The organism is Mesorhizobium sp. CA12, assembly GCF_020165255.1.
Taxonomy (GTDB): domain Bacteria; phylum Pseudomonadota; class Alphaproteobacteria; order Rhizobiales; family Rhizobiaceae; genus Mesorhizobium.
On sequence record NZ_JAIUHT010000006.1, the window covers coordinates 112,951 to 169,516 of the forward strand.

A 56,566-nucleotide genomic window follows, 5' to 3' on the forward strand; every position below is an offset into this window, starting at 1 on the left:
TCCTGCGCTTCCGTACTTTGAGTACGCTCCGCTCCGGTTCTCGGAATCCATCATTTTCGGCGCGGCCTGACCTGAATCTCAATACACCTTGCAGCGTAGCACGCGTCACTGACGCACATTTACATTCGCCCGCCGGCGGACTATTGCCGCGCATGATATGGCGCAATCTGTTGGTAGCGCCGTGTTCGATCGATAAGGCAGGACGCGCCCGAGTGAAGCCAGACACGCCGCTGCTCGACAAGGTCCGCATTCCGGCGGATTTGCGGACGCTTGATGAGAGCGCACTGCCGCAGCTTGCCGCGGAACTCCGCGCCGAGCTGATTGATGCCGTGTCGCAGACCGGCGGCCATCTTGGCGCAGGCCTCGGCGTCGTCGAACTGACCGTCGCGCTGCATTATGTCTTCAACACGCCGCAGGATCGGCTGATCTGGGACGTCGGCCACCAGGCCTATCCGCACAAGATCCTGACTGGCCGCCGCGACCGCATCCGCACGCTGCGCCAGGAAGGCGGCCTTTCCGGCTTCACCCGGCGCGCGGAGAGCGAATACGACCCGTTCGGCGCCGCCCATTCCTCGACCTCGATTTCGGCCGGTCTCGGCATGGCCATGGCCCGCGACCTGTCGGGCGGCCGCAACAATGTCATTTCCGTCATCGGCGACGGCTCGATGTCGGCCGGCATGGCCTTCGAGGCGCTGAACAATGCCGGCGCGCTCGACGCCCGGCTGATCGTCATCCTCAACGACAACGACATGTCGATCGCGCCGCCGACCGGCGCCATGAGCGCCTATTTGGCGAGGCTCGCGTCCGGCAAGGCCTATCTCGGCCTTCGCGATTTCGGCAAGAAGCTGACATCCTATCTCGGCAAGCGCGCCGACCGCGCCATCACCCGTGCGGTCGAGCATGCGCGTGGTTACGTCACCGGCGGCACCTTGTTCGAGGAGCTCGGCTTCTATCACATCGGTCCGATCGACGGGCACAATCTCGAACATCTGATCCCGGTGCTGAAGAACGTCCGCGACAATGGCAAAGGCCCGGTGCTGATCCATGTCGTGACCCAGAAGGGCAAGGGCTACGCGCCGGCGGAGGCCGCAGCCGACAAATATCACGGCGTCAACAAGTTCGACGTCATCACCGGCGCGCAGGCCAAGGCGCCGGCCAACGCGCCCGCCTACACCAAGGTCTTCGCCGAAAGCCTGATCCAGGAAGCGCGTGAGGACGACCGCATCGTCGCGATCACCGCCGCCATGCCGAGCGGCACCGGCCTCGACTTTTTCGGCGAGGTGTTTCCGAAGCGAACTTTCGACGTCGGCATTGCCGAGCAGCATGCGGTGACCTTCGCCGCGGGGTTGGCCACCGAAGGCTACAAGCCTTTCGCCGCCATCTATTCAACCTTCCTGCAGCGCGCCTACGACCAGGTCGTCCACGACGTTGCGATCCAGAAACTGCCGGTGCGCTTCCCGATCGACCGCGCCGGTTTCGTCGGTGCCGACGGCGCCACCCACTGCGGCGCTTTCGATACGACCTTCCTGGCCACGCTGCCGGGCTTCGTCGTCATGGCCGCCGCCGATGAGGCGGAGCTTCGCCATATGGTGCGCACCGCGGCGGCCTATGATGACGGTCCGATCGCCTTCCGCTATCCGCGCGGCAACGGCGTCGGCGTCGACATGCCGGAGCGCGGCTCGCTGCTCGAGATCGGCAGGGGCCGCATCCTCAAGGAAGGGACCAAGGTCGCGCTGCTTTCCTTCGGCACGCGGCTGCAGGATTGCCTGTTGGCGGCCGAGGAACTTGGCGCTGCCGGTCTTTCCACCACCGTTGCCGACGCCCGCTTCGCCAAGCCGCTGGACGAGGATCTCATCCGGCGGCTCGCCCGTTCGCATGAGGTGCTGGTGACTGTCGAAGAGGGCGCCATCGGCGGCTTCGCCAGCCAGGTGCTGCACTTCCTCGCCCATGAAGGCCTTCTCGAAAGCGGCCTCAAGGTGCGCCCGCTGGTGCTGCCGGACGCGTTCACCGACCATGCCAAGCCGGAGAAGATGTATGCCGATGCCGGGCTGGATTCGGCAGGCATCGTACGCACGGTCTTCGCCGCGCTCGGTCGCGGCGTGCAGGCGCAGCGCGCCTGAATCAGAGCTTCAAGCGGTGAATCGGTTTGCCGGGTGCCAGATGTAGGTATCTGTTAACGCTCCCGTTTGGCGGTTCGCTTACCCTGTCTCTTGGCCGATTTTCAACGGCGCCCTGCTAGAAGCTCGGGCCAGGCAGGGAGACAACCAAAAATGAAAACGCTTCTGTGCGGAGTAGCCCTTTTGGCGGCCGTGACGGCGTCGGCGGCAGCCGAAACACGTTACGACCGCAATCTCGAAAAGGCGGTGCTGGATATCGTTGCCGGCAAGATGGGCAATATTCGCGGCGGCTTCTCCTATAAGCAGGTTCCTCAACTCGTCGTGCTGCCGGATGCAGGTCCCGTCGCGCCCACTCCGGTTGAGCCGCCGCGCAAGCAAGCCTCCGGCAATGACGGCCTGATGCCCGCCATCGAGCGCCAGGTTTCGCGCACCATTTTTTAGAACCACATATCGCGCACGCAGCGGCCGTCGCGCGGCAGGTCGTCAAAAGTGTCGAGGCCGTCGAAATGGTCGATCGGCAGGTCGGCGACCTCCTCGGGCGGCGCAAGCCTGACATTGACAGCGATGCGCGTGCGGCCGCTTTCGCCGGAGCGCAGGCCACGCCAGGCGACCACGCAGGCGCAGGTCGGACAGAACAGGATTTCCAGCGCGGGCTCCGCCACCTCGGCGCGTGTGTAGGATTTCAGCGGTCCGGCGACGCGGATGCGCTCATCGACATAGTCATAGGCCCAGAGCGCTCCGTAGCGGCGGCAAAGCGTGCAATTGCATGCGGTGATTGCGCCGGGATCGCCTTCCAGCGTCCAATGAACTGCGCCGCAATGACAGGTACCCCTCAGCATTGCCACCTCCACCGGCTGACGAACCGCCTGTTCCTCTCGGCATTCTGCAGCCTCTTGCGCCATATTCAACCATTGCGTTCGCGCCCGGCTTTCGCCAATGAAGGCCGATGAGTCCCCCTTTGCCAGCCAGCCGGCGCCAGCGGCTCGACGAACTGCTCGTCGGGCGCGGTCTGTTTGCCAGCCGCTCGCGCGCCCGCGACGCGATCGAGCGCGGCACGGTGACGGTTGACGGCGCCGTCGCCCGCAAGCCCGGCCAACCTGTCGCGCCGGACTGCCTGATCGCCATCGATGATCCGGCGCAGGCCTATGTGTCGCGCGCGGCGCTGAAGCTGATCGCCGGCCTCGACCGTTTCGGCCTCGATCCTTCCGGCAGCGAAGCGCTCGATGTCGGCGCCTCGACGGGCGGCTTCACCCAGGTGCTGCTCGAGCGCCGCGCGGCCCATGTCACGGCGATCGATGTCGGTCACGGCCAGATCCATCCCGACATTGCCGGCGACCCGCGTGTGACGGTGATCGAAGGACTGAACGCCCGCGATCTGACGGCAGCCGATCTCGGCGGCCGCGTTCCCGGTTTCCTTGTCTGCGACGTCAGCTTCATCTCGCTGAAGCTGGCGCTGCCGCCAGCGCTGGAATTGGCGGGCGAGGGCGCCAAGGCAGTTCTGCTGGTCAAGCCGCAATTCGAGGCGGGCCGTGAGGCCATCGGCAAGGGCGGCCTGCTCAAGGATCCGGGCGATGCCGATCGGATTGCCGCAAATTTGCGCGACTGGGTGGCCGGCGTTCCCGGCTGGCGCGTGCTGGGACTCGAGCCGTCGCCGATCGAAGGCGGCGACGGCAACCGTGAGTTCCTGCTCGCCGCCATGAAGGACGGGCGATGAGCACACGCTTCACCATTGCAAGGCTGGGCTCGCAGGGCGACGGTATCGCCAATGCCGAAGGCGGGGAGGTCTTCATCCCGTTCACGCTGCCGGGCGAGACGGTCACGGCCGCGCGCCAGAAGGACCGCGCCGCGCTGATGTCGGTATTGGAAGCCTCGCCGCTCAGGATCGATCCCGCCTGCCGCCATTTCACCGAATGCGGCGGCTGCGCGCTGCAGCATTACGAGGCTGGAGCCTACCGGCAATGGAAGCGCGAGAGGGTCGTGCAGGCGCTGAAGCTCAAGGGCATCGCTTGCGACATCGCTGCGCTGGTGCCTTGCGCGCCGCACACCCGCCGCCGCGTCACGTTCAGTGCCAGGCGCACGGACGCCGGCATGCTGCTGGGCTTCGTGCGCGCGCTGTCTTCCGAGATTATCCCGATCGAGGAGTGCCCGATCTCGCTGCCCGCGATCGTCTCGGCGCTCGACAAACTGCGCGCCCTGGCCGGCTTGGTCTGCGCCACCCCGAAGGCATTTCATATGACGGTGACCGTCACCGCTTCAGGCCTCGACGTGGCTGTGCACGATGCCGGCAAACTTGGCGACCATCAGCGCCGTATCGCGTCCAATTTCGTCTTGGCCGAAGGCCTGGCGCGGCTTTCCGTCGACGGCGAGATCGTCGTCGAGCCGAAGAAGCCGGTGGTGCAGTTCGGGCCCGTCGCGGTCGCCGTGCCGCCCGGCGCCTTCCTGCAGGCGACAGAGGCCGCCGAGCAGGCGATGGCAAGCCTTGTCGGCCAGCATCTGTCGCGCGCCAGGAAGGTCGCGGACCTGTTTGCCGGCTGCGGCAGCTTCGCGCTCAGGCTCGGCGCGCAATCCGAGGTCCATGCCGTCGAGGGCGATGCGCCGGCGCTTGCCGCGCTCGATCGCGCCTTCCGCTTTGCCAGCGGCCTGAAGCGGGTGACCAGCGAACGCCGCGACCTGTTCCGCCGGCCGCTGACCTTCAAGGAGTTGAACGCCTTCGACGGACTGGTCTTCGATCCGCCGCGCGCCGGCGCCGAGGACCAGTCGAAGCAGATCGCCCGCTCCGACGTGCCGCTGGTCGCCGCGGTGTCCTGCAATCCGGTGACGCTGGCACGGGACCTGCGCATCTTGATCGATGGCGGCTACACGCTGAAGAGCGTCACGCCGATCGACCAGTTCCTGTGGTCGCCGCATGTCGAGGCCGTCGCGCTTTTGGAGAAGCCGAAGCGGCGGCGGTAGCTCGCGGCCGGAGGCTCGTGTGAAAACGGTGAAGCCTCTGTTCTTTCGACGAAATTGCGCCCTAAAGCCGCCTTTTTGCAGGGTCTTAATTCTGCGGTTAGGGAAACATTCCTGCCTCTCCGGCGTTGTCGCGTTGGACGAAATGGCGGACAAGGATGGCGGATTGCAATGCGCTCGCTTCGGAAAGTCATCGGCCTTGTCGTCGTTCTCATCGCGTTCGCCGTCGCGTCCACGACGGGCGCGCTCGCCCAACAGCAGAAACGTCTCGCATTCGTCATCGGCAACGCCGCCTATCCGTCGGATGCGCTGGTCACCTCCGCGAATGACGCCGGCCTGATCGCCCAGACCCTGCAGGCAGCAGGGTTCGATGTGGTCGGCGCACGCGATGTAGACCAGGAATCGTTGCGTGGCGCGCTGCGCGATTTTCTTGGAAAGGTTTCTGCCGCCGGCCCGGACGCGATCGTTTTCGTATACCTCGCCGGCCGCGGCGTGCAGTTCGAAGGCGAGAACTATTTCTTGCCGGTCGACGCCCAGATCGCCAATCCGGCCGACGTGCCGCTGCAGGCCATGCGGCTCTCCGATATCACCAAGTCCCTGGCGGGATTGCCGGCGAAGGTCAATATCGTCGTCCTCGACGCGGCTCGGCCCAATGGCCTTCCGAAAATGAGCCAGCCGCTGGCCGGCGGTCTCGCGCTGGTCGACCCCGACCCCAACATGCTGATTGCGTTCAACGCGGCGCCCGGAACGGTTGCGCCGGAAGGCAAGGGCCCATACGGCGCCTATGCTCAGGCGCTCGCCGAGATGATGCGGGAAGGCGGCATATCGCTTGACGATGTTTTCGACCGCACGCGGCTACGCGTCAACGAGGTGACGCAAGGTGCCGAAATTCCGTGGGACGCTTCGAAGATCAGCGCGCCTTTCGTGTTCTTCGAACGCGCTCCGGACGCGCCGCCGCCGAAGGTTTCGGAGGCCGAAGAACGGGCCAACCGGACCAGGCCGATCCGCGACTTCAATGCGCACGACGCCTATGTCGCGGCTCTCGACCGCGATACCATGCGCGGCTACGAGGAGTTCCTCGTTGCCTATCCGCACGATCCGATGGCCAAGCGTGTGCGGGCCATCATCGCGGCGCGACGCGAGGCGATCACCTGGCGCGAAACATGGCTGCGGGATACGCCGGAGGCCTATTGGTCCTACCTCGAGCGTTATCCGCACGGGCTGCATGCCTGGGACGCGCGCCGCCGGCTGGAGCATTTCGACGCCGAGCTCGAACCACCGACGAGCTTCACCGTCATCGTCTACGACGTGCCACCGCCGCCGCCGGAGGAAATCATCTATGTCGACAGGCCGGTGCTCTATTTCGACGATCCCGATTTCGACTTCGAGCCGCCGCCGCCGATCGACGTGATATTCCTGCCGCCGCCGCCGCCGGATTTCGTCGTGCTGCCGCCGCCCCCGCCGCCGGTCGATGTTTACGTCCTGCCGACGCCGGTCTTCGTCCCCGTGCCGGTCTGGGTCAGGCCGCCGCGTGACATCGTGCCGCCGCCGAACGACATCATCTTCAACAACATTCACAACACGACCGTCATCAACAATAACACGACGATCAACAACGAGCCGGCCAATCAGGCCGCACAGCCGAGCGCCAATGCACCGAGCGGCCTCACCACCGGGCAGAAGATGGCGGTTGGTGCGGGCGCGGCCGCGCTAGCGGCCAAGGTGGCGCTGCCGCCGTTGCTGCAGAAAAGGGCGGTGCTGTTCAAGCAAAATCAGGGCGGCCAGCCGCTGAAGCCGGGCCAGGCTGCCACGCAGGGCCAGCAGCCGGGTGCGACGCCGCAGGCGAAGACGATGGGCAAGCTCTCGACCGATCACGCCTTGCCGGGAGCCGACGGCAAAGCGCTGCCGCTCGTCAACGGCAAACCGGTGCTCAACGATCAGAATGCGCCCAACAGGAAGGTGCTGGGCAAGCAAGGCACTGGCAACCAGCAGGCTACCGGGAATGCCGGCGCCCCCGTTACGGGCAACGGCCAGCAGAACGGAGCGGTCAACGGTCAAGACAAGAATGGGAAGTTCCGCAAGTTGCCGACCGTCAATGGCGCGCCGGGCGAGAACGGGCAGTACTCCCAGCAGAGGTTCGGGAAGAACAATGCGAATGCGTTGTCCGGCCAGAACGAAGGCAGACCGAGGAAGCTGACACGCAAGGATCTGTCGGCAGGCCAGACAGCTGTCGGCCCGAGCGATCAAGGCACGGTCAACGGAGGCGATAGAGGTAAGCAGCTCCGCAAGCTGCCGACCGTCAATGGCGCGCCAGGCGAGAACGGGCAGAACGCCCGGCAGAGGTTCGGGAAGAACAATCCGAATGCGTTGTCCGGCCAGAACGAAGGCAGACCGAGGAAGCTGGCACGCAAGGATCTGTCGGGAGGCCAGACAGCCCTCAGCCCGAGCGATCAAGGCTCGGTCAACGGAGGCGACAGCGGTAAGAAGTTCCGCAAGCTGCCGACCGTCAATGGTGCGCCAGCCGACAACCGGGCGAGCGTGCAGGAGCGGCTCAGGAGAAACAATCCGAGTGTGTTCTCCGACCAGAATCAGGGTTCGGCCAACGCAAACAGGAAGTTTCGCAGGCTGCCGAACGGCGAAGAGGGTTCCGCCGGCGCAGGCATCAACATCCAGCGCAGCTTCAAGCAGGAAAGGCCGAACGTGCAGGTGCTCAGGCCGCAAAGGCCAGAGTTCCAGGCGCAGCCAAGGCCTCAGATGCAAGAGAGACACCTGCAGCAGTTGAGGCCTGAGCCTCAGATGCAAGAAAGACGCTTGCAGCAGCAACCGCGGCCTCAGCCTCAGATACAGGAACGGCGCCTGCCGCAGCAGCTCAAGGAGCAGCCGCCGCAGGGAAACAAGAAGCCGACCTGCGGGCGTCCTGGCGAGCCGCCCTGCCAGCAATAGGCCAGCAAGGCTTGCTTGGCCGCGGGCGGCAACGCTCGTTCATGGGCCGGATTTTCCGGCCTATGAATTTGCGAGGTAGAGAATGTGACGGATCAGTCCGTCAAAGCAGACAAGACCGCTCTGGTCACGCCGGGAGCGATTGCAGGAAAAAGTGAAAGGTTCGGGCTCGGCGACTTCGCCATAGCCTTCCGTGCGGAATTGCATCCCAGGAAAATAGAGCGGCTCGCCGTTTCCGCGAAACGGTGAAACGCTCTGGCCCTTACGAGCTCGGAGACAGTCGTTTCGCTGTGCCGCCGCGCTGGTTGATCGACACCCAGGTGTTCGGGTTCTGCTGCGACTGGCGTTTCAGGAAATAATAGCCGGTGGCGTTCCAGGGGCGGATTTCGTCGACCAGATTGTCCAGCACGAGATCGCCCTTGTCGGTTTTCACCGTCAGAATGGTGTGGCCCTCATTGTGGAGATCGCGCACCACCGTCATCAGCAGCGCCTGCCGGGGGAAGCCCGCTTCCAGGAGCAGCTTGCGCTTGTAGAGCGCGTAGATCTTGCAGTCGCCCTTGCCGTCCGTCGGATAGTCCCAGTGGTCCATCGTCGTGCCCCAGTGGTCATAGTTGCTGACGGGCTTGATGGAACGGTTCGCCTTCTGGTTTACCCGCTTGAGGATGCTCATTTTCTGCGCGGTCAGCCTGACGCTTGTGGCGGGCAGGGCAGGCACGTTGCATTCCTTCGGCCGGCGATGACAGAAATCGAGCCAGCCATATGGGACGCTGGTGCTGCCGCCGACTGCGGCGGCGCTCGCAGCCGTTAGATTGAACAGCGACGACTGCGCCGCCGCAGGGCCGACTTGCAGCGATGATGCGCCAACCAGGGAAACGAGGCCAATGAGGAAAGAAGAAGTCAGGACGCCAGGAGAACGCTGCATTGCCGACACCACCGCAACGAGAAGACTGGCGACAAGCTAATGCGCAAACGCCCGCCCCGCCAATTGAACAATTAATAATGTCCTAACACGATTGTGTTCACTTCAAGGTGGGGCCGGAATCAACCCGCCTGGCGCGCGGAGACTGATCCGGATGGTCGTTCGTCAGGCAGTGGACGATAGACCTCAAACCCTAGTGCCGCCCACCGTCATCTGGTTCATCCGCAGATGCGGCTGGCCGACGCCGACGGGCACGCCCTGTCCGGCTTTGCCGCACATGCCGATGCCGGTGTCGAGCTTCATGTCGTTGCCGATCATGCTGACGCGGTGCATGGCGTCCGGCCCGTTGCCGATCAGCATCGCGCCCTTGATCGGCTGCGTTACCTTGCCGTTCTCGATCATATAGGCTTCGGTGCAGCCGAACACGAATTTGCCGGAGGTGATGTCGACCTGGCCGCCGCCGAAGGAAACGGCATAGATGCCGTTCCTGACCGAGGCGATAATCTCTTCCGGCTCCATGTCGCCTGAGGTCATGTAGGTGTTGGTCATGCGCGGCATCGGCTGGTGCGCGTAGCCTTCGCGGCGGCCGTTGCCGGTCGCCTTCATGCCCATCAACCTGGCGTTCTGGCGATCCTGCATATAGCCGACGAGCTTGCCGTCCTCGATCAGCACGTTGCGCGCCGAGGGCGTCCCTTCATCGTCGACGGTCAGCGAGCCGCGCCGCTCGGGGATGGTGCCATCATCGACCACGGTGACGCCCTTCGCCGCCACCTGTTGGCCCATCAGGCCGGCGAAGGCCGATGTCTTCTTGCGGTTGAAGTCGCCTTCGAGCCCGTGCCCGACCGCCTCGTGCAGCATCACGCCCGGCCAGCCGCTTGAGAGCACGATGTCGAATGTGCCGGCGGGCGCCGGAACCGCTTCCAGATTGACCAGCGCCTGTCTCAACGCCTCGCCGGCGGCATGCTTCCAGCTTTCCTCGCCGACGAACTCGCCGAAGCTCTTGCGGCCGCCCATGCCGTAGGAGCCGCTCTCCTGCCGGTCGCCATCGCCGACCACCACGGAAACGTTGATCCGCACCAGCGGGCGGATGTCGCGCACGATCTGGCCGTCGCCGCGCACGATCTCGACATGCTGCCACGAGGCGGCAAGCGACGCCGTCACCTGGCGCACGCGCGGATCCTTGGCGCGCAGCCAGCCGTCGATCTCCTGCAACAGCTTGGCCTTGGCCTCGAAGGAAGGCGAGGGGATAGGGTTCTCGTCGCCATAGAGATGGCGGTTGGTGCGGGCGGGCGCTCCGGCCAATGTGCCGGAATAGCCGCCTTTGACAGCCGAGACTGCGTCCGCCGCGCGCAACAGCGAGGCTTCGGAGAGATCGCTCGAATGCGCATAACCGCTGGCCTCGCCGGCCACGGCACGCAGGCCGAACCCGTGGTCGGTGTTGAAATTGGCCGTCTTCAGCCGGCCATTATCGAACATCAGCGCTTCGTTCTCGCTGTATTCGAGGAACAACTCGCCGTCGTCGGCGCCCTTGATGGTCTCGGTGACGATCTCCTTGACGCGATCGTCGGAAATGTCGAATTGGCCGATCAGGCTGTTCATGGCAAATCCATTCGTGGAAACAAATCGTTCCTCGGCATGTAGGCGCGAAGCCGTCGTCGCACAATCGCCAACTGGGTCAAGCCGACGATTGCGCCGCCATCACTTGCCGCTGACGAAGTCCTTGATGTTGCCGGCCATCGCGTTCCAATTGGAAAACTGCTCCTCGAGATTGGCCCTGGTGATGCCGCCGGCAAAGCTGACATCCATCCTGAAATTCGAGCCGTCGCCCGAATAGGCCTTCACCCACCGGTATTTTGCGTTCCAGGCGTTGGCTTGGTCAGTGGTAAGCGGGTCGGCGTAGCCGGTCGCGAATTGCAGCGACTTGCAGTTCTCGCGGTCTTCGCAGCCGTAGAAATAGATCAGGTATTTAACGCCGTCGATCCGCCCCGAAATCATCGGATCGCCGTTGTCGTCCTTGCCCATCCTGGCGGAACCGAAGCCCTTGGCGATATCGAGGATCGCCGCCGGGTCGGGCCTCTGGAGGATTTCAGCGTCCTCGGCCCGGGCGACCGAAACCGCACCGGCCAGCGCCAGCCCAGCGATGAAAGCGGACAATGACGTGCGCATGGAGCCTCCTGCCGCCAAATCCGCATTCGCCATCCGACCTCAGCGTCGGAAATGGCCGCGGTGCATGGGCAAGAAGATCAAGGTAGGGCGGCGAAGCCGTCTGCAAAGCCCTTGAGATCGACCGGAATGCCGATGCCTTCCTCGGGCGTCTGGAACACGATGAAGGTGGCCGACGTGCCGCTCTTCAGCGTGTCGAGCAGCGGTTTTTCAAGGATCACCTCGGCGTAGCAGCCATCCTGGAAGCAGCGCACGAAATAGGCGCGGCCGATATCCTTGCCGTCGACATTGAGGCCAAGCCCGTTGGGCAGGAGCACGCCGAGCGGCGCCAGCACGCGCAGGATCTCGGCCTTGTTGTCGGCTGTGCGCAGCACCACGACCGAAAGCCCCATTTCAGGGCGGTCCTCGGCGACGACGTTCTGCATCATCACGCATTGTTCTGAGGTAGCACCTGCCGGCGTATCGCAGATGATCGACCACGCGCCATGCGTCGACTTCACCGTGCCGCTCGGCGGCTTGGCGTCGTTAGGCGAGGCGGGGGCGCCGACGGCTACGCCGACACCGAGCAAGGCGACGGCAAGGACGACCTTCGCCAGGGTTCTCGAAAGCCAGGAAGTCATAACGGCTCCATTGCGAATCACGGCACTTTAAGCCGCGCCGGGGCCAAGTAAAGGACGAGACCTCCGCCGGTCCGCCCCGATACCGGCAATTGCATGCTTTTCCAAAGCAAATTCGCCCGAATTGCGACCGTCGCGGATATAGCATGGCGGGCGCCGAACGCAGCCTTCGGCCTGCGCGCAAAAATGCCGCACGGTTTCCTCCGCTCCTTTCTTGCGGAGGGAAATAGAGTATGGTTTGAACCAGCCTCGGGACAGCCCGGGATTCCCAATTCCGGTGTCGTCCGTTATTGGTGCGACCAGATCGCGGGAAGTGGGAGACGAGAGGGCGATGAGGAAATTCCTGGCAAGCGCTGAATTCTTGGCAGGTACGGCAGCTTCGGCCGTGCTCTTCTCCAGTGCGGCGGCTCGCGCCGACCAGCCGCGGGAATGGGAGATGACCTTCCAGGCGCCCGCGACCGACATGATGCGGCAGATCGAGCGGTTTGGGAACTACACCATGTGGTTCATCGTCCCGATCACCATCCTCGTGCTGGTGCTTCTGCTGGTCTGCATCGTCAGGTTCCGCGCAAGCGCCAATCCGGTGCCGTCCAGGACCAGCCACAACACGCTGATCGAGGTGATCTGGACCGTCGGGCCGGTGATCGTGCTCCTGCTCATTGCCATTCCCTCCTTCCAACTGCTCACCGCGCAGTACACCCCGCCGGAAGAAGCCAAGCTCACCGTCAAGGCGACCGGCAACCAGTGGAACTGGGATTACGAGTACCAGGTCGACAAGACCTTCTCCTTCAACTCGGCGGTTCTTCAGGATGCCGACCGCGCCAAGGCCGGCAAGGAAGATCGCGCCCGCTATCCGCGTCTGCTGGCGGTCGACAACGAGCTGGTCGTGCCGGTCAACACCATGACCCGCGTGCTGATCACCGCCACCGACGTCATCCACTCCTTCGCCGTGCCGTCCTTCGGCATCAAGATGGATGCCGTCCCCGGCCGCACCAACGAGACCTGGTTCAAGGCGGAGAAGGAAGGCCTCTATTACGGCCAGTGCTCGCAGCTCTGCGGCAAGGACCATGCCTTCATGCCGATCGCCGTGCGCGTGGTGTCCGATGCGCAGTTCAAGACCTGGCTGGATACGGCCAAGACCGACGTGCCCGCCGCCAACAAGGCGCTGATGGCCGAGATCGATGGTACCAACAAGGTAGCGGCCGCCGGCAACTGATGCCGCGGGTTAGCAAGATTTAGGGAACGGAGCGGAACATGGCAGAGGCTGCAGCTCACGATCACGGCGACCACAGGCCGCATGGCTGGGTCCGCTGGGTCTACTCGACCAACCACAAGGACATCGGCACGCTCTACCTGATCTTCGCGATCATGGCCGGCATCATCGGCGCCGCGCTCTCGGTCGCCATCCGCATGGAGCTGCAGGAGCCGGGCATCCAGATCTTCAGCGGCCTGGCGCAGATGGTCTACGGCATGCAGGGCGACGCCGCCATCGACGGCGGCAAGAGCATGTACAACGCCTTCGGCGCCGCGCACGGCCTGATCATGATCTTCTTCATGGTCATGCCGGCGCTCATCGGCGGCTTCGCCAACTGGATGGTGCCGATCATGATCGGCGCGCCGGACATGGCCTTCCCGCGCATGAACAACATCTCGTTCTGGCTGCTGCCGCCTGCCTTCATCCTGCTGCTCTCCTCGATGTTCGTGCCGAGCGCGCCGGGCGCCTTCGGCGTCGGCGGCGGCTGGACCATCTATCCGCCGCTCTCGACGTCCGGCCAGCCAGGCCCGGCGATGGACCTGGCGATCCTCTCGATCCATATCGCCGGCGCGTCGTCGATCCTCGGCGCCATCAACTTCATCACCACCATCTTCAACATGCGCGCTCCCGGCATGACGCTGCACAAGATGCCGCTGTTTGCCTGGGCGGTGCTGATCACCGCCTTCCTGCTGCTGCTCTCGCTGCCGGTCCTGGCGGGCGCCATCACCATGCTGCTCACCGATCGCAATTTCGGCACCGCTTTCTTCGTGCCGGATCAGGGCGGTGACCCGATCCTCTTCCAGCATCTGTTCTGGTTCTTCGGCCATCCCGAGGTGTACATCCTGATCCTGCCGGGCTTCGGCATCATCAGCCATATCGTCTCGACCTTCTCGAAGAAGCCGGTGTTCGGCTATCTCGGCATGGCCTACGCCATGGTCGCGATCGGCGCCGTCGGCTTCATCGTCTGGGCGCACCACATGTACACGACCGGCCTGTCGCTCGACACGCAGCGTTACTTCGTGTTCGCCACCATGGTCATCGCGGTGCCGACCGGCGTGAAGATCTTCTCCTGGATCGCCACCATGTGGGGCGGTTCGATCTCCTTCAAGCCGCCGATGCTGTGGGCGCTGGGCTTCATCTTCCTGTTCACCATCGGTGGCGTCACCGGCGTTCAGCTGGCCAATGCCGGTCTCGACCGCTCGCTGCACGACACCTATTTCGTGATCGCCCACTTCCACTACGTGCTGTCGCTGGGCGCGGTGTTCGCCATCTTCGCCGGCTGGTATTACTGGTTCCCGAAGATGACCGGCTACATGTACTCGCCGGTTATCGCCAACACCCACTTCTGGGTCACGTTCGTCGGCGTCAACCTGATCTTCTTCCCGCAGCACTTCCTCGGCCTCGCCGGCATGCCGCGCCGTACCGTCGACTATCCGGACGCGTTCGCCGGCTGGAACATGGTTTCGTCCTACGGCTCCTACATCGCGGCCGTCGGCGTTGCGATCTTCCTCTACGGCGTGTTCGAGGCCTTCCAGAAGAAGCGCGTCGCCGGCGCCAACCCGTGGGGCGAGGGTGCCACCACGCTCGAATGGCAGCTGCCTTCGCCGCCGCCGTTCCACCAGTGGGAACAGCTGCCGAAGATCAGGTAGGCAGCGTCACAACGCATACGAGGCCGCCGGCTTGCCCGGCGGTCTTGGCCAACGGAATGATGGACTTTAAGTACGCATGGCCCTTGCCGAAGACAGATTGATGGAGGAAGCGGGTTTTCGCATGTCGGAAGCGACCGCAGGCGATTTCTTCGCCCTCCTGAAGCCGCGTGTCATGTCGCTGGTCGTCTTCACGGCGTTTGTCGGCATGATCGCGGCGCCCGTCGCCATCAATCCGCTCATGGCGGTGATCGCCATCCTCGCAATCGCCATTGGCGCCGGTGCTTCCGGCGCGCTCAACATGTGGTACGACGCCGACATCGACGCCGTGATGACGAGGACCGCCGGCCGCCCGGTGCCGTCCGGTCGCGTCACCCCAGGCGAGGCGTTGAGCTTTGGCCTTGTGCTGTCGGTGCTGTCGGTGATGACGCTCGGCGTGCTGGTCAACTGGCTGTCGGCATCGCTTCTCGCCTTCACCATCTTCTTCTACGCCGTCATCTACACCATGTGGCTGAAGCGCTGGACGCCGCAGAACATTGTCATCGGCGGCGCCGCCGGCGCCATCCCGCCGGTAATCGGCTGGGCCGCCGTGACCGGCTCGGTCAGCCTCGAAAGCGTGATCCTGTTCCTGATCATCTTCCTGTGGACGCCGCCGCATTTCTGGGCGCTGGCTCTCTTCAAATCCGACGACTACGCCCGCGCCGGCATCCCGATGATGCCGAACGTCGCCGGCCATGCCTCGACCCGTAGGCAGATCTTTGCCTATGCGCTGATCCTGGCGCCGGTCGGGGTGCTGCCCTGGGCGCTCGGCTACACCACGGCCGGCTACGGCGTCGTCTCGGCGGCCCTCGGCGCGGGCTTCGTCTGGTATGCCTGGAAAGTGCTTGCCATGGCCGACGACGATCGCGCGATGAAGCCGGCCAAGGCCCTGTTCGGCTACTCGCTGCTCTATCTCTTCGCTATCTTTGCCGCCTATCTCATCGATTGCGTGATTGGGCGCGCCCTCATGATGGGGGGAGCATGATCGTGGCTGACAAGAAACTCGAACTGGTCACGCTGACCGAACGCCAGCAGAAGGCCCGCCGCAACCGCTCCATCGCCATCGGTCTTGCGTTGGCAGCGCTGGTCGTCGTCTTCTATGCCGCCACCATCGTGCGCTTCGGTCACAGCGGAGCCAGCATCACCGGCTCCGGCCTGCTGGGAGGCGGCTGATGGGCGGCGAGGCCAGCAGCAAGCCCCGCAAGGTGAACAACGGCATCGTCGCCGCCGTCTGCCTCGCCTTCTTCACCGGCATGGTCGGCATGGCCTATGCGGCGGTTCCGCTCTATAAGATGTTCTGCCAGGTCACCGGCTATGGCGGGACCACGCAGCGCGCCGAGAAGCAATATGCCGGCCGCGTGCTCGACCGTGATATCACCATCCGCTTCGATGCCAACACCAACGGCATTCCATGGCAGTTCGAGCCTGTCGCCCGCTCGGTGACGATCAAGATCGGCGCGACGGCGCAGGCGCATTACAGCGCCACCAATAAGTTCGACCGCACCATTACCGGCCGCGCCTCGTTCAACGTGCAGCCGGAAATGGCCGGTGCCTATTTCAACAAGGTGGAGTGCTTCTGCTTCACCGACACGACGCTGAAACCCGGCGAGACGCTGGACATGCCGGTCGTGTTCTATGTCGATCCAGACATCGTCAACGTGCCGGAACTCAAGGACTTGAAGACCATCACCCTGTCCTACACGATGTTCCCGGTCGAAAATAAACAGCCGGTCGCCTCCTCGGCGCCGGCCGCTGGCAGCAGCAACAAAGTTCCAGATTCCGACGCAAGCCTCGGGGGTTGATATGGCAGACGCGCACGCAAAACCACAACACGACTACCATCTAGTCAACCCCAGCCCCTGGCCTTTCCTGGGTTCCGTCGGCGCGCTGGTCACCGCCATCGGCGGCGTCTGCCTGATGCAGTATCTGAAGGGCGGCAACTTCCCGGTCTTCGGCCACAACATCGCCAATCCGTGGCTGTTCTTCATCGGCATGATCATCGTGCTCTACACGATGTTCGCCTGGTGGTCCGATACCATCAAGGAAGCGCATGAGGGTCACCACACGCGCGTCGTGTCGCTGCATCTGCGCTATGGCATGATCATGTTCATCGCCTCCGAGGTGATGTTCTTCGTCGCCTGGTTCTGGGCCTTCTTCGACGCAAGTCTCTTCCCCGGCGAGGCGAACCAGTATGCCCGCACCGCCTTCACCGGCGGCGTGTGGCCGCCGAAGGGGCTTGAAGTCCTCGATCCCTTCCACTTGCCGCTCTACAACACCATCATCCTGCTTCTGTCGGGCACGACGGTGACCTGGGCGCACCACGCGCTTCTGCATGGCGACCGCAAGGGCCTGATCAACGGCCTGGTGCTGACCGTCGGCCTCGGCATGCTGTTCACCATGGTGCAGGCCTACGAGTATATGCACGCTCCGTTCGGCTTCAGGGATTCGATCTACGGCGCCACCTTCTTCATGGCGACCGGCTTCCACGGCTTCCACGTCATCATCGGCACCATCTTCCTGCTGGTCTGCCTGATCCGCGCGTGGCGCGGCGACTTCACCCCGAAGCAGCATTTCGGCTTCGAGGCGGCCGCCTGGTATTGGCACTTCGTTGACGTGGTCTGGCTGTTCCTGTTCAGCGCCATCTATGTCTGGGCCTCGAACGGCGCACTGATCGAAGGCCATTAAACCGACGGGTTTCGGAATCCCAAGGGGCGGCTGCGGCGACGTGGCCGCCTTATTCTTTGGGGCAAAAAGGTCTACGGTGAGAACATGAGCGAAGACAAGGCGATCTGGCCACCGATCGATCCGATTTCTGCCGGCCTGCATGGCCGTTGTCCGCGCTGCGGCGAAGGCAAGCTGTTCTCGGGTTTCCTCACCGTCGGCAAGCGCTGCTATAATTGCGGACTCGACTATTCCTTCGCCGATGCGGGCGATGGGCCGGCCGTGTTCGTCATCCTGATCATCGGCTTCGTCGTCGTTGGCCTCGCATTGTGGATGGAGGTGACGTTCAGTCCGCCGCTCTGGCTGCACTTCATTTTGTGGATACCGCTCGCCCTGGTGCTGTGCCTGACGGCGCTGCGCCTCATCAAGGGCGTGCTGATCACCTTGCAGTACTCCAAGAAGGCTGCTGAAGGCAGGCTGGATTCCAACGAATGAGCGAGACGACCGATTTGGTTGGCGGCCCTTCGCGGCCGCGCACAGCGTTGCTGCTTGGCCTCGGCCTTGTTCTGTTCGCCGTCTTGATCGGGCTCGGCACCTGGCAGGTCCAGCGCCTGCACTGGAAGGAAGGCCTGCTCGCGACCATTGACAAGCGCACCCATTCCGCACCGCTGGCTCTGGCGGACGTCGAGAAGGAATTCGCCGCCTCCCACGATGTCGACTACACGCCCGTGACGGTAACAGGCACTTTCCTGCATCAGGGCGAGCGGCACTTCTTTTCCACTTGGCAAGGCGACAGCGGCTTCAACGTCTACACGCCCCTGCAGCTCGAGGACGGCCGCTTCGTGCTCGTCAACCGCGGCTTCGTTCCATATGACCTCAAGGATCCCTCCAAGCGCCGGCAGGGCGAAGTCGCCGGCAAAGTGACGGTGACCGGACTCGCCCGCAATCCGCTGCCTGCAAAGCCGTCGATGATGCTTCCCGACAATGACGTCGCCAAGAACATCTTCTATTGGAAGGACCGCGACGTCATGGCGGCGACCGCCGGTCTGCCTGCCGGGTTCGTGCTGGTGCCGTTCTTCGTCGATGCCGACAAGACGCCGAATCCTGGCGGCCTGCCGGTCGGTGGCGTCACCATCATCGACCTGCCGAACAACCATTTGCAATATGCCGTCACGTGGTACGGGCTGGCCGCCGCCCTTGCAGCCGTGCTGATCCTGAGGTTGCGCCGCCCGGCGAAGGAGCAGTGAGCGTCCTCGCTCTTGACAGGGCAGGGGTGCGCACATCATTTCGCCTAATCAAACAGATAGAGCATGATGTCGTCCGAAAACCGCTTCACACCTTTCGGCATCATGTTCTTGGTTCCGACTGAATCGGCCTTGCATTCATGACCCAGAAAAAGCCACCGCTGACGATCAGGCTCTGCCAGCCGCGCGGCTTCTGCGCCGGTGTCGACCGCGCCATCCAGATCGTCGTGCTGGCGCTGAAGAAATACGGTGCGCCGGTCTATGTCCGCCACGAGATCGTGCACAACCGCTACGTCGTCGAAGGGCTGCAGAGCCTGGGCGCCGTCTTCATCGAGGAACTGTCCGAGATTCCGCCGGAGCATCGCCAGTCGCCCGTGGTCTTTTCCGCGCATGGCGTGCCGAAATCGGTGCCGGCGGACGCGCAGGCGCGCAATCTCTTTTACCTCGACGCCACGTGCCCGCTCGTCTCCAAGGTGCACAAGCAGGCGATGCGCCACCAGCGTCTCGGTCGCCACGTACTCCTGATCGGCCATGCCGGTCACCCGGAGGTGATCGGCACGATGGGACAATTGCCGGAAGGCGCGGTGACACTGATCGAGACCGAGGCTGACGCCGCGCGTTTCGTGCCCGTCGACGCTTCGGCGCTGGGCTTCGTCACCCAGACGACCTTGTCGGTCGAGGACACCGCCGGCATCATCCGGGCGCTCCAGGAGCGGTTTCCCGAACTGCATGCGGCCGCGGCCGAATCGATCTGCTACGCCACCACCAACCGCCAGGAAGCGGTGAAGGAGACAGCGGCCGGCGCCGATCTTTTCCTTATCGTCGGCGCTCCCAATTCGTCCAATTCGCGTCGCCTTGTCGAAGTGGCGGAGCGCGCCGGCGCGACAATGTCGCTTCTCGTGCAGCGCGCCGCCGAAATTCCGTGGGATGAGATCGCCGGGATCAGGACGCTCGGCCTGTCGGCCGGCGCCTCGGCGCCGGAAATCATCGTCGACGAGATCATCGACGCGTTCCGGTTACGCTTCGACGTCACCATCGATCTGGCCGTCACGGCCACGGAAACGGAGGATTTTCCGGTGATGCGGGTGTTGCGCGATGTCGAACTGACGGCGGCCGACATGGCCTTCGTCAACGGAGCGGCGTGAAACCGGATGGCCGTCTACACCGACGTCAACGAAGGCGAGCTGACCGCATTCCTCAAGGCCTATCCGGTGGGTGAGCTGCTCTCCTACAAGGGCATCGCCGAAGGCACCGAGAATTCCAATTTCCTGGTCCACGCCTCGACCGGCTCCTACATCCTGACGCTCTACGAGAAGCGGGTCGACAAGGCCGACCTGCCGTTCTTTCTCGGCCTGATGGGCCATCTTGCCAGGAAAGGCATTTCCTGCCCGCTGCCGGTCACCGCGCATGACGGCACCGTCATCGGCACGCTGGCCGGCCGGCCCGCCGTCATCATCACCTTCCTCGAAGGCCTGTCGCTCAGGCGGCCGACGGCCGCGCATTGCGGCGAAGTCGGCAAGGCGCTCGCCAGCCTGCATCTTGCCGGCCAGGATTTTCAGATGCGAAGGCCGAACGCGCTGGCGATCGAGGGCTGGCGCAAGCTCTGGGCTGCCTCGCGCGAGCGCGCCGACGAGGTCGAGCCAGGGCTGGCGGCCGAGGTCGACGCCGACTTCAGCGATTTCGAGCGCAACTGGCCCACCGGCCTGCCGAAGGGCATCATCCATGCCGACCTGTTCCCGGACAATGTCTTCTTCCTCGGCGAGAAACTGTCCGGGCTGATCGACTTCTATTTCGCCTGCGACGACCTCTACGCCTATGATGTCGCCACCTGCCTCAACGCCTGGTGCTTCGAGAAGGATTTTTCCTTCAACCTGACCAAGGGGACGGCGCTGCTGGCCGGCTACCAGTCGGTGCGGCCGCTTCAGGGTGACGAGAAGGCGGCGCTGCCGATGCTGGCGCGCGGCTCGGCGCTGCGCTTCATGCTGACCCGCCTCTATGACTGGCTGACCATTCCGGATGGCGGGCTGGTGATGAAGCGCGATCCGACCGAATATATCCGCCGCATGCGCTTCCATCGCGCCATCAAGTCGCCATCCGAATACGGGCTGACATGAACAAGCAGATCGAGATCTTCACCGACGGCGCCTGCTCGGGCAATCCCGGGCCGGGCGGCTGGGGCGCAGTGCTTCGCTACAACGGCGTCACCAAGGAGCTGTCCGGCGGCGAGGCCGAGACCACCAACAACCGCATGGAGCTGCTGGCCGCCATCACCGCGCTCAACGCGCTGAAGGAGCCTTGCGCGGTCGACCTCTACACCGACAGCAAATACGTCATGGACGGCATCTCCAAATGGATCCACGGCTGGAAGAAGAACGGCTGGAAGACCGGCGACAGGAAGCCGGTCAAGAATGGCGAGCTCTGGCAGGCGCTCGATGAGGCCAACCGGCGTCACAAGGTCGTCTGGCACTGGGTTAAGGGCCATGCCGGCCACCCGGAGAACGAGCGCGCTGACGAACTGGCCCGGCAGGGCATGGCACCGTTCAAGAAGGGCCCGGTGAAGCCTGTTTTGGCGGCGCAACCCGCAGCGCAGCCGAAGCGGCCGGCGGTTGCGAAGGCGCGACGCTCGACCCAGAGCTACTGATCGGCCATCGAGCCCGCATCTGATCGGAGAAAGTTTGCCTTGCCGATCGCCTATTACATTACCCATCCGCAGGTTCGGATCGACGCCAACATTCCGGTGCCGGAATGGGGGCTGTCTGACATCGGCCGGGCAAGGGCTGTTGCGATGCTCGATCAGCCCTGGATCGGCTCGATTGGGCGCATCGTGTCGTCCGCTGAACGCAAGGCGGTCGAAACTGCGGAAATCCTGGCGAAGCACCTCCATCTTGAGGTCGAGGTGCGGGAGCGGATGCACGAGAACGACCGGTCGGCGACGGGCTTCCTGCCGCCGCCGGAGTTCGAAGCGGTTGCCGACGAGTTCTTCGCCAGGCCGCATGACAGCATCCGCGGATGGGAAAGGGCGATAGACGCGCAGCAGCGCATCATGGGCGAAGTCGACGCCGTGCTTGGTACCGGCCTCACCGGCAACGTGGCTTTCGTTGGCCACGGAGGCGTGGGAACACTTCTGCTGCTTTCGCTCGATGGCCGCGAGATCAGCCGTATCGCGGATCAGCCGGCGGGCGGCGGCAATTACTTCGCCTATGACATTGAGGCTCGCCGCATCCTGCACGGCTGGCGCCCCATCGACGAACTGGCGCCGCATAGCGGCATTTGATCGTCAGCGGATCAGCAGCGCCGTCGAGAACATGCCGAGCGCGAACACCGTGTGCGCCAGGAGGTTGAGCGCGCGCACCTTCATCGGATTGGGAAGCTTGGACGCCGCCCAGCCGGCGCCCATGCCCGGCGCAAGCAGGAACCAGCCCGCCCCGACCGTGACGATGCCGAGGATGAAGGCCGGCAGGAATGTCGGCGCCGCCAGCCAGCCCGCGCCGGCGAGCACGACAAGGATCACGCCGTAGAGAATGCCGACGAGGTAGTGGAATGCCCAGCCGAGCGCCTTTTCATGCGCATAAGGTGCCGCCTTGCCGATATCGTCGTGAAAAACCCTCTTCGGCAGATGCCGCACCCAGCGTCCGACCATGCCCCAGTTGGGCAATGGCAGGCCGAACGCCTTGTTGAGGACGATCGCCCAGACATCCATGAATACTGTGGCGCCGATGCCGATCGCCACTGCGCGCCAGACGGTGTCAAACATCAGAGCATGATCCTGAACCGAAGGTCAGCGAACGCAAAAAGTGGAACTGGTTTTCGGACAAGATCATGGGGCCAACGAAACCTGACCTGATCTAGAGCTGCTCGAGGATTTTTGCCGCGCCACTCTCGTCGACGCCCGGCTTGGTCTCGACATTGAGCGCCACGACCTTGCCGTCGTCGACGATCATTGAGAAGCGCTTCGAACGCAGGCCCATGCCGGCCCCGGAAAGATCGTTGTCGAGTCCCACCGATTTGGCGAAATCGCCGCTGCCGTCGGCGAGATAGAGGATCTTGCCTTCGCCGCCGGTGAACCGCGCCCAAGCGCCCATGACATGCACGTCGTTGACCGAGACGACGGCGACCGTGTCGACGCCGCGGGCCAGGATGGCGTCATGATTCTCCAGATAACCAGGCAGGTGGTTGTTGCTGCAGGTCGGCGTGAAGGCGCCGGGAACGCCGAACAGCACGACTTTCTTGCCGGCGAAGATCTCATCGCCGGTGATCGACTTTGCGCCGTCCGCGGTCATGGTCTTGAAGGTCGCTTCGGGCAGTTTTTCGCCAACCGCAATGGTCATGGGGTGCCTCGCTTGGGGGATGGGAAGGATCGATGCATTCGATATCGGACTGCGCGGGCTCCGGCAACTCTTCAGAGCAATTCCAGGAAAAGTGTGCAGCGGTTTTCCGTCCGGAATTGCGGCTCAGAAAGACCCTGGATCAAGGGAAAGGCAGCAGCCCGTCCACCGAACCCTCGGCACTGGTCAGCGTGTAATACAGCCCGCCATCGGTCGGCGCCGCCGACGGCCGGTCGAGGATCGGCACGGTGAAGACGAGCTTGCCATCCTTCTGACTGCGCACCGGCGCGCCGAACATGTAGTCGCGCTCGCCGGCGATGAAGAGATCGACGGATTGCGGATCGCCGGGCGACTGCGCCTGGACGACAAGGGTCTCATGGTCGCTGGACAGCACGCTGATACCGAAATCGGACCGGGCCGGGGAGGGCAGCGTTGCAAGTGCGGTTTTCACCAGGGCCGCGTCGGTCGCGTTATCGGGGTCGGACCCGGGATCGACGCTGAGCCGGGTCTGCACTGGAATGCAGATCGTCTCGCAGATGCCGAGGAAGATATTGGCATCGATGGTCGCCGGCTGGTCGGGCGAAGACAGCGTGAACGTCACCGGCAGCGACACCGGACGATCGTAGCCGGCCCATTTGCCATAGCCGTCGTCATGCCGCTGCGGCGGCGGGAACGACAATTGCGCGTCGGCGACATTGGTGCTGCCCGATATGTCGAGTTGCGGCGGCACGCCGGCGTCGCCTGGATCGCGCCAATAGGTTTTCCAGCCGGGCTTCAACGCGATGTCGAGCACGCCGTGGATCTTGCCGACCTGGTCGGGCTTGCCGGTGGTCACCAGCCGAACCTTGCCGCCTTCACTGTTGTACCAGTTAGAGGAGGAGGCCTCAGCCGGTAGGCTTGTAGCCCACCCGAAAACGACGCCGAGAACCAGTAATTTCATGTATCGCATGCGGTGATTTGACCGTCCGTTCTTGGCCGCGCAATGACTTCGTCGCTCTCCCGGTATCATATTTGCGTGACATCGGGGACTGGCACCATCTTTTCGGCGCTGCCGAAACGCGTTACGCTGAGGCCATGGACTTGCTGCGCCACAAGAAGTCGGCCGCCGGACGCGGTTTCCTCGACGATCAGTTCCTGATTGCCATGCCCGGCATGAAGGACGACCGTTTCGCGCGCTCCGTCATCTACATCTGCGCCCATAGCGACGAGGGCGCGATGGGCCTGATCATCAATCAGACGCAGCAGATGCTGTTTCCGGACCTGCTTGTGCAACTCGGCATCATGAACGAGCAGGAAGCGATCCGCCTGCCGGCGCATACGCGCGATTTCGTCGTGCGCAACGGCGGGCCCGTCGACCGCAGCCGCGGCTTCGTGCTGCATTCGGGCGACTATCGCGTGGAATCCTCGCTCAACGTCTCCGACGATATCTGTCTGACGGCAACCGTCGATATTCTGCGCGCCATCTCGACCGGCCGCGGCCCCCGCCATGCCCTCATGGCGCTCGGCTATTCCGGCTGGGGCGCCGGCCAGCTCGAAACGGAGATCTCCGAGAATGGCTGGCTCACCTGTCCGGCGACGCCGGAGCTTCTCTTCGACACCGATATCGAGCGCAAATACGACCGTATCCTTGCCTCGATCGGCATCGACCTCGCCCATCTGAGCGCCGCCGCCGGGCACGCTTAGCACGTTCGTCATCCTAGGGCGGAGCAAGGAGCGAAGCGATGCGCGCAGACCCTAGGATCCATGCCGTTACATCGAGCATAGAGTGCAGCGGTGCAGAACTCTGCAACGCTTTTCAATGCGTTAACGTCACGGAATGGATTCTCGGGTCAAGCCCGAGAATGACGATGTGATGGACGTAACGGCCAATCGCCGAGTGTCTCGCTACTCCATTGGAACGACCGGCCGCATCAGGCGCGCCAACCTAAGCCTGGGTCAGCGGATACTGCTCTCTCAGCGTCTTCAGCACCTGGTCGCCGGGCATCGGCGCGCCGAACATGAAGCTCTGCACATATTCGCAGCCCATCTGGCGCAGCTCCAGCGCGTCGCTTTCATCCGAAATGCCTTCCGCCACGACCGAAAGCCCCAGCTCATGCGCCATGTTGACCATCGATTTGAGCAGCACGGCACGCTTCGGCGTGGCGTCGTCGACGAAGCTCTTGTCGATCTTGATGGTGTCGAAGGGGAAGCGCGTCAGGTAGGAGAGCGAGGAATAGCCGGTGCCGAAATCGTCGAGCGACAATCCGATGCCGAGCTGCTTCAGCTTGGTCAGCACATGCGCGGTCTGCTCGGGATTGTCCATCACCAGGGACTCGGTGAGCTCCAGCCGGAAGCAGCGCGGTTTCAGATTGGCGCGCGCTATGACCGAGCGGACGTCGCTGACCAGGTCGCGGCGGATGAGCTGGCGGCTGGACAGGTTGACCGACACCGACAGCGGCGCGTCGCCGATCTGCTTCTGCCAGGTCGCGAGGTCCTCGGCCGCCTGCTGCATGGCGAACAGGCCGAGCTGCACGATCAGCCCGCAATTCTCGGCGACCGGAATGAAGTCCCCCGGCGGGATCATGCCGCGGCGCGGATGGTCCCAGCGCAGCAGCGCCTCGAAGCCGGCGACGCTGCCATCCTCCAGCCGCACGATCGGCTGGTAGGCAAGCGTGAACTCGCGCCGCTCGATAGCGCGGCGAAGGTCGGATTCGAACTGCAGCCGGTCGGTGCCGACGGTGCGGAAGGCGGGACGGAAGGGCTCGATCCTGTCGCCGCCGAAACGCTTGGCCTGGTGCATGGCAAGCTCGGCGTCCTTGACCATGTCCTCGGCCGAAGTCTGCGCCGTCGTCCAGGTGATCAGGCCGATCGATGCGGTGAGCACGATTTCTCGCTTGGCGAAGGTGATCGGATTGTTGATCGCGTGCTTGATGGCGTCCGCCATGGCAGCGATGCGGGCCGGGTCCTGTTCCGAAAGCAGCATCAGCGCGAACTGGTCGCCGGCAAAGCGCGACAGCGAATCCTTCGGCTTGAGCAGCCGGTGCAGCCGGCGCGCGACAGTGAGCAGAATGGTGTCGCCGGCGGAGATGCCAAGGCCGTCATTGACCTGCTTGAAGCGATCGATGTCGATGATGAAGACCGTCGGGCGCACCTTCTCCTCGGTGCGGGCGATCGAGATGATCGCTTCCAGCCGGTTCATGAACAATTCGCGGTTCGGCAGGCCGGTCAAATTGTCATGCACGGCGTCGTGCAGCAGCCTTTCCTCGGATTTCTTCTGCTCGGTGACGTCGATCATGGTGCCGACGCAGCGGATCACCTCGCCGTCGGAGCCGATCACCGGGCGGGCGCGCAACGAGAACCAGTGGTAATGGCCGTCGGCGCCGCGCAGGCGGAAGTTCTGCGCTACCTTGCCGCGCCTATGCTCCAGCACCACGTCGAGCGTGGTGCGGAACGTGTCGCGGTCGTCGGCATGCAGCACCGGCAGCCAGTTGCGGGCCGCACCCCCAAGGCTGTTGGGCGCAAGGCCGAGCTGCAGGCTGATGTCCGGCTTGGTCACCACGCGGTCGCGCAGCACGTCCCAATCCCAGACGATGTCGCCCGAGCCGGCGACGGCGAGCGCCTGCCGCTCCAGGTCGGAGAACAGGCCCTGATGCAGCGCGCCGCCGGCAAAGGCGTGCTGCATGACCGTGAAGCCGATCAAGAGGATGATCAGGATCAGCCCGCCGCCCAGCGCCGGCTGGGCGATGTCGTTGTCCAGCATGCCGGTGATCGCCATCCACGACCCGCATAGCCATAGCAGCACCATCACCCAGCTCGGCACCAGCATGATCGCGCGGTCATAGCCGCGGATGCCGAGGAAGATGATCAGGCCGAGACCCGTGAGCGCGGTGGCGGCGAACGAGATGCGGGCAACGCCGGCGGCGACCGCCGGATCGACGATGGCGACCCCCGCGATCAACAAGAGCCCTAGGATCCAGACCAGCGCGCCATAGCTGAAATGACCATGCCATCGGTTGAGGTTGAGATAGGCGAACAGGAACACCACGAAGGTTCCGGCCAAGGCCACCTCCGTGCCGGCCCGCCAGATCTGCTCGTTGCCGGGCGATATCTCGATGATCTTGTTGAGGAAGCCGAAGTCGACGCAGATATAGGCCAGCACCGCCCAGGCGAGCGCCGCGGTCGCCGGGAACATCGAGGTTCCCTTGACCACGAACAGGATCGTCAGGAACAGCGCAAGAAGCCCCGAAATGCCGATGACGATGCCGCGGAACAGCGTGTAGGAATTGACCGAGTCCTTGTAGGAATCCGGCTCCCAGAGATAGACCTGCGGCAGTTTCGGCGAGGCGAGCTCGGCGATGAAGGTCACCACCGTTCCGGGGTTCAGCGTCACCCGGAATACGTCGGCGTCGGGGCTTGTCTGGCGGTCGAGCGCGAAGCCCTCGCTGGGCGTGATGGCGGCGATGCGCGTGGAGCCGAGATCCGGCCAGAAGATGCCGGAATTCACCAGCCGGAAATGCGGCGCGACGATCAGCCGGTCGAGCTGCTGGTCGGTGGTGTTGGCGAGCGCGAAGACGGCCCAGTCGCCGCTCGAGCGAGCATCATTGGCTTCCACTTCGATGCGCCGCACGATGCCGTCGGGGCCGGGCGCCGTCGAGACCTGGAAATTCTCACCCTGGTTCCGGTAGATTTCCACGGCGCGCGACAGGTCCAGCGCCTTGTCGTCGCGCGCGATTTTGATCGGCTCGACGGCAAAAGCCGGCATGGCCGAAAAAAGCGTGACGACGACCGTCATGATGAGGGCGAATAGCGACGCTAATCGCGGAAAATTCGTCACAATCAGCCCTTCGTTCCATCGCCCGGCGGATCGTCCGCGATCCGGGCGTAGAGGTAGTGATCCTGCCAGATGCCGTTGATCCTGAGATAGGATCGCAGAAGTCCTTCGCGCCGGAATCCGGCTTTTTCAAGCACACGGATCGACCGGGCATTTTCGGGAATACAGGCAGCTTCGATCCGGTGCAACCGCAGCGTATCGAAGGCGAAGCGCGACACCAGCTTGACCGCCTCTGTCATCATGCCGCGGCCGCCGAAGCGTTCACCGATCCAGTAGCCGATATGGCCGCTCTGCGCGACGCCGTGGCGGATGTTGCCGAGCGTGATGCCGCCGGCGAGCTTGCCGCTCGATTTTTCGAAGATGAAGAAGGCGATAGCCGTGCCCTGGGCATAATCCTCGCGGTAGCGGCTGATGCGCAGGCGCCAGGCATTGCGGTCGAGCTCGTCCGGCTGCCAGCGCGGCTCCCAGGGTTCGAGGAAGGCGCGGCTTTCGCCGCGCACCGCCGACCATTCGCGATAGTCGTTGGTCAAGGGCACGCGCAGCGTGACCTTGTCGCCCTTCAGTGCCGGCAGGTCGCGGCGAAAGAAAGGGAGCGCGAACACGGTTTTGGTCGAAGATCAGACGGCGAGCCGGCGGGCCGTCGTCTGCGGGCCCGCAAGCGATTCGAGGATCGCCTCATAGGGCGCAAGCGTGCCCACGGGACCGACCGCGGTAAGCGTCGGCTTGGTCGAGAACAGCCGCGAGGAGAGATCGGTCAGCCGCTCGACGGTCAGCGCCGAAAGCCGCTCCATCAATTCCTCTTTGGCAATCGGCCGCCCGAACAACAGCAGTTGCCGGGCAATCTGCGAGGCGCGGCTCGCTGGACTTTCGGCCGACATGATCAGGCCGGCGCGATATTGCGCCCGCGCCCGGTCGAGCTCGTCCTGCTGGATGCTCTCGCCGGCCTTCTGCAATTCACCGATGATCACCGGCACCAGCTTGGCGATGTCGCTCTGCCCGGTGGCGGCATGCACGCCGAAGATGCCGGTGTCGGAAAAACCCCAGTGGAAGGCATAGACCGAGTAGCAGAGGCCGCGCTTCTCGCGCACCTCCTGGAACAGCCGCGACGACATGCCGCCGCCCAGGATCATCGACAGCACCTGCGAGGCGTAGAAATCGCGCACATGGTAGGCGCGGCCCTCGAAGCCGAGCACGATCTGCGCATCCATCAGGTCGCGGTCCTCGCGGAAGTCGCCGCCGACATATTGCGCATATTGCGGGATATTGCCCGCCGCCTTGGCACGGAAGCCGCCAAGCCGCTTCTCGACCTCGCGCACGAAATTGTCGTGCTTGACGTCGCCGGCGGCCACGACGACCATCCGCTCCGCGTCATATTGGCGCTCGATGAAGCTGTGCAGCTGTTTGGAGGTGAAGGATTTGACCGTCTCCGGCGTGCCGAGGATCGAGCGGCCGATGGTCTGATGACGGAAAGCCGTTTCGGTGAAGCGGTCGAAAACGATGTCGTCGGGCGTGTCGTGCGCGGCGCCGATCTCCTGCAGGATCACATGCTGCTCGCGCTCCAACTCGTCGGGATCGAATTCGGATTCCTGCAGGATGTCGGCCAGGATATCGACCGCCAGCGGCACGTCGACGGAAAGCACCCTGGCGTAGTAGGAGGTCGTCTCGACGCTGGTGGCGGCGTTGATCTCGCCGCCGACATTCTCGATTTCCGAGGCGATCTCGAAGGCGCTGCGGCGCTTCGTGCCCTTGAACGCCATGTGCTCGAGCAGATGAGCCATGCCATGCTCTTCGTCGCGCTCGTTGCGGGCGCCTGACTTGACCCAGACACCAAGGGCAACCGATTCGATGCTTGGAAGGGTTTCGGTGGCGACTGTCAGGCCGTTCGACAGACGGCTTACCTCAACACCCATATGGCAAGTACTCCCTAACGCGCCGCCCGCGAGTGGCGGTCCACGTAATCTTCCACCATTTTCAAGTCGGATGGAAGTATCGTGTATTTTTCGTCGGCTGTCATCAAGCCGCCTAGCCATGCGGGCAGGGCAGGGGTGATGCCGCTCGCGGCCTCGACCGCCGCCGGGAATTTCGCCGGATGCGCGGTGCCGAGCACCACCATGGGCACCGCGCCGGAGTCCTGGGCGGCGGCGACACGGACGGCTGCGGCCGTATGCGGATCGAGCAGGTAGTTGCTCGCCTCGAGCGTCGCGCGGATGGTGGCGGCGACCTCGTCGACGCTAGCGCGGCCGGCGTCGAATTCGGCGCGGATGCGCTTGAGCTCGCCCTCCTCGATGGTGAAGGCGCCCGACTGCTTCAGGCCGTTCATATAGCGCCGCACGGTCTCGGCATTGCGGCCTGCGGCCTCGAACAGCAGCCGCTCGAAATTCGACGACACCTGGATGTCCATCGACGGCGAGGTCGTGGCGAACACGCCCTTGGTGCGGTATTCGCCGCTCGCCAGCGTCCGCGCCAGGATGTCGTTGTCGTTGGTGGCGATAATCAGCCGCTCGATCGGCAGGCCCATGCGCTTGGCGGCGTAGCCGGCGAAAATATCGCCGAAATTGCCCGTCGGCACGGTGAAGGAGACCGGCCTGTCGGGCGCACCGAGCGACAGGGCCGACGAGAAGTAATAGACGATCTGGGCCATGATGCGGGCCCAGTTGATCGAATTCACACCCGACAGCGACACCCTGTCGCGAAAGGCGTGGTCGTTGAACATGTCCTTAACCAGGCCCTGGCAGTCGTCGAAATTGCCTTCGACCGACAGCGCATGGACGTTTGCCGCGCTCGACGTCGTCATCTGGCGCTGCTGCACCGGCGATACCTTGCCGTGCGGGAACAGGATGAAGATGTCGGTGCGGTCGCGGCCGGCGAACGCATCGATCGCGGCACCCCCGGTGTCGCCCGAGGTCGCGCCGACGATGGTGGCGCGTTTGCCCCGTTCCGAAAGCACATGATCCATCAGCCGCGCCAGCAACTGCATCGCCACGTCCTTGAAGGCCAGCGTCGGGCCGTGGAACAGCTCGACGATGAAGGTGTTTTTCCCGGTCTGCACCAACGGGCAGACGGCCTCGTGCCGGAAAGTCGCATAGGCCTCGCGCACCAGCCGCTCGAAGACGGGCGCCGCGATCTCGCCGCCGAGGAACGGCGTCAGCACGCGGATGGCAAGGTCCGGATAGGCAAGGCCGCGCATGGCTCGGATGTCGGCGGCCGAAAACTGTGGCCACTCGCGCGGCACGTAGAGCCCGCCGTCACGCGCCAGGCCGGCCAGCACAGCGTCGGAAAATCCTAGCGCGGGCGCATCCCCGCGGGTACTCACATATTGCATCGTCAAGGCCTGTTGCTGCCGGTCGCGTCATCCACGGCAATTGGTTAATTTTCCGAGCCCGCTCAGTCGCATTTTTGCCGCGCGGTTGCTATACGTCACCGGCTTTGTGAGAGGGAAGTGCAGTTTCATGGCGTTTTATTCGGTCAACCGTCGTTTTGTCGCGGGTCTGGCGCTCACCGGCTTTATGCTTGCCGCCGCCGGCTGCCAATCGAGCGACAATGGTATTCTTAACTTTGGTCTAACCAAGAAGGATCCCGTCGCGCCGCCGCCGCCGCAGGATCCCAAGATCCTCGCCAGCCAGTTGCGAGCCTATTGTCCGAAGGTGACGCTGCGCGACGGCACTGCCTATTTCAACACCTATGCCAAGGGCACGACGGCGAAGCCCAAGAAAAAGAAGGTTGACGCCGCGGCCGACGCCGAGGCCGAGGCAGCCGCCGCGGCCGCGCAGACCGGACCAAACGGCCAGCCGATCGATCCCGCTCACGATCCGTCGAAGATTATCTACCAGGCGTCGATCACCGACGTGACGCGCGATTGCACCCATGCCAACGGCCAGATGTCGATGAAGATAGCCGTCGCCGGCAAGATCGTGCCGGGGCCGATGTTCGCGCCCGGCACCGTCACCATGCCGATCCGCATCGCGGTTCAGCATGGCGAGGAGGTGCTTTATTCGCAGCTGCATCCGTACCAGGTGCAGGTTACCGACCCATCGGCCGCTACCCAATTCGTCTTCGTCGACAGCAATATCGTGGTGCCGGAGCCGACCGCGCGCGACTACCAGGCCTATGCCGGCTATGACGAGAACACGCCGGTCGCCTCGGCGGACAAGCCGAAAGGCAAGAGGAAGAAGCGCGCTCCGGCGACGAACTGAGCAAGGGCCAGGATTCGAACGATCCTCAAGCGTCTTCCGACCACTCCGACAGCGCCGCGATCGTGCTGTTGAGCTCCGCCCAGCGCCGGATGACCGTTTCGGCGCCGGCCTCGGTCAGCGCATCGGCATGGCCCGGATAGCTGTGCCCGGCGCCGGTGAAGCCGATGACGCGCATGCCGGCGGCCCTGGCGCCGGCGATGCCGTGCACGGAATCCTCGATCACGAAAGTGTTCTTCGGCTTGGCGCCGAGCTTTTCGGCGGCGTAGAGAAACACGTCCGGCGCCGGCTTGGTCTTCTTGCTGGGAATATCGAGGCCCGAAAAGATGCGGCCGGCGAAGAACGGCAGCAGCCGCACCTTCTCTAGCATGAATTCGACCCGCTCAGTGCGTGAATTGGAGCAGACGGCGCGCGGCGCGGTTACGGCCGCCACCGCCTCGCGAGCGCCGTCGATGATGCGCACGTCTGCGCGCAGCTTGCGGTCGACGAGTTCCTCCTCGCGGTCGATCAGCGAGGCCTGGAATGGGATCCGCGACTTCTCCTCGACCCGCAACATGATGTCCTTGAAGGTCAGGCCGGCATAGGTCTCGGCAAGCTCCTCGGCCGAAATCTCGAATCCGGCCGACGTCAGAAGCTCCGCATCGATGCGCGCGGCAATGATTTCGGAATCGACGAGCACGCCGTCGCAATCGAAGATGACAAGGTCTGGCTGGGGCATGGCAATCCGGACGTTGAGAAGGGGAGCGTGGCATGGCTGGCCCAAGCGGTGCGGCATACACCAACAGGCCGCTCTTCGCAAACCGAGCAAGCGTCTGCAGCCTTCACTGAATGTTTACGCTGATCGGTAACCATAACAGTCAGTAAACCGTAACGCGTGCTTTGGGTGTTTTGATGTCTGCCATGCGTCTTCTCGACGAGCTTTCCCACGCTCCCCAGCGGTCCGAATGGCTGGATACCATCCTGAAAGGCGATTGCGTCGCCGCGCTTGACCGCCTGCCGGAAAAGTCGATCGACATCATCTTCGCCGACCCGCCCTATAATCTGCAGCTCGACGGCGACCTGCACCGGCCCGACCAGTCCAAGGTCAACGCCGTCGACGACGACTGGGATCAATTCGAGAGTTTCGAGGCTTATGACGCCTTTACCCGTGCCTGGCTGCTCGCGGCGCGCCGCGTGCTGAAGCCCAGCGGCACCATCTGGGTCATCGGCTCCTATCACAACATCTTCCGCGTCGGCGCCCGCATGCAGGATCTCGGCTTCTGGATCCTGAACGACATCGTCTGGCGCAAGACCAACCCGATGCCGAATTTCCGTGGCCGGCGCTTCCAGAACGCGCACGAGACGATGATCTGGGCCTCGCGCGACCAGAAGGCCAAGGGCTACACCTTCAATTACGAGTCCCTGAAAGCCTCGAACGACGACCTGCAGATGCGCTCCGATTGGCTTTTCCCGATCTGCACCGGCGGCGAGCGGCTGAAGGACGAGAACGGCAACAAGCTGCATCCGACGCAGAAACCGGAAGCCTTGCTTGCCCGCATCATGATGGCTTCGACGAAGCCGGGCGACGTCGTGCTCGATCCCTTTTTCGGTTCCGGCACCACCGGCGCTGTCGCCAAGCGCCTTGGCCGCCACTTTGTCGGCATCGAGCGCGAGCAAGCCTATATCGATGCCGCCAATGAGCGCATCGCCGCGGTGCGCCCGCTGGAAAGCGCCGATCTCACCGTGCTTTCCGGCAAGCGCGCCGAACCGCGCGTCGCCTTCATCAGCCTGATCGACAACGGTCTGGTGGCGCCCGGCGCCACGCTCTATGACGCCAAAAAGCGCTGGGCGGCAAAGGTGCGCGCCGACGGCACGCTGGCGATCGGCGACAGCGCCGGCTCGATCCACAAGATCGGCGCCGAAGTGCAGGGGCTGGACGCCTGCAACGGCTGGACCTTCTGGCACTATGAGCGCAGCGGCGGCCTGACCCCGATCGACGAGCTGCGCCGTATCGCCAGGCTCGGCATGGAGCGGGCAGGGGGCTGATTCGCCTGAAGCTGAACCAAAACATCAACGGATCGCCGCAAGCGATTCAGATCAGGCTGCAATCCCCAGCCGCTCAAGGTCTGCCTTAAGTGCCTTGGCGTCGGTGAACAGCACGGCCTGCCAGCCCGCCGCCTTGGCGCCGTCGACATTCTTCTGGCTGTCGTCGATGAATAGCGAAGCCGCCGGATCGAGCCCGAACGAAGCCACGTGATGGTCGTAGATGGCGCGGTCCGGCTTGATCAGGCCGATGTCGCCGGAGACCGTGATGCCGCGCGGCTTCTCAAGGAACGGAAAACGGGCGCGAGCCTCGCGGAATGTATCCGACGCCCAGTTGGTGAGCAGGGTCACGTCGCGGCCGTCATCGATCAGGCCCTCGAGCAGCGCGACGCTGTCGTCATAGGCATGCGGCACCATATCATGCCAGTGGCGGCGGAAGTTGCGGATGTTCTCGGCGTGGTCGGGATGTTCGGCGATCAGCGCCGCCTCGGCCTCTTCCCATGTCCGCCCGCGATCCTGCTCGATGTTCCAGGCGCTCGTGCAGACATTGTCGAAGAACCACCGCCGCTCTTCGGCATCGGGGATCAGGCGGCTGAATGGAATGTCCGGATCGTAATGGATAAGCACCTTGCCGATGTCGAAGACGATATGGCGGATTTCGGTCATTGCGGTCCTTTCAATGCGGGTGCTGCTTTTTGGTCGCGCCCGGTATGGCCGTCTCGATTACCTTTTTCATGACGGTGGGCAGCGCTTCCCCGGAAATTTCATGGGCCAGCGACCAGAAATACCCGTCGGGCGCATCGCGCTTGACATGGGCATGAAAGATGTCGAGCGCGAGCGCGAAATGTGTGAAGACATGGCCGATCTGCCCGGCGCGCCGCCAATCGGCGGGAAAAGGCGCGGCATCCGCCGTCGTCGCGCCATCCACCCTGGCGGTCCAGGCGGTGGTCGGCACCTCCGTCATGCCGCCGAGCAGGCCTTTGTCGGGCCGCTTGCGCAAGAGGATGGCGCCGTCGTCGCGCTCGGCGACGAAGGCGGCACCCTTGCGCAGCGGCTTGTCGTCCTTCGGCAGGCGGACCGGAAAGCGTTCCGGATCGCCGCTGAGAATGGCGCTGCAATCCTCGCGCACCGGGCACAGCATGCAGCGCGGGCGCTTCGGCGTGCAGATCGTCGCGCCGAGATCCATCATCGCCTGGGCGAAATCGCCGGGCCGCGTTTGCGGTACCAGCTTTTCGACCAGCGCTCGGATCTGCGGCTTGGCCTCGCTGAGCGGTGTTTCGATCGAATAGAGCCGGGTCACGACCCGCTCGACATTGCCGTCGACGACCGCCGCCGGCCGGTCGAAGGCGATCGCCGCGATCGCCGCAGCGGTGTAGGCACCGACGCCCGGCAATTCGCGCAGGCCGGCCTCGGTGTCGGGAAAGCGGCCGCCTCGCAGCGCCACGAGGTCGGCGCAGGCCTTCAGGTTGCGCGCCCTTGAGTAATAGCCGAGCCCGGCCCAGGCCTTCATCACGTCCTCGGCGGGTGCCGCCGCCAGCGCCTCGACCGTCGGCCATTTCTCGACGAACTTGCGGAAATAGGCTTTTACCGCCTCGACCGTGGTCTGTTGCAGCATCACCTCGGACAGCCAGACGCGATAGGGGTCGGGCCTTGCGCCTCGCGCAAACGCGCTTGGCGTCACACGCCAGGGCAGGTCACGATGATGCGCATCATACCAGGCAAGCAGGCAGGCCCCGATATCCCGGGATCCAGCTTTGCTGGTATCTCCGGATCCCGCGTCGCCGGATGCGGCCTGCTGTGATGCCTTGCGGGTCTGGTTTAGTGGTGCCATTGATCGGATGAGCTGGGGACTGGAGAACGCACATGGCAGGGAAAAGGCCCTTCGGCAATCCCGTTCCGGTCAGCGATCTCGCGACCGAGATCCTCGATCCGGTGCTGAAGAAGCGCGCCGGCATCTCGATAGGGTTGGTGCAGTCCTGGGAAGAGATCGCCGGACCGCGCCTTGCCGCCTACTCGCGGCCGGAAAAAATCCAGTGGCCGCGCCGGCTGCATGAGGACGACCCGTTCGAGCCGGCGACATTGATCATCGCCTGCGAGGGCATGGCCGCGCTGCATCTGCAGCACGAGGCCGGCGAGGTGATCAACCGCGTCAACGCCTTCCTGGGTTTCAACGCGGTCGGCCGCATCAAGATCCTGCAAAAACCGGTGCTTTCGCAAAAGGCGCGCCCAAAGCCAGCGCCGCGGCCTTTGAGCGAGGCCGAAAAATCGAAGCTTTCGCGCATGGTCGGCAAGATCGAGGACGACGGCCTGCGCGCTTCGCTGGAGCGGCTCGGCGCTACAATTATGGGTGAAAGGAAGCCCAAAGGGTCGTAAGAAGCGTCATGAATGCGTTACCGATCTCGCGCATTCGTGATGCTTGTGATCAAGTTTCCCGATTGGATTGAGGATCGCGATGCCTTAATTCGCGCCAACTCTCGCCTTTTCTAGCCCTTGCATTGCAAAATCCAACCGATATCAGGTGATTCGCATGAACCGTGCCCCGTTTGGCAAAAGTCTGTCTCGCAGAAACCTTCTGACCACGCTGGCTGCTGTTCCTGCGGTGGCGCTGCTTGCAGCATGCAGCGACTCCGGCGAGGAGGCCAAGGCCGCCGATGTGAAGCCGGCCAACCCGTCGACGCCTGCCAAGCCGGCCGCGACGCCTGCGGCGGCCCAGGTGCCCGAGGCGCAGGGCACCGTCGACATGGCGGAGCTGCTGAAGCCCGGCGCGCTGCCCGACAAGCAGCTCGGCAAGGACGACGCCAAGGTCACAATCGTCGAATACGCATCGATGACCTGCCCGCATTGCGCGCATTTCAACGACACCACCTTCCCTCAGTTGAAGTCGAAATACATCGACACCGGCAAGGTCCGTTACATCCTGCGCGAATTCCCATTCGACCCGAGCGCTGAGGCCGGCTTCATGCTGGCGCGCTGCTCGAAGGATAATTACTTCGCCATGGTCGACGTGCTGTTCAAGCAGCAGCCGAGCTGGGTTGGCGTCAGCAACACCAAGGAAGCGCTGCTGCAGATCTCGAAGCTTGCCGGTTTTACACAGGAGTCCTTTGAGTCCTGCTTGACGGACCAGAAACTTCTGGACGATGTGAGAGCAGTCCAGAAACGCGGAGCGGACGAGTTCAAGGTCGACTCGACGCCGACCTTCTTCATCAATGGAAAGACCTACAAAGGGGCGATGTCGATTGAGGAAATGTCGGCCATCATCGACCCTCTGCTCTGACATCCAGGCCGCGCCGAAGCGGTCCGGCTTTGGCGCGCACCCCTGTAGTGTTGGGCGGCGCGAATGAAGTTTTCGCGCCTTCGCCTCCTTGGTTTCAAATCCTTCGTCGAGCCCGGCGAGTTCGTCATCGAACGCGGGCTGACCGGCATTGTCGGGCCGAACGGCTGCGGCAAGTCGAACCTCGTCGAAGCGCTGCGCTGGGTAATGGGCGAAAGCTCCTACAAGAACATGCGCGCGTCCGGCATGGACGACGTGATCTTCTCGGGCTCGGGTGCGCGGCCTGCGCGCAACACCGCCGAAGTCACGCTTTTCCTCGACAACACCGACCGCACGGCACCCGCCGCCTTCAACGATGCCGATGAGCTGCAGGTGTCGCGCCGCATCGAGCGCGAGGCGGGCTCGCTCTACCGCATCAACGGCAAGGAAGCGCGCGCCAAGGACGTGCAGCTTCTGTTCGCCGACCAATCGACCGGCGCGCGCTCGCCCTCGATGGTCGGGCAGGGCCGCATCGGCGAGCTGATCCAGGCCAAGCCCCAGGCCCGTCGCGCGCTGCTCGAAGAGGCGGCAGGCATTTCCGGCCTGCACACGCGCCGTCATGAAGCCGAGCTCAGACTGAAGGGTGCCGAGCAGAATCTCGAGCGGCTGGACGACGTCGTCGGCGAGCTGGAAGGCCAGATCGAGAGCCTGAAGCGCCAGGCGCGCCAGGCCTCGCGCTTCAAGAACTTGTCGGCCGATATCCGCAAGGCCGAGGCAACGCTCTTGCATCTGCGCTGGACGCTGGCCAAGGCGCAGGAAGGCGAGGCGCGTTCAGCGCTTGCCGTCGCCACCACGCTGGTCGGCGACCGCGCCGCCGCCCAGATGGCGGCGGCCAGGGAGCAGGGCATCGCCGCGCACCGGCTGCCCGATCTGCGCGACGCCGAAGCCGCCGCTGCCGCCGCCTTCCAGCGCCTGTCGATCGCCAAGACCCAGATCGAGGAAGAGGCCGGCCGCATCCGTGCGCGCCAGACCGAGCTCGAACGCCGGCTGCAGCAGCTCGACGCCGACATCGCCCGCGAGGAGCGGATGGTGCGCGACAATGCCGACATCCTCGAGCGCCTGCGCACCGAGGAAGCCGAGCTCAACTCGGAAAATGCAGGTGCTGCCGAGCGCGAGGCGACCACGCGCGCCGCCTTCGAGCAGGCCGGCGCGACGCTCTCGCAAAGCGAGGCAAAACTTGCCGCGCTGACCGCCGAGCGCGCCGAGGCGGCTGCCTCGCGCCACCAGATCGAGCGTAGCTTGCGCGAGACCGCCGAGCGCCGCGACCGCTTCGCGCGCCAGCTCGCCGACGTCGACCGCGAGCTTTCCGATATCGTCGCGCGGATTTCCGGCCTGCCCGATCCGGCCGAAAAGCGCCTGCTGGTCGAGGACGCGCTGGCTCGGCTGGAAGAGAGCGAGGCCGGCGCCATTTCCGCCGAGCAGGCCGTCGCCGAGGCTCGCGCCGCCGAAAGCGCGGCCCGCCCGCCGCTGCAGGATGCAAGGGCCGAACTGGCGCGCATCGAGACCGAAGCGCGCACGCTGGCCAAGATCCTCAACGCCGCCAGTGGCGATCTCTTTCCGTCCGTGCTGGAGCAGATCAATGTCGAGCGCGGCTATGAAACCGCGCTTGGCGCGGCCCTCGGCGAGGATCTCGACGTCCCGCTCGACCGCAGCGCCCCGGTGCATTGGGGCGAAAGCGCGGTGCAGCCCGGCGATGCGGCGCTGCCTGAAGGCGTGAAGAGCCTTGCCAGCGTGGTGCGCGCGCCGGCGCAGCTTGCGCGCCGTCTGGCGCAGATCGGCATCGTCGACGGCGCCGACGGCCGTCGTATTCAGGCGCAGCTTGCGCCCGGCCAGCGGCTGGTCAGCCGCGACGGCGCGCTCTGGCGCTGGGACGGCCTGACCGCGAGCGCAGATGCCCCGACCGCCGCCGCGCAGCGGCTGGCGCAGAAGAACCGCCTGGCCGAGCTCGATGCCGAAGCCGTGCAGGCGACGCGCGTCGTGCGCGAGGCCGAGGAAGCGCTGGCTCGCGCCGAGCAGGCGATGCGCCTGGCAAGTGAGGCCGAGCGCAATGCTCGCCAGGCCGGCCGCGATGCCCAGCATGCGCTGGATGCCGCGCGTAACGCGCTGGCCGAGGCCGAGAAGGCTGGCGGCGAGCTGTTGAGCCGGCGCGCCGCGCTAGAAGAGGCACGCGCTCGCATCGTTGACAGCCACGAGGAGACGCAGGCCTCCTTCCTCGAAGCCGAGGAGATGCTGAAGGACGCGCCCGATCTCGGCGATCTGCAGCTTCAACTCGAACAGGCTGCCGCCAACGTCTCGCGCGACCGCGCCACGCTTGCCGATGCACGCGCCGTGCATGAAGGGCTGCGGCGCGAGGCCGAGGCGCGCATTCGCCGGCTGGACGCCATCGGTGCCGAGCGCAGGAGTTGGCTGGAGCGCGCCGAAAATGCCTCGACGCAGATCGCCGCCCTCGGCGAGCGCAAGGCGGAGGCCGAAGCCGAGCGCGAGCGGCTGGCCGATGCGCCCGACGAGATCGACGCCAAGCGCCGCGCCCTGCTGACGCAGCTTTCCGAGGCCGAGGCGCTGCGCAAGGCCGCCGGCGACCGCCTGCAGGAGGCGGAAAACAAGCAGGCGGAGCTCGACAAGGCGGCCACCGCCGCCATCCAGTCGCTCGCCGAATCGCGCGAAACCCGCGTTCGCGCCGAGGAGCGGCTGACCGCGGCGGATGAACGCCGCGCCGAGGTCGAGGCGCGCATCCAGGAGGCGCTGAACACGCCGCCACATCTGGTCATCAAGCATACCGGCCTCGAAGCCGACGATCCGATGCCCGACATGGCCGAGATCGAACGCCAGCTCGACCGGCTGAAGATCGAGCGCGAGCGGCTCGGCGCCGTGAACCTGCGCGCCGAGGAGGAGCAGAAGGAACTGTCCGACAGGCTGGAAACCATCGTTTCCGAGCGCGAGGACATCATCGAGGCGATCCGCAAGTTGCGCCAGGCAATCCAGAGCCTCAACCGCGAGGGCCGCGAGCGGCTGCTGTCGGCCTTCGAGGTGGTCAACGGCCACTTCCAGCGGCTGTTCTCGCATCTCTTCGGCGGCGGCACGGCCGAATTGCAGCTGATCGAGTCGGAAGATCCGCTGGAAGCGGGGCTGGAAATCCTCGCCCGCCCGCCCGGCAAGAAGCCGCAGACCATGACGCTGCTGTCGGGCGGCGAGCAGGCGCTGACGGCGATGTCGCTGATCTTCGCCGTCTTCCTCACCAATCCGGCGCCGATCTGCGTGCTCGACGAGGTCGACGCGCCGCTGGATGACCACAATGTCGAGCGCTTCTGCAATTTGATGGACGAGATGTCGAAGACCACCGAGACGCGCTTCGTCATCATCACCCACAACCCCATCACCATGGCGCGCATGGACCGGCTGTTCGGCGTCACCATGGCCGAGCAGGGCGTCAGCCAGCTGGTCTCGGTCGATCTGCAGGCGGCCGAAGCGATGCGCGAGGCGAGCTGAGAGCTCGGCCGGTTCAGGCTGGCGAACCTGCTCTACGTCTCCGCAGCCGTAGCAGGCGCCGTGTAGCGCCTCCGCACGGCGTCGATCACCAGCTTGCGGCTCTCGTCGGCCGACAATGCCTTGTTCTTCTCCGCCTCAGCCGTTTCTCGGGCGAGGTCCTTGTCCCTGATCTGTTGGCGGAACCATTTGGAATAGTCGCCGGCGCGCAGATGGTATTCCCATGTCTTGTCGTCGATGCCTTCCGCCATCTGCGCGAAGATGATGAGATTGTGGGCCCTGAGGTTCATCGCCTTCTTCGGACCGGTGAAGTAGAAGCTGCCTGCCTCGTCGAGCTCGCCCTCGGCATATTTGCGGCTGTGGCGCTTCAGCGACTGGTCCGGCTCGATTGCCTTTACCGTGAACGGCTTCTTGCCGTCGTGCGGCCGCCAGAACAGTACCCGGTCGCCCTTGGGCAGCGGAATGCTCTTTGGAGCCTGGAGCCCCGTTTCCTTGCAGAAGGTCTTGATCACGCCCTTCGCCTTGGGCCCAAGCGCAATCACCGCCGTCACCAGGCCGAGCGCATCGGTCGAGATCGCTTCCGGATGGACAGTGATCAGCACCGTGCCGGGCAGCTCGATCGAAAGCACGGATCGCGTATCCCCGCGTCGCTTGGGCATCAAATGATGCGCCTCGTCGATGATCAGCCAGTGCGGCCTTGCCGTGCGATAGCGGACATTGCCGAGGCCCGGCAGCAATTCAGCGAAGAAATCGGGCCTCTCATCGACCTTCAGCGCCAGGCCGTTGACCACGATATTGGTCTGCGGTTTCTCGATCAATTCCAGCAACTGTTCCTTGTTTGGTGCAGTCGAGCCGTTGCCGAGCGGCACCGCGCCTTTCAGTCCGTCATAGTCGCCCTCGGGGTCGAAAATGCAGAATTGCAAACCCTTTTCGACCAGCCGCTCGGTGAGCGCCGTGGCCAAGGTCGATTTGCCGATGCCCGAGCTGCCGGCGATCAGCACCGTTTCCATCGGCGACAAGTAGATGTCCTTGCCGCGTGAGGTCCCGAGCAGCACGCCGCGCAAGCGTTTTTTAGCCAGCAGATGATCGTGCTTGACCAGCCTGCGGATCAGCTCCTCGACGCCCTTGCCGCGCATTTCCTTGGTGACGAGGTCGGCGGTTTCCTTGACGGCGGGCAGCGCGTTGGCCACCGCGACGCTGCAGCCCGAAGCCCTGAGGAAGGCGTGGTCGTTTTCGGCGTCGCCGACGGCCACGACATTGTGCGGCGACAGCTTCAGGTCTTCGAGCGCCGCCGCCAGCCCGGTCGCCTTGTTGATGCCGGAAGGCAGGATCATCACCGCGCCCTTGTTGAAGATGATCTCCAGCTCCAGCCCAAGCTGCTTGATGACGTCGAGCACGGTGGCTTGGTGCGGCTCCCAGGTGGCGACGATCGAGCGGCCGACGGACAGCGGCTTCACGCCGCGCTTCTTGAGCCTGTCGACAAGATCCGCGGAAGGCGAGGGGGCGATCGTGCGCTCTTCCTCGCTGGCCGGCGTGTAGACCAGCGCGCCGTTTTCGGCGACCACCTTGTCGAACAGGGAAAGTTCGGGAAACACCTCCTTGAGGTCGGGCAATTCCCGTCCGGTGACCAGGATCAGCTTGCGCCCGGATTTCTTCAGCTTCTCCAGTGCCAAGATCGTGCTGGCCGCGACCAGGCCATCATGCGCCAGCGTGCCATCATAATCGGTGGCCAGTGCCATGAAATACATCGGTTGAAACCTCTCCGAACGGTGTTTGTCGGTCCGTCTGGAACGAACAACGCCTGTCGGCGGAAAAGGTTTAGGCCGATGGTTGGCGTCGAAACGATCGCGGTGTTTCGCCCAGCTCACGGCGCATACAGCGCGCCGCCCAGCCGAATTGGAGCGTACGCCGATGGGAACCCGGTAGGCAGGATCACGTTCGGTCTTGACGAGGTTGCTCCCGCACAAGCGCTCGAGCTGGAGTGAGAGGCCGATCCGATGTATGTCTTTCTGGAGGTCCTGACCGTCGTCCTTGTGGCCGGTGCGATGGCCATGGCGCTCGCCCACGCGCTGGAGCTGCCGGGCAAGTTGCGACTCGGCAGGCAAGAGTATTTCGTTGTCCAACGCATCTACTACCCGGGGTTCACGATTGGAGGCGGCATCGCGGAGATCGGTGGGATCCTCGCGACTTTTGCGCTGATGCTGACGTCGAGCGGTGCGCTCCATGTCTGGCTGATCGCCGGCGCCTTGATCGCGCTCCTCGCCATGCAGTTTGTCTTCTGGTTCATGACCCAGCCGGTCAACAAGCACTGGCTGCAGGACGTGGAATTGAACGCGCCGGCCAAGCGCTTCTTCGCGACTGAGGGCAGCGACGGAACTCCGCTCCCACCAGCGCAGGAGTGGACGGCGCTGCGCAACCGCTGGGAACTATCGCACGTTATCCGCGCGATACTGGCGATGCTGAGCCTGATCTTGCTCACCACCGCAATCGCCATTCAAGGCGCCTGATGTCCGACCGGCTTTCCGGTCAAACCACGCGATGCTTCAAACGCGTTGGCCGATCGTCCGTTCGAGCTTGGCGTTGATGTGGAGGTTGGCTGGGGCGCCAGGATTCGAACCTGGGAATGTCGGTACCAAAAACCGATGCCTTACCACTTGGCGACGCCCCAGCAGGCGGGCATGCCGCGCTGCGCGCGGCCTTATAGGACGAGGCGGCGCAAAGCTCAATGCCGGGAGATCAACTAAAATCGGCAGTGACGCGGGGCCGCCATTTCCGGCCAGTTCGTCCCCCGATCGCCCGGCGGTGGATCGTAAGCCGCACGCGTCGCGGCAGCTTCGGGCGGTGCAGGCGCGAGCGGCTCAGCTCCGGGTTCAGGGAAGCAGGCGATGCATCATTGCCTACGCCTGGGCCACGCGCGCGCGGCAATCCTCCAGGACGGCCGCAAGCGTATCCTCGAAAGAATGCTCGGGTGCCCAGCCGAGCAGGGTTCGGGCGCGGGTCGCATCGCCGACGATGCATGGCAGATCGCTTGGCCGCAGCCGCAGCGGATCCTGCTCCGTGACGATCTTGACGCTGCTGCGGGCCAGCAGCCGATCGAGGATGTCTCCCATCCGCCAGGAGAGGCCGGACGCGAGGTTGAAAATGGCGTTCGGCGCAAGATCGCGGCTCTTCAGAACCGCGCGCGCATAGGCGTTGGCGATGTCGCGCGCATCCAGGAAATCGCGCCTCGCATCGAGGTTGCCGACGCGGATCACCGGCGGAGCCAGGCCTGCTTCGATCCGGGCGATCTGCATGGCGAAGGCCGGCACGGCAAATGCCTCGGTCTGGCCCGGGCCCGTATGGTTGAAGGGGCGCATTCGGACACACTTCAACCCCTGGCGCGAAAGCGCGCCGAGCGCGAGGTCGGCCGCGGCCTTGGTCACGGCGTAGTCGTCGATCGGAGCAAGCAGCGTGCCTTCGTCGAGCGGGCGTCCGGTCTTGGCGCTTTCGCCATAGACCAGGCCCGATCCGACATGAACCAGCCAGCAGTCCGGTGCCTTGTCGAGGATGGCATGGGCCACGTTGAGCGCGCCGCCCACATGAATGCGCCATGTGTTGCGGGGATCGGCCTGGGCGGCACCCAGGGCCGCGACCGCCGCCATGTGAATGACATGGGTGGGCTGGTGACGGGCAATGGCATCATGGACGGCGGCCGGATCGGTCACGTCCAGTTCTTCCACCTGGCCGAAGGCGGGATGCGGACCACCATCCTTGGAGGTCGCGGCAATGGCAATTTCGCGGCCGCAAATCCTGCGCAGCGCGTCGCCCACATAGGGCCCGACGAAACCGTTGGCGCCGGTTATCAAAACGCGCATGCCGGCCTCACGGACCACGACGAATTGTCCGCATGCGGATGCGTGGCGGAAGACTGTGCGTCAAGTCATCGACCCGTGGATGCAAGAGCTTCCTTTCAATTCCTGGCAGCCGAGTGGCGCGCCAGATCGGCGTCCACCATTTCGCGGATCATATCCTCCAGGGAGATCGTCGCTTCCCATCCGAGCTTCGCCTTTGCCTTGGCCGGATTGCCGCGAAGGATTTCGACTTCCGCCGGCCTGAACAGGTCGGGATCGATGACAAGATGGTCATCCATCTCCAGCCCTACATGCTCGAACGCGATCCTGCACATATCGCGCACCGTCGTCGTCCTGCCGGTGGCGACCACATAGTCGTCGGGCTGATCCTGCTGCAGCATCAGCCACATGGCGCGGACATAGTCCCTGGAGTGGCCCCAGTCGCGCTTGGCGTCGATGTTGCCCAGGCGCAGTTCCCTTGCCAGGCCCTTCTTGATGCGCGCGACGGCGTCCGTGACTTTGCGTGTCACGAATTCGATGCCGCGAAGCGGCGATTCGTGATTGAACAGGATGCCGCTCGAAGCGTGCAGGCCGAAGCTCTCGCGATAATTGACGGTGATCCAGTGACCGTAGACCTTCGCCACCGCATAGGGAGAGCGGGGATGAAAAGGCGTGGTCTCCGACTGCACCGGCTCCTGGATAAGGCCGTACATCTCCGACGACGACGCCTGGTAGAAACGCGCCTCGGGGTTCTCGAGACGCAGCGCCTCGAGAACATTGGTGACGCCGATACCGGTGACGTTGCCTGTCAGGATCGGCTGCTGCCACGAGGATCTGACGAAAGACTGTGCGGCCAGGTTGTAGACCTCGTCTGGCCTTACGTCGCGCATGGTTCGACTAAGACCCGACAGGTCCGTCAGATTGCCGTCCACGATCCGCACGTCGTTTTCGATCCCCAGCCATTTCAGGCGCATGGTGTTGACGTCGGCTGTGCTCGACCGCCGCGCCAGCCCGTGGACTCGGTAACCCTTCGAAAGCAGGAGCTGGGCCAGATAGGCGCCATCCTGCCCCGTAATGCCGGTTATCAACGCCGTTCTTGTCATCGATGCTCTCAGGGCTCGAGCGAGACGTGGGACACGAGTCCCCGTTATTGTAGAGCGGGCCGCGCCCCAAGCCTGCGGCGATCGCCGGCTCCATCTTCGTTATACGGCTTCTGATTCATCTGCCAGTGTGGTGTCGCGCGCTCGTTCGAGCACCATTGCCACAATCTCGCTCGCCCTGTCATGGCTGGCGGCCTCGGCATAGCACCGAAATTCGGGAGCGTTGCCGGAAGGCCGCAGATGGATGATCTCGCCACTGGTCATCCGTGCCCTGAGACCGTCGGTCTCATCGACGTCCAAGACGCTGCCGAAGGGGGCAAGGAAGTGCCGCAAGCCATCGCGGTACGCGAGCTTTCGCATCAAGCCGCGCGATTTCTCGACGGGGAAGTTCTCGAGCCGTTCGCTGGCGCAGACCGGAAGGCTCCAGGTTTCGCGCAGGCCGGAAAGCGATTTTCCGGTCGATGCCATCGTGCCCAGCACCGCCAGGATCGGCAAAAACGAATCCCGTGTCGGCAGCGCCGACAAAGCCTTGCCGTTCACCACGCAGTCCGACCCCAGAAGAACCCCGCCATTGGCTTCGAAGCCGACGATAATGCCGCCTGCCTGCCGCGCGGCCTCCATTTCCTCTATGACGAAAGGGGATCCGACCTTCGTTCTCCTGGCGCCGAATCCGAAAGCCTCGGAGATGCCTGAATTGGAGGTGATCGGCGTCACCACAATGTCGGCCTTAAGGAACAGCGCCGTGGCCAGCCCGATCAGGTCGCCGCGGAACAGTTCGCCATTTTCGTCGATGACAAGCGGACGATCGGCATCGGCGTCGGCCGAGAGCACGGCGTCGAATTCGAATTCGCGCACCCAGTCTTTCACCCTCGCCATCGTTCCCCGGCCGACGGCTTCCGTATCGACTGGCACGAAGGTTTCTGTTTTCCCGACGGGGATCACCTCGGCGCCGTAGGACCGCAGGACCTCGACCAGCAGCTCCGCCGCAACCGTGCTGTGCTGGTAAACGCCGAGACGCATTCCGGAAAGGGCGCGAGGGGGCAGAATGCCATCGACACGATCTCGAAAGGCCGCGAGCGCCTGTTCATGGCCGGCTTGCCGGTCCGCATGGGCTGGAGGCCAGGGATATCGATCCGACAGTTCCGCGACGTGACGGGTGATGGCGGCCTCGTCCGCCTTGTCGATCTCGCCCCTCGGCCCATAGAATTTGATGCCGTTGCGGTCGGCGGGAATATGCGACCCGGTCACCATAAGCGCCGCAGCGCCGTGCAGGCGGGCGTAAAAGGCGAGCGCGGGCGTGGGGATGGGACCGCAATCGACCGGCTGGAAGCCGGCCGCGGCCAATGCCGCCATGCAGTCTTCGGCAATCGTTGGACTGCTGTCGCGCAAATCGCGCCCGACGAAGACCTTGCCTTGCTGAAATCCGGTCGACCGCAAGCGCCGGGCGAAACCCTCGGTATAAAGTCCGCTTGGCCTTCCAACCAATTCGGAAGCCAAACCCCGAACGCCGCTTGAGCCGAATTTCATCAGTCTGCTTTGCTGTTGGAAGATTGCCGCCGCTCAATGGAATGAGCCCGGCTGCCCCCCGGCTGTCAACAGCAAAAACAACTCGAAATCCGCGTCTTTCCTGGAGCAATTCCAGGAAAAGTGTGAGCGGCTTTCCGTCCGGAATTGCGTAAAATCAAAGAGTTAGAGCGGTTTACCGTTTCAGTAAAACGGTGAAGCGCTCTAATGTCCCCAAACGGCCAGTTCGTTGCCGGCCGGATCGGTGAAATGGAATCGCCTGCCGCCGGGAAAGGCGAAAATCGGCTTGACGATGGTGCCGCCGGCGCTCTCGACCGCATCCAGCGTTTCCTCGAGGCTCTCGGAATAAAGCACCGGAAGCGGCTTGGCCGGCGCCTCGCCGGCATCCGCCTGGAAGCCGCCGTCGAGCCCTTCGGCAAAGGCGGAATAGGTCGGGCCGTAGTCGGTGAACGACCATGAAAAGGCGGCGCTGTAGAAAGATTTGACGCTGTCCAGCGTGCCGCCCGTCGCCGGCAGTTCAAGATAGTCGAGTTTTCCATTGAGTTTCATCACGCTACTCCACTGCGTTCCCGTTATGTTCTATATCGGTCGTTTCCCTCCAGCAAGTCTTTTTGACGCAGCTTTTGCTTAATCGATTGTAGCCGCAGTGGTTGCTTACCGGTGCCTTGCCTTTCGCAGTGCAGCATCCTATCGCTCGGAGCGGGGAAGGCGGGAAACGGCCATCATCCGGATGTTTCTATCTCCCACGAACTGGAGGGCAAGCATGACCAAGTGGGTTTACACCTTCGGCGACGGTGCCGCCGAGGGCCGTGCCGGCGACCGCAACCTTCTCGGCGGCAAGGGTGCCAATCTGGCCGAGATGTGCAGCCTTGGGCTGCCGGTGCCGCCCGGTTTCACCATCACCACGGAGGTCTGCAACGCCTATTACGCCAACGGCCGCACCTATCCCGGCGGGCTCGAGACGGATGTCGTCTCCGCTCTCGACCATATCGGCCGGATTACCGGCCGCCGCTTCGGCGACCCGTCGAAGCTGCTTCTGGTCTCCGTGCGCTCCGGTGCTCGCGCCTCGATGCCCGGCATGATGGATACGGTGCTCAATCTCGGCCTCAACGACGAGACGGTCGAGGCTTTGGCCGCCGATTCCGGGGATGCGCGTTTCGCCTATGACAGCTACCGCCGCTTCATCCAGATGTATTCCGACGTGGTCATGGGCCTGGACCACGAAGTGTTCGAGGAGATCCTCGAGGACCAGAAAGCCAGCCTCGGCCATGAGCTCGACACCGGCCTGACGGCCCAGGAATGGCAAGGTGTGATTTCGCTCTACAAGGCCAAGGTCGAGGAAGAGCTCGGCAAGCCGTTCCCGCAAGATCCGCAGGAACAGCTCTGGGGCGCGATCGGCGCGGTGTTCTCGAGCTGGATGAACAACCGCGCCATCACCTATCGGCGCCTGCACGACATCCCGGAAAGCTGGGGCACCGCCGTCAACGTCCAGGCCATGGTATTCGGAAATATGGGCGACACGTCGGCCACCGGCGTCGCCTTCACGCGCAATCCTTCGACCGGCGAAAGGCAGCTCTACGGCGAATTCCTGGTCAATGCCCAGGGCGAGGACGTGGTGGCCGGCATCCGCACGCCACAGAACATCACCGAGGCGGCGCGCATCGCCGCCGGCTCCGACAAGCCGTCGCTGCAGAAGCTTATGCCTGACGCCTTCCAGGCTTTCGTCGACATCTCCGACCGGCTGGAAAAGCACTACCGCGACATGCAGGATCTCGAATTCACCATCGAGCGCGGCAAATTGTGGATGTTGCAGACCCGCTCCGGCAAGCGCACCGCCAAGGCTGCGCTGAAGATTGCTGTCGAGATGGCGAAGGATGGGCTGATCACCAGGGAGGAGGCGGTCGCCCGCATCGATCCGGCCTCGCTCGATCAACTGCTCCATCCGACCATCGACCCGAATGCCGCGCGCGATGTAATAGGCACGGGCCTGCCGGCGTCGCCCGGCGCCGCCACCGGCGAGATCGTTTTTTCCTCCAGCGATGCCGAGGACGCCAGGGCGCAAGGCCGCAAGGTAATCCTGGTGCGCATCGAAACCAGCCCGGAGGACATCCACGGCATGCATGCCGCCGAAGGCATCCTCACCACGCGCGGCGGCATGACCAGCCACGCCGCGGTGGTGGCACGCGGCATGGGCAAGCCCTGCGTGTCCGGCGCCGGCTCGCTGCGTGTCGACTACAAGGCCGGCACGCTGCTCTCGATGGGCCAGACTTTCCGCAAAGGCGACATCATCACCATCGATGGCGGCAACGGCCAGGTGCTCAAAGGGGCGGTCGCCATGCTGCAGCCGGAGCTGTCGGGCGATTTCGCCGCCATCATGGAATGGGCCGACGCCGCGCGCCGCATGAAGGTGCGCACCAACGCCGAAACGCCGCTCGACGCCCGCATGGCGCGCTCTTTCGGCGCCGAGGGCATCGGCCTTTGCCGCACCGAGCACATGTTCTTCGATGGCGACCGTATCGTCGCCATGCGCGAGATGATCCTGGCCGACACCGAGAAGGACAGGCGTGCGGCCTTGGACAAGCTCTTGCCCATGCAGCGCTCGGACTTTCTCGAGCTGTTCGAGATCATGGCCGGCCTGCCGGTGACGATCCGCCTGCTCGACCCGCCGCTGCACGAATTCCTGCCGAAGACCGAGGCCGAGCTCGCCGAGGTCGCCTCCGCCATGAACGTGTCGGCCGACAAGCTCAGGCAGCGCACGGAAGCGCTGCACGAATTCAACCCGATGCTGGGCCATCGCGGCTGCCGGCTCGCCGTCTCCTATCCCGAGATCGCCGAGATGCAGGCGCGCGCCATCTTCGAGGCGGCGGTCGAGGCCGGCCACAAGGCCGGCGCGCTGGTCGTGCCGGAGATCATGGTACCGCTGGTCGGCCTGGTGAAGGAGCTGCAATACGTCAAGGCGCGCATCGATGCGGTCGCGCAAAGCGTCATGCAGGAGACTGGCACAAAGATCGACTATCTGACCGGCACGATGATCGAACTGCCGCGTGCGGCGATCCGGGCGCATGTCATTGCCGAAGCGGCCGAATTCTTCTCATTCGGAACCAATGATCTCACGCAGACCACGTTCGGCATCTCGCGCGACGATGCGGCGTCCTTCCTGGAAACCTACCGGCAGAAGGGCATCATCGAACAGGATCCGTTCGTGTCGCTCGACATTGACGGCGTCGGCGAGCTGGTGCGGATCGCGGCCGAAAAGGGCAAGGCGACGCGGCCGGGCATCAAGCTCGGCATCTGCGGCGAGCATGGCGGCGACCCGGCCTCGATCCGCTTCTGTGAGGAAGTCGGCCTCGACTATGTGTCGTGCTCGCCCTACCGCGTGCCGATCGCCAGGCTGGCCGCCGCGCAGGCGGCCGTGGCGGCAGCGAAGGGCGCGACAAAACGCGCCTGACATCCCGACACCTTACGGTTTTGTATGCAATGTCACGCGAACGTGCGCGTGACGGCCCTGAATCTCGACACCGTTCCAAGCGACTTTTCGACACCGAATTTATTTGTGTCGGAAAACCCATGTTGCAGATTTCCCCATCCGTTTACCGATCGATCCTAATCCTGCAGACCAAGTTCATTGGCGACATCGTGCTTGCCTCGGCGTTGGCGAAGAACCTGCAGCTTCAATATCCGGGCGTCAGGATCGTGTTTCTCTGCGAAGCCCATTTCGCCGGCTTCCTGACTGCCCATGGCATAGCTTCCGAGGTCGTCCCCTTCAGCCGTGCCAAGATGCGTGGCTCGCCGCTCGAGCGAGGGCGCGAGCTCTTCCGGATGGTGCGCACGTTGCGGCAGCACCGCTTCGATATGACCGTCGACATCACAGATTCCAAGACCTCGCGGATCATTTCTGGACTGGTCAACGCTCCGGTCAGGGTCGGCTATTTTCCGACGGAGCGGCCTTTGCGCTGGCACGAGCGTCAACCCGCCAACGTCAGGATGAAGCCGTTCGGATTCGGCAAGAAGCACTATCTCTACCGTTATTTGTCTCCGCTGGAGGCGCTGGGCATCGATCTGCGCGTCAGGGCGCCGGCCATCCGGCCGCTGTCCTTCGAGACGGCGCGCGTCCTGGCCTTGCTCGCCAGGCACCAGATCCAGCCAAACGCTTTTGTTGCGGTCCATGCCGGAGCAAGCTTCGCGGGGCGGCGGTGGCAGCCGGAGCGCTTTGCCGAGACAATCGACAGGATCGTCCGCGAAACCGGCCTGCGCGTGGTCCTGGTCGGCGGTCCGGACGAGGTTGAGGCGACCGACAGGATCATGGCCGCGGCGAAGACGCCCGTCGTCAACCTGGCGGGCACGCTGCGGCTGGAAACGCTGCTGGCGCTGCTCAGGGAGGCTCGGCTGTTTCTCGGCAACGAAAGCGGACCGATGCATATGGCAGCCGCGGCTGGAACGCCGGTCGTCGGCCTGTTCGGCCTGACCAACCCGGTCCTTTGGGCGCCGGTCGGCGTGCCCAGCATTTCGTTGCGGCCATCGATGCCTTGCGACTGCGTCGGGGGCGACCTGTGCCGCCGAACCGACCCGAGCAAGGCATGCTGCGTCTGGCGCCTGGAAGTCGATCCGGTGGTGGACGCGGCGCTGGAACTCCTGGCGCGCACCGAGATGGTCCTGGAAGCCGCGGTCTGACATTTGCTGGAATTGCGGACCGCCCGTCGGCCGCGTCCCCCTCTTTGCGCAAGCCAGGGAAAAGTGTGAAACGGTCAGGTCCCGGGACTTCGCCTTAGCCTTGCGTCCGGAATTGCGTCAAAGACGACGAAATAGCGCATTTTTCGCGGTTTCCGAGAAACGGTGAAACACTCTATCCGCGCGCGAGAGTCCGATGGTCCGCGACCGTGTCGTCTTGTATAAGATCACGTGAAAATGCGCGTGATGGTTCCACATGTCGACATCTCAATCCAGCTTCGCGAACTCCGGTCTGTCCGGAGCTCAGACACTGATGTCGCGGGCTATCTCCGCGGTCCGCTCGATCCTGATCTTGCAGACGAAGCACATTGGCGATCTCGTTCTTGCCTCCGCGCTGGCGAAGAACCTGCAGCTCGAATATCCCGACGCCCGCATCGTCTTCCTCTGCGACGCCCGCTTCGGCGGTCTCCTCACCGCCAACGGCATCGCCTCGGAGGTTGTGACCTTCCGCCGTTCCCATATGCGCGGCACGCCGCTGCTACGCCTGCAGGAACTCGTTCTCACGCTCTTTAAGTTGCGCCGCTACCATTTCGACATGGCCATCGACATCACCGACACCAAGACGTCGCGGTTCATCTTGGGGCTGGTCGGCGCACGGGTTCGCGTGGGATATCACCCGTCCGAAAGGCCCCTGGGTTGGTTTGCGCGCCAACCTGCCAATGTGAAGGCCAAGCCGTTCGGGTATGGCGAGCAGCACTTTCTCTATCGTTATCTTTCGCCGCTGGAGGCACTTGGCGTGGACTTGCGCGCGCGGGCTCCCGCCTTCCGGCCGCTGCCGTTCGAGACGACGAAAGCCTTGGCGCTGCTGGACAAGCTGCACCTTCGGCCGAACGCCTTTGTCGCGGTGCATGCCGGGGCAAGCTTCCCTGGGCGCCGCTGGCAGCCCGAGCGCTTTGCCGCCGCAATCGATCGGATAGCGGCCGAAACCGGTCTCGACGTCGCCCTGGTCGGCGGCCCGGACGAGAACGAGGTGGCCGAGAAGATTCTGGCGACTGCGAAGACGCCGATCGTCAACCTGGTCGGAGCGCTCCCGCTCGAAACGTTGCCGGCGCTGTTCAAGCAGGCGCGGCTGTTTCTCGGCAACGACAGCGGCCCCATGCACATGGCTGCCGCAGTCGGCACTCCCGTCGTCGGCCTGTTCGGCCTGCAGAGCCCGATCCACTGGGGGCCAGTCGGCGCGCCGAGCGTCGCGGTATGCCCGTCCATGCCTTGTGACTGCGTCGGTGGCGACCTGTGCGAACGGCCCGACCCCAACAAGGCATGCTGCGTCTGGCGTCTGGAGGTCGACGCCGTCGTCGAGGCAGCGCTCCAGTTGCTGGCCCGAACCGAGATGCCTCTGGAAGCAGCTGTATAGGCGAAAGCAAATTTTCGCGATTGCTGTTTTTACGCTGTTTGCCGTCCCGATTTTCGCCTAGATGCCGGTCTTCTAGAGACAAGTTTTTGGCGCGGCGCGAAGGATGATGCCGAGCCTGCCGATGTGGAATGAATGATGGGTCTGCTTCGAAACTCCCTTTGCGCGATGGCGCTGTTCGCGGCGTCGGCGGGCAATGCCGCGACGCTGCTCGAACCGACGCTGCATCTGAAGCCGCAAGGCGTTGAAGGCGGCGGTCGCGTCGCCTTGACGCTCGATGCCTGCGGCGGAACGACTGACACAAGGATACTTTCGGCGCTTGTCGACAACAGGATACCGGCGACGATCTTCGTTACCGGCATCTGGCTGAAGCGCAATGCCGAGGCCGTCGAGATCATGCGGGCGCATCCCGACCTGTTCGAGCTGGAAAATCACGGCGGCCGCCACGTTCCGGCGGTCGATACGCCGCGGAAAATCTTCGGCATCCGCAGCGCCGGCAGCCCGGACGCCGTGCAGGCCGAGGTTGAATCCGGCGCCGCCGCCCTGGCCGGCGCGGGCGGCCCTGCGGCAAAATGGTTTCGCGGCGCCACCGCCGAATACAGTCCCTCGGCGATCGCCATGATCCGCAGGCTGGGCTTCAAGATCGCAGGCTTCTCGGTCAATGGCGACGGCGGTTCGCTGCTCGGCGCGAAGGAAACGGCGCGCCGCATCGGCGCCGCCAAGGACGGCGATGTCATCATCGCCCACATCAACCAGCCGACCCATGCCGCCGGCGAGGGCGTGGTTCAGGGCTTGCTGGCCTTGAAGCAGAAGGGCATGACCTTCGTGCGCCTCGACGATGCCGAGGGCGTCGGCAATGACGGCACCACCGATTGAGAGCGTGGTGCGAGGGTGGCGACCGCTGAATTTTGGCGGCCACATCATTCCGAGATCGACCTAAGCGCCCCTCCCTTTACGGCTCAGTCCGGCGTGGCTTCGACCGTCACCTTGTTCGTGTAGAACGCGCCGTGATTGCGGATCTCGACCATTTCGTCGAACGGATGCTCATAAGCCCACATCGCGTTCTCGCCGGCTTCGCCGGCCGGCTGGACGCTCCAGTAGCTGGCATCGCCCTTGTATGGGCAATGTGTCGAATGGTCGGTCGGGGTGAGCTTGCCGAAATCGATATCGTCGAACGGGATGTAGAAGACGGCCGGGTAAGGTGGCTCCGAGAGAACCTTTGCCGCAGTCGATGTGGCGATGATCCTGTCGCCGGCGCGGACCGTGACGGTGCCGCGATAAGGTTCGACGGTGATCACCTTGTCCGGGTTGCGCTGGAAGCCGGGGGCTGGATTGGCAAGCTTGTCCATGAATGGTCTCCTGGAGCAATTCTAGAAAAAGTGCGAAGCGGTTTTCCGTCCGGAATTGCGTCAAACAAAGAGAGAGCGTTTCGTTGTTTCCGCGAAACGGTGAAACGTTCTCAGGGGAGACTTACATGTGTCGGGCAGGCGGGTCGCGCAAGCGCGCGTCACGCTTGGCGTCATCACCATTCATTGAACGTCTGCTTCCGGTCGTCAGGCGGCCGTCTTGAAGGCGTCCATGAGGCCGGCATAGGCGGCGGCAATGCCCGCGACCGGATTGGTGCTTCTCGCCGCCGTCTCGACCTTCAGCGCGCCGCCGGTGGTCGGCAGCGTGAGCAGCAGGAACTGACGATTGTCGGCGTTGCCGATGCAGGCCGCGGCGACATGCTCGCCCTCGGCGCCGTTTTCAACGCGCATCTTGAACAGCAGCGTTCCGCCGACGGCCTCCAGCGCACCGCCGACGACTTCGGCAAATTCATCTTCGGAAACGGTTTTGATGTCCGGCGTCAGATCGTCCAGACTTTCGGCAAGCGTGCTTTCGAGGGCTTTTTCGTCGAGCTGCGCGTCCATGCGAATCTCTCCATTCGCCAATCTCACCCAGCCCGTTAACGAAGCTTAACGGCGACGATGGCCGGATTATGGCGGTTTTCCCGGTCCTTCGATCCATCCACTGGCTTCGACTTATGGCGGCTGGACAAACCGCCGGTTCGTTTCACAATGCGTGAAACAAATGACGCGAATGCGCAAAGGGAGGAATTGATGCTTGGATTGATGCAGGAATGGCCGCTGCTTTGCCATAAGCTGCTCGACCATGCGGAACGCCAGCACGGCAGCCGGGAGGTCGTGTCGCGTTCGATCGAAGGCCCGATCGTGCGGACCAGCTATGCCGAAATCCATCACCGTTCGCTCAAGGTGGCGCAACGGCTGGAGCGTGACGGCTTCAGGCTCGGCGACCGCATCGCGACCCTTGCCTGGAACACCGCCCGCCATATCGAGGCCTGGTACGGCATCATGGGCATCGGCGCGATCTATCACACGCTCAACCCGAGGCTTTTTCCTGAGCAGATCGCCTGGATCATGAACAACGCCGAGGACAAGGCGATCTTCGTCGACCTGACCTTCGTGCCGATCCTGGAAAAGATCGCCGGCGCGGTCCGATCGCTGCGACGGGTTATCGTGCTGACCGACCTGGCGCATATGCCGCAAACGTCGTTGCCGAACGCCGTCGCCTACGAGGAATGGCTGGCCGAAGCCGACGGCGCCTTCGCTTGGAAGACGTTCGACGAGAACACCGCCGCCGGCATGTGTTACACCTCGGGCACGACGGGCGACCCGAAGGGCGTTCTCTACAGCCACCGCTCCAATGTCCTTCACGCCATGATGGCCGCCATGCCCGACGCCATGGGCATGTCCACCCGAGACGTGATCCTGCCGGTCGTGCCGATGTTTCACGCCAACGCCTGGGGGCTCGGCCAGAGCGGGCCGATGATCGGCGCCAAGCTGGTGATGCCGGGCTGCAAGATGGACGGCGCCTCGATCTATGAGCTGCTCGACACCGAAAAGGTGACGTTCAGCGCGGCCGTGCCCACCGTCTGGATGATGCTGCTGCAATATCTGGAGGAGACGGGAAAGGAGCTGCCTTATCTGAAGAAGGTCGTCATCGGCGGGGCGTCCTGTCCGCGCGCCATAACCGCCAAGTTCCAGGACAATTACGGCGTGCAGGTGGTGCATGCCTGGGGCATGACCGAGATGTCGCCGCTGGGCACCCTGTGCACCCTGAAGCCGCAATATGAGGCGCTGACCGGCGAGGCGCGGCTCGACGTGCAGGGCAAGCAGGGTTTTCCACCCTTCGGCGTCGAGATGAAAGTGACGGACGACGACGGCAACGCGCTGCCCTGGGACGGCAAGACCTTCGGACATCTCAAGGTGCGCGGCCCCGCGGTGGCCCGAGCGTATTATGGCGGCGCCGGCGCCGAGCAGTTCGACGCCGACGGCTGGTTCGA

General features: G+C 64.1%; 51 protein-coding genes and 1 tRNA gene (1 of these 52 cut by a window edge). 29 read left to right on the forward strand and 23 right to left on the reverse strand.

Annotation, left to right across the window (positions count from 1 at the left end):
* Positions 1-152: 152 nt before the first annotated feature.
* Together dxs and LB520_RS12455 are read left to right on the forward strand one after the other, a co-directional pair.
* On the forward strand, positions 153-2,120 hold the full coding sequence (dxs, locus tag LB520_RS12450; RefSeq protein ID WP_411969881.1) for a 1-deoxy-D-xylulose-5-phosphate synthase: 1,968 nt from the start codon (positions 153-155) through the stop codon (positions 2,118-2,120).
* A gap of 150 nt (positions 2,121-2,270) precedes the next feature.
* Positions 2,271-2,558, forward strand: a complete 288-nt coding sequence (locus tag LB520_RS12455; RefSeq protein WP_224637693.1) for a hypothetical protein — start codon at positions 2,271-2,273, stop codon at positions 2,556-2,558.
* Here LB520_RS12455 and LB520_RS12460 read toward each other — a convergent pair.
* Positions 2,555-2,956, reverse strand: a complete 402-nt coding sequence (locus LB520_RS12460) for a GFA family protein (RefSeq protein ID WP_224545879.1) — start codon at positions 2,954-2,956, stop codon at positions 2,555-2,557. The genes LB520_RS12455 and LB520_RS12460 overlap by 4 nt on opposite strands.
* A 107-nt stretch (positions 2,957-3,063) precedes the next feature.
* Here LB520_RS12460 and LB520_RS12465 point away from each other — a divergent pair, with 107 nt between their 5' ends.
* The 3 genes from LB520_RS12465 (at position 3,064) to LB520_RS12475 (ending at position 8,009) form a co-directional block, all read left to right on the forward strand.
* Positions 3,064-3,831 (forward strand): TlyA family RNA methyltransferase, encoded by a 768-nt coding sequence (locus LB520_RS12465; RefSeq protein WP_224637694.1) that lies wholly within the window; start codon positions 3,064-3,066, stop codon positions 3,829-3,831.
* Positions 3,828-5,069: a class I SAM-dependent RNA methyltransferase gene (locus tag LB520_RS12470; RefSeq protein ID WP_224637695.1), complete on the forward strand. Its 1,242-nt coding sequence runs from the start codon at positions 3,828-3,830 to the stop codon at positions 5,067-5,069. The genes LB520_RS12465 and LB520_RS12470 overlap by 4 nt, the downstream gene beginning before the upstream one ends.
* Before the next feature lie 168 nt (positions 5,070-5,237).
* Positions 5,238-8,009 (forward strand): caspase domain-containing protein, encoded by a 2,772-nt coding sequence (locus tag LB520_RS12475; protein ID WP_224637696.1) that lies wholly within the window; start codon positions 5,238-5,240, stop codon positions 8,007-8,009.
* A 259-nt stretch (positions 8,010-8,268) separates the two neighbouring features.
* Here the strand turns inward: LB520_RS12475 and LB520_RS12480 are convergent, their stop codons facing one another.
* The 4 genes from LB520_RS12480 to LB520_RS12495 all read right to left on the reverse strand — a co-directional run bounded on the left by LB520_RS12480 (position 8,269) and on the right by LB520_RS12495 (position 11,708).
* Positions 8,269-8,928, reverse strand: coding sequence for a transglutaminase-like cysteine peptidase (locus LB520_RS12480; RefSeq protein WP_176476980.1), 660 nt, complete (start codon positions 8,926-8,928; stop codon positions 8,269-8,271).
* 183 nt (positions 8,929-9,111) lie between these two features.
* On the reverse strand, positions 9,112-10,524 hold the full coding sequence (gene tldD, locus LB520_RS12485) for a metalloprotease TldD (protein WP_224637697.1): 1,413 nt from the start codon (positions 10,522-10,524) through the stop codon (positions 9,112-9,114).
* A 99-nt stretch (positions 10,525-10,623) separates the two neighbouring features.
* Positions 10,624-11,091, reverse strand: a complete 468-nt coding sequence (locus LB520_RS12490) for a YbjN domain-containing protein (RefSeq protein WP_224637698.1) — start codon at positions 11,089-11,091, stop codon at positions 10,624-10,626.
* A gap of 77 nt (positions 11,092-11,168) precedes the next feature.
* Positions 11,169-11,708, reverse strand: coding sequence for an invasion associated locus B family protein (locus LB520_RS12495; RefSeq protein WP_095766761.1), 540 nt, complete (start codon positions 11,706-11,708; stop codon positions 11,169-11,171).
* Positions 11,709-11,919: 211 nt separating this feature from the next.
* On the opposite strand from LB520_RS12495, the gene coxB reads away from it, so the two are divergent.
* The 12 genes from coxB (at position 11,920) to LB520_RS12555 (ending at position 21,824) form a co-directional block, all read left to right on the forward strand.
* The gene (gene coxB, locus LB520_RS12500) at positions 11,920-12,921 is read left to right on the forward strand and encodes a cytochrome c oxidase subunit II (protein ID WP_411962584.1); all 1,002 of its coding nucleotides are present in this window, start codon (positions 11,920-11,922) and stop codon (positions 12,919-12,921) included.
* A 38-nt stretch (positions 12,922-12,959) separates the two neighbouring features.
* Positions 12,960-14,609 carry a cytochrome c oxidase subunit I gene (gene ctaD, locus LB520_RS12505; RefSeq protein WP_095766763.1) on the forward strand — a complete coding sequence of 550 codons (1,650 nt, stop codon included), beginning with the start codon at positions 12,960-12,962 and terminating at the stop codon, positions 14,607-14,609.
* Between the two features lie 76 nt (positions 14,610-14,685).
* Positions 14,686-15,630, forward strand: coding sequence for a heme o synthase (locus tag LB520_RS12510; RefSeq protein ID WP_224545862.1), 945 nt, complete (start codon positions 14,686-14,688; stop codon positions 15,628-15,630).
* On the forward strand, positions 15,627-15,818 hold the full coding sequence (locus LB520_RS12515; protein WP_140541531.1) for a hypothetical protein: 192 nt from the start codon (positions 15,627-15,629) through the stop codon (positions 15,816-15,818). Before LB520_RS12510 ends, LB520_RS12515 begins: the two co-directional genes overlap by 4 nt.
* Positions 15,818-16,447, forward strand: coding sequence for a cytochrome c oxidase assembly protein (locus LB520_RS12520; RefSeq protein WP_095766766.1), 630 nt, complete (start codon positions 15,818-15,820; stop codon positions 16,445-16,447). Before LB520_RS12515 ends, LB520_RS12520 begins: the two co-directional genes overlap by 1 nt.
* A gap of 1 nt (position 16,448) precedes the next feature.
* The gene (locus LB520_RS12525) at positions 16,449-17,330 is read left to right on the forward strand and encodes a cytochrome c oxidase subunit 3 (protein ID WP_140847288.1); all 882 of its coding nucleotides are present in this window, start codon (positions 16,449-16,451) and stop codon (positions 17,328-17,330) included.
* Positions 17,331-17,414: 84 nt separating this feature from the next.
* Positions 17,415-17,801 (forward strand): DUF983 domain-containing protein, encoded by a 387-nt coding sequence (locus LB520_RS12530; protein WP_224637699.1) that lies wholly within the window; start codon positions 17,415-17,417, stop codon positions 17,799-17,801.
* Positions 17,798-18,553 (forward strand): SURF1 family protein, encoded by a 756-nt coding sequence (locus LB520_RS12535; protein WP_176476982.1) that lies wholly within the window; start codon positions 17,798-17,800, stop codon positions 18,551-18,553. The genes LB520_RS12530 and LB520_RS12535 overlap by 4 nt, the downstream gene beginning before the upstream one ends.
* A gap of 137 nt (positions 18,554-18,690) precedes the next feature.
* Positions 18,691-19,695, forward strand: a complete 1,005-nt coding sequence (ispH, locus tag LB520_RS12540; protein ID WP_224637700.1) for a 4-hydroxy-3-methylbut-2-enyl diphosphate reductase — start codon at positions 18,691-18,693, stop codon at positions 19,693-19,695.
* A 6-nt stretch (positions 19,696-19,701) separates the two neighbouring features.
* Positions 19,702-20,664 carry a homoserine kinase gene (locus LB520_RS12545; RefSeq protein WP_224545852.1) on the forward strand — a complete coding sequence of 321 codons (963 nt, stop codon included), beginning with the start codon at positions 19,702-19,704 and terminating at the stop codon, positions 20,662-20,664.
* Complete coding sequence (rnhA, locus tag LB520_RS12550; RefSeq protein WP_095766771.1) at positions 20,661-21,191, forward strand: ribonuclease HI; 531 nt, start codon at positions 20,661-20,663, stop codon at positions 21,189-21,191. The genes LB520_RS12545 and rnhA overlap by 4 nt, the downstream gene beginning before the upstream one ends.
* Before the next feature lie 39 nt (positions 21,192-21,230).
* A complete protein-coding gene (locus tag LB520_RS12555; protein ID WP_224526360.1) occupies positions 21,231-21,824 on the forward strand; it encodes a histidine phosphatase family protein in 594 nt (197 codons plus the stop codon).
* Positions 21,825-21,827: 3 nt separating this feature from the next.
* Here the strand turns inward: LB520_RS12555 and LB520_RS12560 are convergent, their stop codons facing one another.
* The 3 genes from LB520_RS12560 to LB520_RS12570 form a co-directional block, all read right to left on the reverse strand.
* On the reverse strand, positions 21,828-22,304 hold the full coding sequence (locus LB520_RS12560) for a DUF2938 domain-containing protein (protein WP_095766774.1): 477 nt from the start codon (positions 22,302-22,304) through the stop codon (positions 21,828-21,830).
* A 91-nt stretch (positions 22,305-22,395) separates the two neighbouring features.
* Positions 22,396-22,878, reverse strand: a complete 483-nt coding sequence (locus LB520_RS12565) for a peroxiredoxin (protein WP_224545845.1) — start codon at positions 22,876-22,878, stop codon at positions 22,396-22,398.
* A 139-nt stretch (positions 22,879-23,017) separates the two neighbouring features.
* Entirely contained in the window at positions 23,018-23,824 is an 807-nt protein-coding gene (locus tag LB520_RS12570) for a protein-disulfide reductase DsbD domain-containing protein (RefSeq protein WP_318012028.1), read from the reverse strand.
* Positions 23,825-23,949: 125 nt separating this feature from the next.
* Between LB520_RS12570 and LB520_RS12575 the strand changes: the two genes are divergently transcribed.
* Positions 23,950-24,558, forward strand: coding sequence for a YqgE/AlgH family protein (locus LB520_RS12575; protein WP_095767156.1), 609 nt, complete (start codon positions 23,950-23,952; stop codon positions 24,556-24,558).
* A 241-nt stretch (positions 24,559-24,799) separates the two neighbouring features.
* Here the strand turns inward: LB520_RS12575 and LB520_RS12580 are convergent, their stop codons facing one another.
* The 4 genes from LB520_RS12580 to thrC are packed head-to-tail and all read right to left on the reverse strand — an operon-like array spanning position 24,800 to position 31,007.
* Complete coding sequence (locus LB520_RS12580; RefSeq protein ID WP_176476983.1) at positions 24,800-27,688, reverse strand: EAL domain-containing protein; 2,889 nt, start codon at positions 27,686-27,688, stop codon at positions 24,800-24,802.
* A gap of 2 nt (positions 27,689-27,690) precedes the next feature.
* On the reverse strand, positions 27,691-28,287 hold the full coding sequence (locus LB520_RS12585; RefSeq protein ID WP_140541542.1) for a GNAT family N-acetyltransferase: 597 nt from the start codon (positions 28,285-28,287) through the stop codon (positions 27,691-27,693).
* 15 nt (positions 28,288-28,302) lie between these two features.
* Positions 28,303-29,595 carry a M16 family metallopeptidase gene (locus LB520_RS12590; RefSeq protein WP_224637701.1) on the reverse strand — a complete coding sequence of 431 codons (1,293 nt, stop codon included), beginning with the start codon at positions 29,593-29,595 and terminating at the stop codon, positions 28,303-28,305.
* A 14-nt stretch (positions 29,596-29,609) separates the two neighbouring features.
* Positions 29,610-31,007 carry a threonine synthase gene (gene thrC, locus LB520_RS12595; protein WP_224637702.1) on the reverse strand — a complete coding sequence of 466 codons (1,398 nt, stop codon included), beginning with the start codon at positions 31,005-31,007 and terminating at the stop codon, positions 29,610-29,612.
* Between the two features lie 127 nt (positions 31,008-31,134).
* Here thrC and LB520_RS12600 point away from each other — a divergent pair, with 127 nt between their 5' ends.
* Positions 31,135-31,878, forward strand: coding sequence for a hypothetical protein (locus tag LB520_RS12600; protein ID WP_224637703.1), 744 nt, complete (start codon positions 31,135-31,137; stop codon positions 31,876-31,878).
* Between the two features lie 25 nt (positions 31,879-31,903).
* Here the strand turns inward: LB520_RS12600 and LB520_RS12605 are convergent, their stop codons facing one another.
* On the reverse strand, positions 31,904-32,593 hold the full coding sequence (locus LB520_RS12605; RefSeq protein ID WP_140847323.1) for an HAD family hydrolase: 690 nt from the start codon (positions 32,591-32,593) through the stop codon (positions 31,904-31,906).
* A gap of 173 nt (positions 32,594-32,766) precedes the next feature.
* Here LB520_RS12605 and LB520_RS12610 point away from each other — a divergent pair, with 173 nt between their 5' ends.
* Positions 32,767-33,900 (forward strand): site-specific DNA-methyltransferase, encoded by a 1,134-nt coding sequence (locus LB520_RS12610; protein ID WP_224637704.1) that lies wholly within the window; start codon positions 32,767-32,769, stop codon positions 33,898-33,900.
* A 51-nt stretch (positions 33,901-33,951) separates the two neighbouring features.
* Here LB520_RS12610 and LB520_RS12615 read toward each other — a convergent pair whose 3' ends face one another.
* Together LB520_RS12615 and mutY are read right to left on the reverse strand one after the other, a co-directional pair.
* The gene (locus LB520_RS12615; RefSeq protein WP_224637705.1) at positions 33,952-34,563 is read right to left on the reverse strand and encodes an HAD family hydrolase; all 612 of its coding nucleotides are present in this window, start codon (positions 34,561-34,563) and stop codon (positions 33,952-33,954) included.
* A 10-nt stretch (positions 34,564-34,573) separates the two neighbouring features.
* Positions 34,574-35,728 (reverse strand): A/G-specific adenine glycosylase, encoded by a 1,155-nt coding sequence (gene mutY, locus LB520_RS12620; RefSeq protein ID WP_224637706.1) that lies wholly within the window; start codon positions 35,726-35,728, stop codon positions 34,574-34,576.
* 32 nt (positions 35,729-35,760) lie between these two features.
* Here mutY and LB520_RS12625 point away from each other — a divergent pair, with 32 nt between their 5' ends.
* From LB520_RS12625 to smc, 3 genes are all read left to right on the forward strand, one after another.
* Entirely contained in the window at positions 35,761-36,270 is a 510-nt protein-coding gene (locus LB520_RS12625) for a DUF721 domain-containing protein (RefSeq protein ID WP_224637707.1), read from the forward strand.
* Positions 36,271-36,424: 154 nt separating this feature from the next.
* Positions 36,425-37,171 (forward strand): DsbA family protein, encoded by a 747-nt coding sequence (locus LB520_RS12630; protein WP_140847337.1) that lies wholly within the window; start codon positions 36,425-36,427, stop codon positions 37,169-37,171.
* Positions 37,172-37,234: 63 nt separating this feature from the next.
* On the forward strand, positions 37,235-40,693 hold the full coding sequence (gene smc / locus LB520_RS12635) for a chromosome segregation protein SMC (RefSeq protein WP_224637708.1): 3,459 nt from the start codon (positions 37,235-37,237) through the stop codon (positions 40,691-40,693).
* Between the two features lie 32 nt (positions 40,694-40,725).
* Here the strand turns inward: smc and LB520_RS12640 are convergent, their stop codons facing one another.
* Positions 40,726-42,438, reverse strand: a complete 1,713-nt coding sequence (locus LB520_RS12640; RefSeq protein ID WP_224637709.1) for an HAD family hydrolase — start codon at positions 42,436-42,438, stop codon at positions 40,726-40,728.
* 249 nt (positions 42,439-42,687) lie between these two features.
* Here LB520_RS12640 and LB520_RS12645 point away from each other — a divergent pair, with 249 nt between their 5' ends.
* Entirely contained in the window at positions 42,688-43,197 is a 510-nt protein-coding gene (locus tag LB520_RS12645) for an anthrone oxygenase family protein (RefSeq protein ID WP_224637710.1), read from the forward strand.
* An 86-nt stretch (positions 43,198-43,283) separates the two neighbouring features.
* On the opposite strand, the gene LB520_RS12650 is transcribed toward LB520_RS12645, so the two are convergent.
* The 5 genes from LB520_RS12650 to LB520_RS12670 form a co-directional block, all read right to left on the reverse strand.
* Positions 43,284-43,358, reverse strand: a tRNA-Gln gene (locus tag LB520_RS12650).
* Positions 43,359-43,587: 229 nt separating this feature from the next.
* Complete coding sequence (locus LB520_RS12655; RefSeq protein ID WP_224637711.1) at positions 43,588-44,544, reverse strand: NAD-dependent epimerase/dehydratase family protein; 957 nt, start codon at positions 44,542-44,544, stop codon at positions 43,588-43,590.
* A gap of 95 nt (positions 44,545-44,639) precedes the next feature.
* Positions 44,640-45,623, reverse strand: coding sequence for a GDP-mannose 4,6-dehydratase (gmd, locus tag LB520_RS12660; RefSeq protein ID WP_224637712.1), 984 nt, complete (start codon positions 45,621-45,623; stop codon positions 44,640-44,642).
* A gap of 99 nt (positions 45,624-45,722) precedes the next feature.
* Positions 45,723-47,147, reverse strand: coding sequence for a phosphomannomutase (locus tag LB520_RS12665; RefSeq protein WP_224637713.1), 1,425 nt, complete (start codon positions 47,145-47,147; stop codon positions 45,723-45,725).
* Between the two features lie 201 nt (positions 47,148-47,348).
* A complete protein-coding gene (locus LB520_RS12670; RefSeq protein WP_095766795.1) occupies positions 47,349-47,693 on the reverse strand; it encodes a VOC family protein in 345 nt (114 codons plus the stop codon).
* Between the two features lie 214 nt (positions 47,694-47,907).
* Here LB520_RS12670 and ppdK point away from each other — a divergent pair, with 214 nt between their 5' ends.
* From ppdK to LB520_RS12690, 4 genes are all read left to right on the forward strand, one after another.
* Positions 47,908-50,592 carry a pyruvate, phosphate dikinase gene (ppdK, locus tag LB520_RS12675; protein ID WP_224637714.1) on the forward strand — a complete coding sequence of 895 codons (2,685 nt, stop codon included), beginning with the start codon at positions 47,908-47,910 and terminating at the stop codon, positions 50,590-50,592.
* Positions 50,593-50,711: 119 nt separating this feature from the next.
* On the forward strand, positions 50,712-51,815 hold the full coding sequence (locus LB520_RS12680; RefSeq protein WP_224637715.1) for a glycosyltransferase family 9 protein: 1,104 nt from the start codon (positions 50,712-50,714) through the stop codon (positions 51,813-51,815).
* 310 nt (positions 51,816-52,125) lie between these two features.
* Complete coding sequence (locus LB520_RS12685) at positions 52,126-53,226, forward strand: glycosyltransferase family 9 protein (protein ID WP_224637716.1); 1,101 nt, start codon at positions 52,126-52,128, stop codon at positions 53,224-53,226.
* A 135-nt stretch (positions 53,227-53,361) separates the two neighbouring features.
* Complete coding sequence (locus LB520_RS12690; protein ID WP_095766799.1) at positions 53,362-54,099, forward strand: polysaccharide deacetylase family protein; 738 nt, start codon at positions 53,362-53,364, stop codon at positions 54,097-54,099.
* Positions 54,100-54,182: 83 nt separating this feature from the next.
* Here the strand turns inward: LB520_RS12690 and LB520_RS12695 are convergent, their stop codons facing one another.
* Together LB520_RS12695 and LB520_RS12700 are read right to left on the reverse strand one after the other, a co-directional pair.
* A complete protein-coding gene (locus tag LB520_RS12695; protein ID WP_095766800.1) occupies positions 54,183-54,572 on the reverse strand; it encodes a DUF427 domain-containing protein in 390 nt (129 codons plus the stop codon).
* 204 nt (positions 54,573-54,776) lie between these two features.
* Positions 54,777-55,133 carry a hypothetical protein gene (locus tag LB520_RS12700; RefSeq protein ID WP_095766801.1) on the reverse strand — a complete coding sequence of 119 codons (357 nt, stop codon included), beginning with the start codon at positions 55,131-55,133 and terminating at the stop codon, positions 54,777-54,779.
* Between the two features lie 189 nt (positions 55,134-55,322).
* Between LB520_RS12700 and LB520_RS12705 the strand changes: the two genes are divergently transcribed.
* Positions 55,323-56,566, forward strand: the 5' portion of a protein-coding gene (locus tag LB520_RS12705; protein ID WP_224637717.1) for a fatty-acid--CoA ligase. The gene runs 385 nt beyond the window's last position; the window shows 1,244 of its 1,629 coding nt (coding positions 1-1,244); its start codon is at positions 55,323-55,325; its stop codon lies beyond the right edge, outside the window.

Bases quoted from the DNA above. Each gene is read 5' to 3' on its own strand.
- dxs (WP_411969881.1), top strand. From the start codon at position 153: ATGATATGGCGCAATCTGTTGGTAGCGCCGTGTTCGATCGATAAGGCA.
- LB520_RS12455 (WP_224637693.1), top strand. From the start codon at position 2,271: ATGAAAACGCTTCTGTGCGGAGTAGCCCTTTTGGCGGCCGTGACGGCG.
- LB520_RS12460 (WP_224545879.1), bottom strand. From the start codon at position 2,956: ATGCTGAGGGGTACCTGTCATTGCGGCGCAGTTCATTGGACGCTGGAA.
- LB520_RS12465 (WP_224637694.1), top strand. From the start codon at position 3,064: ATGAGTCCCCCTTTGCCAGCCAGCCGGCGCCAGCGGCTCGACGAACTG.
- LB520_RS12470 (WP_224637695.1), top strand. From the start codon at position 3,828: ATGAGCACACGCTTCACCATTGCAAGGCTGGGCTCGCAGGGCGACGGT.
- LB520_RS12475 (WP_224637696.1), top strand. From the start codon at position 5,238: ATGCGCTCGCTTCGGAAAGTCATCGGCCTTGTCGTCGTTCTCATCGCG.
- LB520_RS12480 (WP_176476980.1), bottom strand. From the start codon at position 8,928: ATGCAGCGTTCTCCTGGCGTCCTGACTTCTTCTTTCCTCATTGGCCTC.
- tldD (WP_224637697.1), bottom strand. From the start codon at position 10,524: ATGAACAGCCTGATCGGCCAATTCGACATTTCCGACGATCGCGTCAAG.
- LB520_RS12490 (WP_224637698.1), bottom strand. From the start codon at position 11,091: ATGCGCACGTCATTGTCCGCTTTCATCGCTGGGCTGGCGCTGGCCGGT.
- LB520_RS12495 (WP_095766761.1), bottom strand. From the start codon at position 11,708: ATGACTTCCTGGCTTTCGAGAACCCTGGCGAAGGTCGTCCTTGCCGTC.
- ctaD (WP_095766763.1), top strand. From the start codon at position 12,960: ATGGCAGAGGCTGCAGCTCACGATCACGGCGACCACAGGCCGCATGGC.
- LB520_RS12510 (WP_224545862.1), top strand. From the start codon at position 14,686: ATGGCCCTTGCCGAAGACAGATTGATGGAGGAAGCGGGTTTTCGCATG.
- LB520_RS12515 (WP_140541531.1), top strand. From the start codon at position 15,627: ATGATCGTGGCTGACAAGAAACTCGAACTGGTCACGCTGACCGAACGC.
- LB520_RS12520 (WP_095766766.1), top strand. From the start codon at position 15,818: ATGGGCGGCGAGGCCAGCAGCAAGCCCCGCAAGGTGAACAACGGCATC.
- LB520_RS12525 (WP_140847288.1), top strand. From the start codon at position 16,449: ATGGCAGACGCGCACGCAAAACCACAACACGACTACCATCTAGTCAAC.
- LB520_RS12530 (WP_224637699.1), top strand. From the start codon at position 17,415: ATGAGCGAAGACAAGGCGATCTGGCCACCGATCGATCCGATTTCTGCC.
- LB520_RS12535 (WP_176476982.1), top strand. From the start codon at position 17,798: ATGAGCGAGACGACCGATTTGGTTGGCGGCCCTTCGCGGCCGCGCACA.
- ispH (WP_224637700.1), top strand. From the start codon at position 18,691: ATGACCCAGAAAAAGCCACCGCTGACGATCAGGCTCTGCCAGCCGCGC.
- LB520_RS12545 (WP_224545852.1), top strand. From the start codon at position 19,702: ATGGCCGTCTACACCGACGTCAACGAAGGCGAGCTGACCGCATTCCTC.
- rnhA (WP_095766771.1), top strand. From the start codon at position 20,661: ATGAACAAGCAGATCGAGATCTTCACCGACGGCGCCTGCTCGGGCAAT.
- LB520_RS12560 (WP_095766774.1), bottom strand. From the start codon at position 22,304: ATGTTTGACACCGTCTGGCGCGCAGTGGCGATCGGCATCGGCGCCACA.
- LB520_RS12565 (WP_224545845.1), bottom strand. From the start codon at position 22,878: ATGACCATTGCGGTTGGCGAAAAACTGCCCGAAGCGACCTTCAAGACC.
- LB520_RS12570 (WP_318012028.1), bottom strand. From the start codon at position 23,824: ATGCGATACATGAAATTACTGGTTCTCGGCGTCGTTTTCGGGTGGGCT.
- LB520_RS12575 (WP_095767156.1), top strand. From the start codon at position 23,950: ATGGACTTGCTGCGCCACAAGAAGTCGGCCGCCGGACGCGGTTTCCTC.
- LB520_RS12590 (WP_224637701.1), bottom strand. From the start codon at position 29,595: ATGGGTGTTGAGGTAAGCCGTCTGTCGAACGGCCTGACAGTCGCCACC.
- thrC (WP_224637702.1), bottom strand. From the start codon at position 31,007: ATGCAATATGTGAGTACCCGCGGGGATGCGCCCGCGCTAGGATTTTCC.
- LB520_RS12600 (WP_224637703.1), top strand. From the start codon at position 31,135: ATGGCGTTTTATTCGGTCAACCGTCGTTTTGTCGCGGGTCTGGCGCTC.
- LB520_RS12605 (WP_140847323.1), bottom strand. From the start codon at position 32,593: ATGCCCCAGCCAGACCTTGTCATCTTCGATTGCGACGGCGTGCTCGTC.
- LB520_RS12610 (WP_224637704.1), top strand. From the start codon at position 32,767: ATGTCTGCCATGCGTCTTCTCGACGAGCTTTCCCACGCTCCCCAGCGG.
- LB520_RS12615 (WP_224637705.1), bottom strand. From the start codon at position 34,563: ATGACCGAAATCCGCCATATCGTCTTCGACATCGGCAAGGTGCTTATC.
- mutY (WP_224637706.1), bottom strand. From the start codon at position 35,728: ATGGCACCACTAAACCAGACCCGCAAGGCATCACAGCAGGCCGCATCC.
- LB520_RS12625 (WP_224637707.1), top strand. From the start codon at position 35,761: ATGGCAGGGAAAAGGCCCTTCGGCAATCCCGTTCCGGTCAGCGATCTC.
- LB520_RS12630 (WP_140847337.1), top strand. From the start codon at position 36,425: ATGAACCGTGCCCCGTTTGGCAAAAGTCTGTCTCGCAGAAACCTTCTG.
- smc (WP_224637708.1), top strand. From the start codon at position 37,235: ATGAAGTTTTCGCGCCTTCGCCTCCTTGGTTTCAAATCCTTCGTCGAG.
- LB520_RS12640 (WP_224637709.1), bottom strand. From the start codon at position 42,438: ATGTATTTCATGGCACTGGCCACCGATTATGATGGCACGCTGGCGCAT.
- LB520_RS12645 (WP_224637710.1), top strand. From the start codon at position 42,688: ATGTATGTCTTTCTGGAGGTCCTGACCGTCGTCCTTGTGGCCGGTGCG.
- LB520_RS12655 (WP_224637711.1), bottom strand. From the start codon at position 44,544: ATGCGCGTTTTGATAACCGGCGCCAACGGTTTCGTCGGGCCCTATGTG.
- gmd (WP_224637712.1), bottom strand. From the start codon at position 45,623: ATGACAAGAACGGCGTTGATAACCGGCATTACGGGGCAGGATGGCGCC.
- LB520_RS12665 (WP_224637713.1), bottom strand. From the start codon at position 47,147: ATGAAATTCGGCTCAAGCGGCGTTCGGGGTTTGGCTTCCGAATTGGTT.
- LB520_RS12670 (WP_095766795.1), bottom strand. From the start codon at position 47,693: ATGAAACTCAATGGAAAACTCGACTATCTTGAACTGCCGGCGACGGGC.
- ppdK (WP_224637714.1), top strand. From the start codon at position 47,908: ATGACCAAGTGGGTTTACACCTTCGGCGACGGTGCCGCCGAGGGCCGT.
- LB520_RS12680 (WP_224637715.1), top strand. From the start codon at position 50,712: ATGTTGCAGATTTCCCCATCCGTTTACCGATCGATCCTAATCCTGCAG.
- LB520_RS12685 (WP_224637716.1), top strand. From the start codon at position 52,126: ATGTCGCGGGCTATCTCCGCGGTCCGCTCGATCCTGATCTTGCAGACG.
- LB520_RS12690 (WP_095766799.1), top strand. From the start codon at position 53,362: ATGGGTCTGCTTCGAAACTCCCTTTGCGCGATGGCGCTGTTCGCGGCG.
- LB520_RS12695 (WP_095766800.1), bottom strand. From the start codon at position 54,572: ATGGACAAGCTTGCCAATCCAGCCCCCGGCTTCCAGCGCAACCCGGAC.
- LB520_RS12700 (WP_095766801.1), bottom strand. From the start codon at position 55,133: ATGGACGCGCAGCTCGACGAAAAAGCCCTCGAAAGCACGCTTGCCGAA.